Annotated in this window: 46 protein-coding genes (1 of these 46 only partly in view); 21 read left to right on the top strand and 25 right to left on the bottom strand. The window is 43.1% G+C overall.

Annotated features, from left to right (window positions below):
• From ABID99_RS04960 to ABID99_RS04940, 5 genes are all read left to right on the top strand, one after another.
• Positions 1–1,904, top strand: the 3' portion of a protein-coding gene (locus ABID99_RS04960; RefSeq protein WP_373613057.1) for a SusC/RagA family TonB-linked outer membrane protein. Its footprint begins 1,258 nt before the window's first position; 1,904 of the gene's 3,162 nt are visible here — the last part of the coding sequence; the start codon falls outside the window, past its left edge; it ends in the stop codon at positions 1,902–1,904.
• An 11-nt stretch (positions 1,905–1,915) separates the two neighbouring features.
• Positions 1,916–3,532, top strand: a complete 1,617-nt coding sequence (locus ABID99_RS04955) for a RagB/SusD family nutrient uptake outer membrane protein (RefSeq protein ID WP_373613056.1) — start codon at positions 1,916–1,918, stop codon at positions 3,530–3,532.
• Between the two features lie 35 nt (positions 3,533–3,567).
• Entirely contained in the window at positions 3,568–4,242 is a 675-nt protein-coding gene (locus tag ABID99_RS04950) for a hypothetical protein (RefSeq protein ID WP_373613055.1), read from the top strand.
• Entirely contained in the window at positions 4,235–4,783 is a 549-nt protein-coding gene (locus ABID99_RS04945) for a glycan-binding surface protein (RefSeq protein WP_373613054.1), read from the top strand. Before ABID99_RS04950 ends, ABID99_RS04945 begins: the two co-directional genes overlap by 8 nt.
• Before the next feature lie 377 nt (positions 4,784–5,160).
• A complete protein-coding gene (locus ABID99_RS04940) occupies positions 5,161–6,627 on the top strand; it encodes a cellulase family glycosylhydrolase (RefSeq protein WP_373613053.1) in 1,467 nt (488 codons plus the stop codon).
• An 89-nt stretch (positions 6,628–6,716) separates the two neighbouring features.
• Here the strand turns inward: ABID99_RS04940 and ABID99_RS04935 are convergent, their stop codons facing one another.
• The 9 genes from ABID99_RS04935 to ABID99_RS04895 form a co-directional block, all read right to left on the bottom strand.
• The gene (locus tag ABID99_RS04935) at positions 6,717–7,106 is read right to left on the bottom strand and encodes a nuclear transport factor 2 family protein (RefSeq protein WP_373613051.1); all 390 of its coding nucleotides are present in this window, start codon (positions 7,104–7,106) and stop codon (positions 6,717–6,719) included.
• 12 nt (positions 7,107–7,118) lie between these two features.
• Positions 7,119–7,958 (bottom strand): MBL fold metallo-hydrolase, encoded by an 840-nt coding sequence (locus tag ABID99_RS04930; protein WP_373613050.1) that lies wholly within the window; start codon positions 7,956–7,958, stop codon positions 7,119–7,121.
• Between the two features lie 104 nt (positions 7,959–8,062).
• Positions 8,063–8,644 (bottom strand): Crp/Fnr family transcriptional regulator, encoded by a 582-nt coding sequence (locus ABID99_RS04925; protein ID WP_373613049.1) that lies wholly within the window; start codon positions 8,642–8,644, stop codon positions 8,063–8,065.
• Between the two features lie 334 nt (positions 8,645–8,978).
• The gene (locus ABID99_RS04920; protein ID WP_373613048.1) at positions 8,979–10,490 is read right to left on the bottom strand and encodes an alpha-L-fucosidase; all 1,512 of its coding nucleotides are present in this window, start codon (positions 10,488–10,490) and stop codon (positions 8,979–8,981) included.
• A gap of 161 nt (positions 10,491–10,651) precedes the next feature.
• On the bottom strand, positions 10,652–13,060 hold the full coding sequence (locus ABID99_RS04915; RefSeq protein ID WP_373613046.1) for a glycoside hydrolase family 2 TIM barrel-domain containing protein: 2,409 nt from the start codon (positions 13,058–13,060) through the stop codon (positions 10,652–10,654).
• Between the two features lie 22 nt (positions 13,061–13,082).
• Positions 13,083–15,239: a glycoside hydrolase family 3 C-terminal domain-containing protein gene (locus ABID99_RS04910; protein ID WP_373613045.1), complete on the bottom strand. Its 2,157-nt coding sequence runs from the start codon at positions 15,237–15,239 to the stop codon at positions 13,083–13,085.
• Between the two features lie 32 nt (positions 15,240–15,271).
• Positions 15,272–18,139, bottom strand: coding sequence for a beta-galactosidase GalA (galA, locus tag ABID99_RS04905; protein ID WP_373613044.1), 2,868 nt, complete (start codon positions 18,137–18,139; stop codon positions 15,272–15,274).
• A 70-nt stretch (positions 18,140–18,209) separates the two neighbouring features.
• Positions 18,210–19,415 (bottom strand): glycoside hydrolase family 5 protein, encoded by a 1,206-nt coding sequence (locus ABID99_RS04900; protein WP_373613043.1) that lies wholly within the window; start codon positions 19,413–19,415, stop codon positions 18,210–18,212.
• A 427-nt stretch (positions 19,416–19,842) separates the two neighbouring features.
• A complete protein-coding gene (locus ABID99_RS04895; protein WP_373613042.1) occupies positions 19,843–23,997 on the bottom strand; it encodes a two-component regulator propeller domain-containing protein in 4,155 nt (1,384 codons plus the stop codon).
• 270 nt (positions 23,998–24,267) lie between these two features.
• Here ABID99_RS04895 and ABID99_RS04890 point away from each other — a divergent pair, with 270 nt between their 5' ends.
• The 6 genes from ABID99_RS04890 (at position 24,268) to ABID99_RS04865 (ending at position 31,954) form a co-directional block, all read left to right on the top strand.
• The gene (locus ABID99_RS04890) at positions 24,268–25,155 is read left to right on the top strand and encodes an AraC family transcriptional regulator (RefSeq protein ID WP_090533203.1); all 888 of its coding nucleotides are present in this window, start codon (positions 24,268–24,270) and stop codon (positions 25,153–25,155) included.
• A 489-nt stretch (positions 25,156–25,644) separates the two neighbouring features.
• On the top strand, positions 25,645–27,291 hold the full coding sequence (locus ABID99_RS04885) for an alpha-L-fucosidase (protein ID WP_373613041.1): 1,647 nt from the start codon (positions 25,645–25,647) through the stop codon (positions 27,289–27,291).
• A gap of 5 nt (positions 27,292–27,296) precedes the next feature.
• A complete protein-coding gene (locus ABID99_RS04880; RefSeq protein WP_373613040.1) occupies positions 27,297–29,234 on the top strand; it encodes a glycoside hydrolase family 97 protein in 1,938 nt (645 codons plus the stop codon).
• A gap of 69 nt (positions 29,235–29,303) precedes the next feature.
• On the top strand, positions 29,304–30,569 hold the full coding sequence (fucP, locus tag ABID99_RS04875; RefSeq protein ID WP_373613039.1) for an L-fucose:H+ symporter permease: 1,266 nt from the start codon (positions 29,304–29,306) through the stop codon (positions 30,567–30,569).
• A gap of 17 nt (positions 30,570–30,586) precedes the next feature.
• Positions 30,587–31,603 carry an aldo/keto reductase gene (locus ABID99_RS04870; RefSeq protein ID WP_373613038.1) on the top strand — a complete coding sequence of 339 codons (1,017 nt, stop codon included), beginning with the start codon at positions 30,587–30,589 and terminating at the stop codon, positions 31,601–31,603.
• A 15-nt stretch (positions 31,604–31,618) separates the two neighbouring features.
• Complete coding sequence (locus ABID99_RS04865) at positions 31,619–31,954, top strand: L-rhamnose mutarotase (protein WP_090533212.1); 336 nt, start codon at positions 31,619–31,621, stop codon at positions 31,952–31,954.
• A 238-nt stretch (positions 31,955–32,192) separates the two neighbouring features.
• On the opposite strand, the gene ABID99_RS04860 is transcribed toward ABID99_RS04865, so the two are convergent.
• Positions 32,193–33,170: a glycoside hydrolase family 43 protein gene (locus ABID99_RS04860; RefSeq protein ID WP_373613037.1), complete on the bottom strand. Its 978-nt coding sequence runs from the start codon at positions 33,168–33,170 to the stop codon at positions 32,193–32,195.
• 194 nt (positions 33,171–33,364) lie between these two features.
• On the opposite strand from ABID99_RS04860, the gene ABID99_RS04855 reads away from it, so the two are divergent.
• From ABID99_RS04855 to hemN, 4 genes are all read left to right on the top strand, one after another.
• On the top strand, positions 33,365–34,552 hold the full coding sequence (locus ABID99_RS04855) for a PAS domain-containing sensor histidine kinase (RefSeq protein WP_090533214.1): 1,188 nt from the start codon (positions 33,365–33,367) through the stop codon (positions 34,550–34,552).
• The gene (locus ABID99_RS04850) at positions 34,549–35,601 is read left to right on the top strand and encodes a response regulator (RefSeq protein WP_373613035.1); all 1,053 of its coding nucleotides are present in this window, start codon (positions 34,549–34,551) and stop codon (positions 35,599–35,601) included. Before ABID99_RS04855 ends, ABID99_RS04850 begins: the two co-directional genes overlap by 4 nt.
• 82 nt (positions 35,602–35,683) lie before the next feature.
• A complete protein-coding gene (locus tag ABID99_RS04845) occupies positions 35,684–36,721 on the top strand; it encodes a 2-hydroxyacid dehydrogenase (RefSeq protein WP_373613034.1) in 1,038 nt (345 codons plus the stop codon).
• Between the two features lie 5 nt (positions 36,722–36,726).
• Positions 36,727–38,094 (top strand): oxygen-independent coproporphyrinogen III oxidase, encoded by a 1,368-nt coding sequence (gene hemN, locus ABID99_RS04840; RefSeq protein ID WP_373613033.1) that lies wholly within the window; start codon positions 36,727–36,729, stop codon positions 38,092–38,094.
• Positions 38,095–38,158: 64 nt separating this feature from the next.
• Here hemN and ABID99_RS04835 read toward each other — a convergent pair whose 3' ends face one another.
• From ABID99_RS04835 to ABID99_RS04785, 11 genes are all read right to left on the bottom strand, one after another.
• On the bottom strand, positions 38,159–39,934 hold the full coding sequence (locus ABID99_RS04835) for a hypothetical protein (RefSeq protein WP_090533222.1): 1,776 nt from the start codon (positions 39,932–39,934) through the stop codon (positions 38,159–38,161).
• A 61-nt stretch (positions 39,935–39,995) separates the two neighbouring features.
• Positions 39,996–40,682 (bottom strand): sulfite exporter TauE/SafE family protein, encoded by a 687-nt coding sequence (locus tag ABID99_RS04830; RefSeq protein WP_090533224.1) that lies wholly within the window; start codon positions 40,680–40,682, stop codon positions 39,996–39,998.
• Positions 40,679–41,098: a FixH family protein gene (locus ABID99_RS04825; protein ID WP_175490087.1), complete on the bottom strand. Its 420-nt coding sequence runs from the start codon at positions 41,096–41,098 to the stop codon at positions 40,679–40,681. The genes ABID99_RS04830 and ABID99_RS04825 overlap by 4 nt, the downstream gene beginning before the upstream one ends.
• Positions 41,099–41,102: 4 nt before the next feature.
• Positions 41,103–42,476 carry a cytochrome c oxidase accessory protein CcoG gene (ccoG, locus tag ABID99_RS04820; protein WP_373613032.1) on the bottom strand — a complete coding sequence of 458 codons (1,374 nt, stop codon included), beginning with the start codon at positions 42,474–42,476 and terminating at the stop codon, positions 41,103–41,105.
• A 5-nt stretch (positions 42,477–42,481) separates the two neighbouring features.
• Complete coding sequence (locus ABID99_RS04815) at positions 42,482–43,354, bottom strand: cbb3-type cytochrome c oxidase N-terminal domain-containing protein (protein ID WP_373613031.1); 873 nt, start codon at positions 43,352–43,354, stop codon at positions 42,482–42,484.
• 32 nt (positions 43,355–43,386) lie between these two features.
• On the bottom strand, positions 43,387–43,578 hold the full coding sequence (locus ABID99_RS04810) for a hypothetical protein (RefSeq protein ID WP_091170095.1): 192 nt from the start codon (positions 43,576–43,578) through the stop codon (positions 43,387–43,389).
• Positions 43,579–43,586: 8 nt separating this feature from the next.
• Positions 43,587–45,713, bottom strand: a complete 2,127-nt coding sequence (ccoN, locus tag ABID99_RS04805) for a cytochrome-c oxidase, cbb3-type subunit I (protein WP_090533233.1) — start codon at positions 45,711–45,713, stop codon at positions 43,587–43,589.
• A gap of 86 nt (positions 45,714–45,799) precedes the next feature.
• Positions 45,800–45,961 (bottom strand): cbb3-type cytochrome oxidase assembly protein CcoS, encoded by a 162-nt coding sequence (ccoS, locus tag ABID99_RS04800; protein ID WP_090533235.1) that lies wholly within the window; start codon positions 45,959–45,961, stop codon positions 45,800–45,802.
• Entirely contained in the window at positions 45,958–48,342 is a 2,385-nt protein-coding gene (locus ABID99_RS04795) for a heavy metal translocating P-type ATPase (RefSeq protein WP_373613030.1), read from the bottom strand. Before ABID99_RS04795 ends, ccoS begins: the two co-directional genes overlap by 4 nt.
• Before the next feature lie 158 nt (positions 48,343–48,500).
• Positions 48,501–49,379, bottom strand: a complete 879-nt coding sequence (locus ABID99_RS04790) for a universal stress protein (RefSeq protein WP_176628634.1) — start codon at positions 49,377–49,379, stop codon at positions 48,501–48,503.
• A gap of 15 nt (positions 49,380–49,394) precedes the next feature.
• Positions 49,395–49,649: a hypothetical protein gene (locus tag ABID99_RS04785; protein ID WP_354486373.1), complete on the bottom strand. Its 255-nt coding sequence runs from the start codon at positions 49,647–49,649 to the stop codon at positions 49,395–49,397.
• Between the two features lie 283 nt (positions 49,650–49,932).
• Here ABID99_RS04785 and queD point away from each other — a divergent pair, with 283 nt between their 5' ends.
• The 3 genes from queD to ABID99_RS04770 all read left to right on the top strand — a co-directional run bounded on the left by queD (position 49,933) and on the right by ABID99_RS04770 (position 52,455).
• Positions 49,933–50,289 (top strand): 6-carboxytetrahydropterin synthase QueD, encoded by a 357-nt coding sequence (queD, locus tag ABID99_RS04780; RefSeq protein WP_090533243.1) that lies wholly within the window; start codon positions 49,933–49,935, stop codon positions 50,287–50,289.
• 156 nt (positions 50,290–50,445) lie between these two features.
• The gene (gene adhP, locus ABID99_RS04775) at positions 50,446–51,480 is read left to right on the top strand and encodes an alcohol dehydrogenase AdhP (protein ID WP_090533245.1); all 1,035 of its coding nucleotides are present in this window, start codon (positions 50,446–50,448) and stop codon (positions 51,478–51,480) included.
• 285 nt (positions 51,481–51,765) lie between these two features.
• The gene (locus ABID99_RS04770) at positions 51,766–52,455 is read left to right on the top strand and encodes an OmpW family protein (RefSeq protein WP_090533247.1); all 690 of its coding nucleotides are present in this window, start codon (positions 51,766–51,768) and stop codon (positions 52,453–52,455) included.
• 108 nt (positions 52,456–52,563) lie between these two features.
• On the opposite strand, the gene ABID99_RS04765 is transcribed toward ABID99_RS04770, so the two are convergent.
• Genes ABID99_RS04765 through ABID99_RS04755 form a run of 3 tightly spaced genes read right to left on the bottom strand, consistent with a single transcriptional unit; the run spans position 52,564 to position 53,560 of the window.
• Complete coding sequence (locus ABID99_RS04765) at positions 52,564–52,767, bottom strand: hypothetical protein (protein ID WP_139160044.1); 204 nt, start codon at positions 52,765–52,767, stop codon at positions 52,564–52,566.
• Positions 52,745–53,059 carry a hypothetical protein gene (locus tag ABID99_RS04760; protein WP_090533251.1) on the bottom strand — a complete coding sequence of 105 codons (315 nt, stop codon included), beginning with the start codon at positions 53,057–53,059 and terminating at the stop codon, positions 52,745–52,747. Before ABID99_RS04760 ends, ABID99_RS04765 begins: the two co-directional genes overlap by 23 nt.
• A 57-nt stretch (positions 53,060–53,116) precedes the next feature.
• Complete coding sequence (locus ABID99_RS04755; RefSeq protein ID WP_090533253.1) at positions 53,117–53,560, bottom strand: Hsp20/alpha crystallin family protein; 444 nt, start codon at positions 53,558–53,560, stop codon at positions 53,117–53,119.
• 369 nt (positions 53,561–53,929) lie between these two features.
• On the opposite strand from ABID99_RS04755, the gene ABID99_RS04750 reads away from it, so the two are divergent.
• Positions 53,930–54,415 carry a hypothetical protein gene (locus tag ABID99_RS04750; protein WP_139160045.1) on the top strand — a complete coding sequence of 162 codons (486 nt, stop codon included), beginning with the start codon at positions 53,930–53,932 and terminating at the stop codon, positions 54,413–54,415.
• A gap of 36 nt (positions 54,416–54,451) precedes the next feature.
• On the opposite strand, the gene ABID99_RS04745 is transcribed toward ABID99_RS04750, so the two are convergent.
• Positions 54,452–55,606, bottom strand: a complete 1,155-nt coding sequence (locus ABID99_RS04745; RefSeq protein ID WP_090533257.1) for an ankyrin repeat domain-containing protein — start codon at positions 55,604–55,606, stop codon at positions 54,452–54,454.
• A 281-nt stretch (positions 55,607–55,887) separates the two neighbouring features.
• On the opposite strand from ABID99_RS04745, the gene ABID99_RS04740 reads away from it, so the two are divergent.
• Together ABID99_RS04740 and ABID99_RS04735 are read left to right on the top strand one after the other, a co-directional pair.
• The gene (locus ABID99_RS04740; protein WP_373613028.1) at positions 55,888–57,186 is read left to right on the top strand and encodes an epoxide hydrolase family protein; all 1,299 of its coding nucleotides are present in this window, start codon (positions 55,888–55,890) and stop codon (positions 57,184–57,186) included.
• Positions 57,187–57,260: 74 nt separating this feature from the next.
• On the top strand, positions 57,261–57,671 hold the full coding sequence (locus ABID99_RS04735) for a cupin domain-containing protein (protein WP_373613027.1): 411 nt from the start codon (positions 57,261–57,263) through the stop codon (positions 57,669–57,671).

The following is a 57,671-nucleotide window of genomic DNA, read 5'->3' as shown; positions in this document are numbered from 1 at the left end:
ATGGTGCGGTGGGCACTAACCCATTTGCAATAGCAACTATTGTGAAAGATTTTAAAAGCCGCTACCAGCTATTCAGTAATGCTTATGCAGAAATCCAATTCACCAGGGATTTAACCTTGCGTAATGAGGTAGCAGGAAATTTCGACTTTGCAACGGAGGATTACTTTAATCCAAGTTATGTTATGGGTGCGTACACCAAAAGTAATAACAACGGTACTGCTTCAAGCGCGCAAAATTTCTATAACTCAATTTCGAATTATTTAACCTACCAGCACACATTTGCAAAAAAATACTGGGTAAACGTAGTGGCTGGCCATGAAGCCCAGTTGCTTAAAAATAGCGGCATATCGGCTACCCGAACCAATTTTGCAAGTAATAACGTACAAACAATCAGCAGCGGCGACGCCACAACTGCAACCAATACTGGTGTTAAGGGCCAGGGATCTTTGGAAGCCTACTTTGGCAGGGCTAACTTTACCTACGACGACCGTTATTTGTTAACCGCAACCGTCCGTCATGATGGTTCATCGAAATTTGCCGAAGCTAACCGGTGGAACACCACATATTCCGGTGCCCTTGCATGGAAAATTAACCACGAAAATTTTCTTAAAAGTGTAAAAGCGATCAATGATCTTAAGCTCAGGCTCGGCTACGGATTGGTAAACAATCAAAATATTGCTGAATATGCTTATGGTTCAACTTTAAGTACGATATCTACAGGCTTGTCAGGTAACTCGCAAATAGCTACAACAACCGGAAACCCAAACATCAAATGGGAAACTACAAAATCATATAACATTGGCCTGGATGCAAGCGTGTTAAATGGAAGAATCAGTTTATCCGGTGACGTTTATTACCGCAAAACCAATAACCTGTTGCTTAGCCTTACCCTGCCGTACTACTCGGGAACATTTGCCGCCGGCGGATATTCACCGGGTGCAGTGCAGGCTCCATATGTAAACGTTGGCGCGGTGAGCAATAAGGGGTTTGAGTTTTCACTTTCTACGCAAAACATCCGGTCAAAAGATTTTAACTGGACCACAAATATTAACTTTTCCCGAAATATCAACAAAGTGCTTGCTTTGGTTGACGGCACCCCTGCCATTTACGGTTCTGTTTCCAAAACTGTTGTTGGCCGTTCAATCGGCGAATTTTACGGGTATCAGGTACTGGGCATTTATAAAAATGCCGCAGATTTTGCAAAATACCCCGCTTTGCCCCAAAATGGCAGCGGCCCCATACCTATAACGCCCGGCTCTGGCGGTGTTTGGGTAGGTGACGTCATTTTTAAAGACATTAACGGCGATGGTAAAATTGACGCCAACGATCAAACCTTTTTGGGCTCTCCTATGCCTAAATTTCAATTTGGCATCAATAACAGTTTCAACTATAAAAATTTCGACCTGAATATTTTTATGGCCGGCAATTATGGCAATAAAGTTTATAACCAGTTAAAGGTAAACGGCGATAACCCTAATCAAAACTTTGGTTATTTCCCGTCTGTGTTCAACTATGCAAAAATCGGGTTGATTAATCCAACCGGTTCCAACTCGGATATCAACAATGTATTCATTACAAACCCTTCAACCAATATTGTCAGGATTAGCCAAAGCAGCGGTAATGATAACCAGCGTTTTTCCGACAAATACGTCGAAAACGGTTCGTTCTTAAAGTGCAAAAGCATCGCTTTAGGATATAGCTTTTCAAATAACCTTTTAAACAAAATCAAATTACGGTCACTAAGGGTATATGTCAACGTAACCAATGTGTTCACCATTACTAAATATACCGGCTACGATCCTGAGATTGGCTCATGGAACCCATTAGCAGCCGGTATTGATAATGGATATTACGCCCAGCCGCGTGTTTACACATTTGGCCTTAATCTATCCTTAAACAATTAAAATCAAGATTCATGAAACGCATCAAAATAAATATAATCTTGCTGGTTATCGGCATAATTATCATAAGCAGCTGCAAAAAAGATTACCTCAACCGGCCCCCTTTAACCGGTATCACCACTGATAATTTTTATAAAAGCGGTTCGGATTTAAGATTAGCTACAGCTACTCTGTATGCACAGCCCTGGGCTACCTGGAATAACTTTCCATTGCTTGGTATGGGCGACATCATGAGCGGTAATATGTTGCAGCCTTATAACGCCGATCTTGTTCAGCTTACTACCTTTTCCATCACGCCGCAAAACGGAACGCTAACATCGGCATGGCAAAGCTTTTTTAACGTTATAGCGCATTGCAATATCAATCTTAAAGCCATTAATACCAAAATGCCAGATAGTGTAGCCGTAAAAAGTAAAACAGGCGCGCTTGGTGAAATAAGGTTTATTCGTGCTACTTCCTATTTTTATCTTGCCCAGTTATGGGGCCCCGTACCTATTGTAGAAGATAACGATAAGTTGATAACTAACCCGCTGGTACCTCGCCATAAGCTTGAGGATGTATACAAGTTTATTATCAATGATTTAAGATACGCCGTTGCTAATTTACCCCGAACTGATCAGCCTGGCCGTGTTACTACATGGTCGGCACAGGGTATGCTGGCAAAAGTTTATTTAACCCGGGCCGGTTTAAATCAAAAAGGCTCACGCAACCAGTCTGATCTGGACAGCGCCGCGTACTATGCCGGTAATGTTTGCAAAACCAGCGGTTTATCTCTTTTACCAAGCTACTACAATCTTTTCAGGACCCAGTATAATGACAATTCTGAATCCTTATTTGCCTATCAATGGGCGCCCGGCGTACCATACGGGCAAGGTAATTCAATACAAGCCCAATTTGCACCAAGCGGCAGCCTGGTTACCGGCGGCGGCGGCTGGGGGGGAGCAATTGGCCCAACGATAGATCTTGCAAACCAGTATACTGCCCAGGACTCGGTACGCCGCAAAGCTACATTCATGCTTACCGGTGATAAATACCCTGAGCTTAACGCGGCAGGCGGAGGCTACACAGCAACTGGTGTAAATGTTAAAAAACACATAGTTGGTACCGCAGCCGATAATAATTCGCCTACTATGGACCTTTGGTCATCTATCGAGCATAATACAGTATTACGCCTTGCTGATGTATACTTAATTTATGCCGAAGCTTTATTAGGCAATAACGCATCAACTACTAACGCGGATGCATTGCTTTATTTCAACCACGTACGCAGCAGGGCCGGTGTTGATGTTGTTACCCAACTCACTCCTGAGATCATCATGAAGGAAAGGCGGATTGAACTGGCTTTTGAAGGCCAATACTGGTTTGACCTTGTGCGCCTTTCTTATTACGACCCTAATAAGGCAATCTCGATAATTAGTAAGCAAATAACCCTTACAAATGACCCTGATCCTAATAACAGGTATATACCGCGTTCGCAATTTAGCTATGATCCGGCCACTGGAGTAAAAAAAGCATCTAATAATAGCCTGATCATAACGCCGCCGACCATTAACACATTTATGCTGCCTATACCGGCAAATGAGCAAACGGCAGACCCTAAGTTGTTAGAGGCTCCTGTACCCTATTATTAATTGCATTCAGAATCATTTAGATAATTCTTAAAATCATGAAAAAATTAAATCATATTAAAAGCTGTTTGCTACTTGTCTGGCTTGCCGCAGCCGCATTCATGCAACCGGGCTGTAAAAAGGATGCAACATCATCATCAAAAGGGACCCCTGTGATTACCTCTATCCGTAATTATGTGGCCCATCCCGGGGATTCGCTACTGAGCAGTGTGGGTACCGGTCAATGGGTAGTTATTTCGGGTAAAAATTTAAAAGGTGCACTTGCTATCAATTTTGATGGCGTAAAAGGCTCTTTTAATGACGCCTGGTTTTCAGATACCAGCGCTATCGCCCTGATTCCGGCTGTTATCGCGTTCCCGACGGTACCTTCGGATAAGCTGAATACCATACAATACATCACCAATCATGGTCAAACTACGTTTTCGTTCCCTATTGTAGCGCCCGCCCCTACTATTACAGGCGTTTCTAACGAAGACGCTAACCCGGGCGATTCGGTTAAAATAAACGGGCTTAGCTTTTTCTTTGTTAAGAGCGTCATTTACGGCGGAATTAATATTACCAGTTTTAAATCGTCGAATGATGGTACAAGCATCAGCCTTGCAGTGCCTGCAGGCATTACGCAAACAGGTGGTATTGTTAGCGTTGAAACAAAATCAGGTAAAGCTGCTACTGTTTATTCGATACACAATTTAGTAAACGGGGTAATTGAATAATTACGATAACATTAATAATTTCTCGTGGGGTTCGGGCACTTCCAACAGCTCAGCAACTTACCCTGGCAACACCGGTTATTATGGGATCATGAAAGCATCAAATGTTCCTGCCGGCGATGGATCCTGGTGGAATGACGGCAGGTCAATCAATACAAACTCGGCGCAGTGGATACCCCAGGCCAACATGAAAGATACCTTAAGCCATTATGTTTTAAAATTCGAGATATCGGTTACCAAGCCGTGGACAAACGGCTCTATCCAGATAGTAAAAGATTACTCATGGACTTATTCAGCTCTTTACCATCCATGGAAAACCTCTACAGGAGCAACAGTTCCGTTTACTACCAAGGGCTGGCAAACAGTTACTATTCCATTATCAAATTTTGTTGACAGTAAAGGCTTTCCGGCACCAACGCTTTCAGATCTGCTCGGTTCAGCAGGAGCCGGGGCCATCAACGTTACATTTACTAATGATGGTTCAAGTACTGTTCAAAATTTCGAGGCAGCTATTGATAATATCAGAGTAGTAAGAGTTAAATAAGCGAGAGAGTTAGTTGATTATAAATGAATGCGCGGGGTCTTAACAGGCCCCGGCATTTTTTTAGCTGACGCCTGGATATTAAAACTCTGAAAGCTGAGATACGGAGAAAACTCCGGTAAAGAATTTAATATAACTGTTCATAACCTGACAGCAGTTTAAATTAAAAAGTAAAAGTTAGTTGAATAAGTGAATGCCTGGGGTTGTAGCAGGGCCCCGGCATTTTTAACGATATAAGCTAACAATGTTATGTGCGGCATGAAATTTTAAAAACTGTACCGCATACATCAAATGACCATATTATAATTGTTCCAATACTTACCTAACCCAATAATCGCATGCAAAAACAAACAAAGAATTTATTACCAACCAGTTAAAAAATGAAAAAAACATTTTTCTTAAAACCAGTATTTTTAATGGCAATCGTATTGATTTCGTTTTTTTCGTGCAAAAAAACGAATAATGCACCGCCGGAACTTACCGTAAACCAAACAGCAATAACTTTTACACCTCAGGGCGGTACGCAGGATTTTTCTATTTCGTGTAATGCAACATGGAATATCGTTAATCCAGGCTCTACCTGGCTGCAGTTAAGCACCACCTCGGGCAATAGCGGCAGTATCGTTATTCATATCAAAACGTTATCAGAAAACGGTACAGGATCAACACGTTCCAGTACTTTAACCATAAACTCCTCAAACGGACAGGCACGAACCTTAAAAGTATCTCAAACATCTAACCTTTTTCCTAACTACAATACATCGCCAATAGCTCCTGATGCAACCGGGATGAGCAGTAACGCTGTTCAGCTTGCCGCGAAAATAAAATTGGGTTGGAATATCGGCAATACACTGGAAGCTTCCGGCGGCGAAACAGGCTGGGGTAATCCGCTAATCACTGAAGATTATGTAAAATTTGTAAAACAGCAAGGCTTTAATGCTATACGCCTTCCCTGCGCCTGGAACATGGGCCATTTAAGTAACCCGGCAACTGCGCAAATAGATCCAAACTGGGTAAAAAGGGTTAGAGAAGTAGTAGGGTATTGCGTAAACAATGACATGTACGTTTTGCTTAACATCCATTGGGATGGTGGTTGGCTTGAAAACAATATTACCCAGGCAAAACAAGATTCAGTTAATGCTAAACAAAAGGCATTATGGGAACAAATTGCAACGGCCATGCGCGATTTTGACGAACACCTGATGTTTGCCAGTGCCAATGAGCCGGCAGCAGATGATGCCGCAGCAACAGCAATACTTTCTACCTATCATCAAACCTTTATTAACGCGGTTAGATCAACCGGTGGTAAAAACGCCTATCGTGTACTGGTGCTTCAGGGCCCTTCTACTAATATGGAGAAAACAAGTGCTTTTATGACCAATCTCCCGCAAGATCAGGTGACAAACAAGCTGATGGTAGAGGTACATTACTACTCTCCATTTCAGTTCTGCTGCCTGTTGGACAATGATGCAAGCTGGGGTAAAATGTTTTATTATTGGGGCACTGGGCATCACTCGGCTATTGAACCTGAACGAAATGCCACCTGGGGCGAAGAAAGTGATGTCGATGCCTCATTCAACCTAATGAAGACAAACTTCGTTGATAAAGGGATTCCTGTTCTTTTAGGCGAATATGGTGCCTACAGGCGTGACAATACTGCGCATGTCCCTTTAGATTTACCGACACACGAGGATGCGGTAGACTATTGGAATTTTTATGTTACAAAACAAGCGAAAACACGTGGCATGCTGCCATTTTACTGGGATACAGGCGGTGCCCTGGATAGAAGAAATTATACCGTAAAAGATCAGCGGACGATAACCGCTATTAAGCAAGGCGCAAATTAAAAAAAACGCCCGGGGCTTCCACTGACCCCGGGTATTTTTTTGTCGCCATCTAATCAATAATGAACTCAACTGAGCTCATTATTGATTATTCATTTTGTTGCGTCATTAACCGTTTTACTATCTACAAATTGTTCAAAAGATATTATGCTGTCGTTTTCCAATTGCCATAGATGCGCCACGCGCGCTTTAAAAAATTTGTTTGTTTCTTTATATGTGCCGCTATAGGTACCAAAGGCAACTACTTTATCGCCGTCAGCAACATAATCCTCCGGCGTAAACTTATAATCGATCCACTCGGTAGCCAGCCGATAAAACACATTTTGCTTAATCTCGTCAAAACCCACGTAAGTGCCGGCGAGTGGAAAACCCGCCGCCTCTGTCCAAACGGCTGCCGGTGCAAGAAATTTCTGAAGGTTTTTACCGTTCTCTTCCGAAGATTTCCCTTCGTAAGTACTCTTTACAATTTCAAGGTTTGTCATTGCTGTTACTATTTACCATTTCATTTCGCCCGTATTTACCTTTGCTCCAATTTGAAGCGCTACATCAAAACGAAGATCTGGATAATGGCTCTTTACAGCATCAACCAACTCCCCTGATGTTTTATTTGCTTTCAGGGCTTCTTCGTAAAATAAAAGGTAGTTTTTAGTGTGGGACACTGACGCAGTATCGAAAGCGGAGTACTGATCAGTATGGGCAGGAATTACAATAGATGGTGCCAGAGCAGTAATCTTATCCAGGATAGCGATCCATTTATCGCGGGCATCGGGCGTTTGTGCGTCGGCTGTCCACAGGTTGAAATTGCTGCCAAAAATATTAATGCCCCCTATTACAGCTTTTACGGAAGGGATCCATACAAAAGATTTCGAAGGGAACTCTTCAAGTCCGTATATTTCAATTTTTTCGTCCTCCAATTCAAATGAACCATCCTTTAGCAATTGCGGCAATACCACATTTTTGGTAAGGGCATTGCCAAGGCGGCCTCCCCAAACGTCAAGTTTTTTTTGCGAGGTTGCTTTAATATGTTCAATGGTTGTATCATTTGCGTAAACTGTAACCTCAGGAAAGTAGCGTTTGAAGATCTCCAATCCGAAATAGAAGTCGGGATCGGCATAACTGATATAAATTAACGATAATTTCTTACCCGAGTTTTTGATATGCTCCGCAACAACTTCCGCCTCGGCCAGGGTAAACTGGGCATCGACGAGTATTGCTTCCGTCTTCCCCGAAATAATTGTTGATGTTACGCCAAAACTGGTTTCCGCTGCTATAAATACATCAAGTGTAAGATTGCCTGATTGAAATTGTTTAAATTGCTGTGCCTGCGCTTCCATAGTTAAAAACCTTTTGTTAAACCTTGTTGATTAATAGATTAAACAAAGGTACCCATGGCTCAAACGAAAAACATTGAACAAGTTCAACAAACGCAAAAAGATAGTTACTTCTCCTTTGCCAGTTTATTACGGATTTTGCTCAAAAACTCATGACTAATCCCCAGGTATGCCGCTATTTGCCTGTTGGATAACCGGTTGTATAAATCCGGATACTTTGCTAAAAAATCCTGGTATCGTTTATCGGCCGTTTTACTCAAATTATCGATCATCCTGCGCTGCAAGGCTACATGCGTTTTCTGCGTCATGATACGGAACAGCTTTTCAATGGCCGGGAAATGCTCATAAGCGAGGTCCTTGTTTTTCCGGGAAATGACCAGGACTTCACTATCTTCCAAAGCTTCAATAAATAAATTTGACGGTTTTTGGTTAGAAAAACTGTCTATATCAGCAATCCACCAATCTTCGGGCGCAAAATAAAGAACTTGCTCAACACCGTTTGCGTCCACATGGTAAACACGGAAAAGTCCTTTCAGCACAAAACCTTCATGGGCACAAATTTGTCCTTCTGATAGAAAATGGCTTTTTTTCTTAAACAACCGGGGTTCAAAAAGATCATGAAACTGTTGCAGTTGATCTTCGCTGAGCGAAACGTGCCTGGCGATGTTATTACGCAGTAGTTGGTTCATAGAATATAATTAATAACACAGCACAGGAGAAAGCTAAGTCAAGCATATCATATGACAACCTTTATACACCTGATATTTACTTTTCCATCTTCAAATACGTTTCTTAAATTAACAAATTTTCTATTAATTTACAGATGATCCGGTTTGATTTTTATAAAAATAAATATCGTAAAGAGCTGCTTATCGACTGCTTTAATGTAGCGAAAATAGCAGACCAAAGTTTATCATTGCAGGAGTTGCACGCAGCTTCCTTGTAGTCTTCAGAAAAAAGACAGGCCCTCCTGTTGAAGCGGAAGGGCCTGTCTTTTAATTTATTATCTTAAGCCGATTTCCCTTAATCAGCAAGCTCAATCCTAAAACCTGATACCTTCCAGTCGGGCAGGTTCACAGGCTTTTTGATAACAAGTGCATCCGCTTCCTGCTGCCATTGTATTTTTTCTTTACTGCCCAAAAGTTTCACGGAGCGTATTTTTTTGATGTTTATTGCCGACGATTTACCCAGCGATTTGATTCGAATATCTGAAGTGGGCGTATCAAGTAAAAAAGCATATAACTTGTTGCCATTGCAGGTGAAACGGATATCTTCTGCCGTGTATTTCATCCGGTCTTCATTAAAGTTGTCGGTTTTAACTTTTACTGCGTTTCCCGGGCGTTCTCCAAATATTTTCCACGGTCGTGATCCGTAGATCCCTTCACCGTTGGCGGCAGTCCACTTACCTATCTCATCAAGTGTATTCAACATATCGGGCTCTAAATCTCCCTCCGGTGTTTGCACAATATTTATCAGCAGGTTCCCATTTTTACTTACTATGTCTACCAGCATCCGTATAATATCGGTACCGCTTTTGTAGGTTTGGCCGGTACGATAGAACCAATCGCCTATAGAAGTATCCGTTTGCCATGGATACGGGCTGATGGAATCCTGAACGCCCCGCTCAAGGTCCTGCACCCACATACCCTGCGAAGGCTGTTTGCAGTTATACACGGCAGTAAGTTGGCCATTGTTGTAGGCCATATTTCCGTTGTAAAAATTAGCTAACATGTTCCTGCCAATATCCCCAAACGGAAATCCGCTATCTGAGTAAAGCAGATCAGGATGATAAGTGTCCACCAGTTCCTTGACGGACTTATACCACGTGCGTTGCCATTCCGCGTCCTTAGTTAACCAGCCGCGGTCATCTGCTTTCGCTTTCGGATGATATAAATCGGCATAAGCTGGATCATTCGCATCATATGGAACACCCTTATAAGCGCCTGAGGTGTCGGCACTATGTGCGGGTTGGTACCAGGTATAGCTTGCTCCCAAATGCTCCGAAACACCAAATTTAAGGCCATTCTTTTTGGCCTCCGTTTGCCAAATACCCACTACATCTTTATGAGGTCCCATTTGTACAGCATTCCACCGGTGCAGTGAAGAATTCCATAAAAAGAAATTATCATGATGAGTCCCCATGCTTACAAAGTATTTTGCCCCGGCTTTTTTATATAGCGCCATCAATTTCGCCGGATCCCATTTTTCAGCCTTCCATAATGGTATGATGTCTTTATAACCAAACTTTGACGGGTGCCCGTAATGCGCAACGTGATATTTATTTTGTTCGCTGCCCTGAATATACATGTTACGGGCATACCAATCACCCTGCCGAGGCACGGCTTGCGGCCCCCAATGCGCCCAGATACCAAACTTGGCATCTCTGAACCACGCAGGATACTGGTATTGTTTAAAAGAAGTATCCGAAGGCTTGAACGGGCCATTGTTAACGGACAGCTCTTGTCCGCGCAGCATCAACGACATCCCGGACAGGACGAAGCTAAGCGCGAAAATCTTTTTAAGGTTAGTTATCATTTTTTCAGGTATTTATAGATAGTTGGAAAAATCTATCGCAGTTGATTTTAATGCAACTTGTTTTTTCATGTCATAAATTGGAATGCAGGCCGCACATTGCGATACTTTCCTGCAAGTAATCTCGATTTATCGGTATCCAGTGTCATCTATTTTAAATTACTTTAGTGCCCGACCGTTTTTATGATGATAGACGTGTAGGAGAATCTCTCGGAACTAACGGTAAGCTTAATATCGCCGGCATTATGAGTGCTCCTGATTACCACCATGGCCCGGCCATGCCAGGCTTTGCGCGAATTGCCTATATATGGGTCGGTGTCCTTGACATTCGCATTATCCACTCCGGCTATTACACCAGACCCTTCAATTTTAAATTGAAGCCGATCTGATGCGTTTGGTTGTAGTACGCCATCCTTATCAGTGATTTCAATTGAAACATAGGATAGGTCCTGCCCATTCGGCAATAGCTGCTTACGGTCGGCAATGAGCCTGACCTTAGCAGCGGAGCCTGAAGTTTGCAGCGTAGTTGATTCAATTTCTTTATCATTTTCAACGCCCACTGCTTTGAGGGTCCCTGGCGTATAGGGTACTGAGAAAGTAGCTTTAAATTCCTGATTTACTGTTGTAGGCTTCTCCTCAAGAAGTTTGTCATTGAAGTAAAGCCTTACTTTGGGATATTTTGAATATATGTCTACGTCTAATTTTCTGCCCTCAAAGCCTGGCCATGTCCAGCTTTCCCAGGTAGGCCATACAGACCACCAGGTTTCTTTGATTTCCAGCGGTTCGGGCTTTGGCTCGCGGACAGCCATGTACAGCTTTTCCTTATCGTTGTACAACATGCTGCGGTAGTGCGAAATCGGTTTTCTCCATCCGGTTAAATCTATATCTCCGCAATACGCACCATGCCACGGAAAAAAATCATTTTCCCAATGTTCTCCTGGCACATCGCCCGAATAATACCATCGGCCAATTCCCGATTCGCCTAAATAATCTATCGCTGTCCATACAAAATCACCAATAATATAATTGTTGTTTTGTACCAGCTTCCAATTGGCAAAAGCATCTCGCGGATATGATTCAGTCTGAAAAATAACACGGGAGGGCACCCTTTTATGATCTGCGGGAGCACCTTGAAGTTGGTAATTATAGCCGCAAACATCATGAGCTGCCATAAGCGGATCTAAAGATTCCCAGTCATTGCCCCACTTTACAATTGCCGATGTTACCGGTCGTGTGCTATCTATACCTTTAACAATACCTGCAAGCATTTTAGCGATCACAACAGCCTCTGGCTTGTTTCTCTCAACCACTTCATTACCTATACTCCACATAAAAATTGAAGGATGGTTCCTATCGCGCAGCACCATTGTTTCCAGGTCGCGTTTCGACCATTTATCAAAATATACAGAATAGTCGTGTTTGTTTTTACCAACTCTCCAGCCATCGAAAGCCTCATCAATAACTAATAAACCTAACCTGTCGCAAGCTTCTAAAAAAGCTTCGGACGGTGGATTATGAGATGTACGCACAGCGTTGAAACCGGCAGCTTTCATTAACTCAACTTTACGTTCCTCGGCCCGGTCAAAAGCAGCGGCACCAAGGCACCCGTTGTCATGATGGACACATCCGCCGCTAATCTTCACAGTTTTACCATTAAGCTGGAAACCTTTGTCCGGCGTGAATTTTATTGAGCGGATGCCAAGAGCGGTCTTTGTCTCATCAATTTTTTCCTTGGCTTTTAATACCTGAATTTGAGCATGGTATAAATATGGAGTTTCTGGTGTCCATAATAATGGCTTCGATACTTTTATAATTTGAGTAATTTCTTTTTCGCTGTGTGCCGGTAACTCTACCTTTGTTGTATTATTTCCCACATCTTTAAAGCTTGCGGATAGCAGCCGGGTGTTAACAGCGATGCGCTGCGGAAAGCTGGTTTCGTTTTTTATCGTAGCCTTAACCTGTACCGAAGCCTGCTTTGAAGAGACTTCGGGTGTTGTAATGGCTACTCCCCAATCGGCTAAGTGTAAGGGATTGGTAACGTCAAGCCACACATGGCGGTAGATTCCTGAACCACTATACCATCTGCTGTTTACTTGCTGTGAATTATCCACACGTACGGCTATCACATTCTCTTTGTTAAAATCCAGGTAAGGCGAAAGATCATACCTAAATGACGAAAAACCATAAGGCCGGATACCAAGGGATTTACCATTGATAAACACCTCCGAATTCATGTAAACGCCCTCAAAATAAACGAAAATGCTTTTTCCTTTCCATTCAGGAGCTACCTTGAACGTTTTTCTGTACCAGCCAATGCCCGTCGGGAAATAACCGCCCGCACCTCCCGTAGGATTTTTGGGGCTTATGCTCCCTTCAATGCTCCAATCATGCGGCAAGTCAAGGTTACGCCAGGCATTATCATTAAAATCCCGTAACCGTGCCAATGAATCGTCACCCAGGTTAAATTTCCAATTGTAATCAAACAATTGTTTTCGCCCGGAGCCAACCGAAGATTGGGCAAAACTTAGAACACTATAAGCCAAAAGCAAGGTGGCTATTGTTATTCTTTTCATAAAAGTGGTATGCTTAACACAGCTATTTAACTGCAATTTTTGTTTTAAGAATGATATTACGGGATGAATTACCTAACTCAAGAACGTATTCGCCGGCTTCTGTGTTCCAGCCTTTTTTTGCTTCATCATAAAATGCCAGATCTGCAGCTTTCACCTGCATTTCTATCGTCTTTGTTTCGCCGGTCTTTAAAAATATCTTCTTAAAAGCTTTAAGCTCTTTTTCGGGGCGTTTTACAGAACAAACCGGATCGTTTACATACAGCTGCACAACTTCGGCACCATTTCTTCCTCCTGTATTTTTGATCGTAAACTTCGCATGGATCGTTTCGTCTTTTTTATAAATTGATTTATCTGTGGAAAGTTTGCTGACAGAAAAATCGGTATAAGAAAGGCCATAACCAAATGGGAACAGCGGCACTATATTTTTTGTATCATACCAGCGATAGCCAACCAATATTCCCTCCTTATATTCGGCTGTGAGATTATTGCCCGGATAGGTATTTAAATTAAACGCCGGCGAATCATTTAACGAAGCCGGGAAGGTAAATGGAAGCTTACCCGATGGGTTTATAGTCCCTTTTAACACATCGGCGAGCGCATTGCCGGCTTCTGAGCCGTTAAACCATGACCAAACAATAGTGTGATTTGATTTTTTGATTTCGTTCAGGTCAAATGGCGCACCAGCCATTACGACAATAACGGTATTTGGATTAACGGCACTTACGGCGTTAACCAAAGCCTGCTCGCCAAAAGGCAGTTCCAGGCTTTTGCGATCATGGGCTTCACTTTCGTATTCACGGTTTGAACCAATACACAAAATGACAACATCACTGCTTTTAGCAAGTGCTATGGCTTCATTAATCAGGTCCTGATCGGGTTTATTATAGTCGCCATTTTGCTCAGCAGTTTTACTCGCCTGGTACTTTGCCCTGTAACCCTGTGCAAACCTGATATCGACGGTTTTACCGAACCTTGACTTTATCCCTTCTAATGCGGTAATCTCATATTTAGCCTTTACACCCGCGCCATATCCTCCTAAGGCGAAAGTACGTACGGCATTATCTCCTATAACTGCTATGCGTTTAATCCCATTTGTCTTTAATGGCAATAATCGTTTATCGTTTTTCAACAGAACTATGGATTCTGAGGCGATATCATATGCGGCTTTAGTGTGCTCCGGTGTTGCGATAGCCCCTTTTGGATGGTTGGCACTCATGGATGTATGGTACACGAGCCATAAAATCCTGCCCACTTTATCGTCAATAGTTTTTACTGAAACCTGCCCGGCTTTAACAGCGGCAAGCAATGGTTTAGCCAGATACCATTGATCATAAGGTCCGCTCGAACCCATTTCAATATCAAGGCCATTGTTTGCTGCCGCCACAGTATGATGCGTGCCGGCCCAATCAGACATAACCACGCCTTTAAAGCCCCAGTCTCCTTTTAAAACTTTGTTTAATAAATACCCATTTTCAGAACACCAATAACCATTTAACTTATTATAAGCCGACATAACGGTATAAGCATTGCCCTGCTGAACGGCAGCTTTAAAAGCAGGGAAATAGATTTCCTGCAAGGCCCTTTCATCAACTATTGTATTTACACTATCGCGGTTAAGCTCCTGATTATTGGCGGCAAAATGTTTAATACAGGCCGCCACATGCTGACTTTGAATCCCTTTTACCGATTGAATGGCCAATTGGCTATTTAAATAGGGGTCTTCTGAGTAATATTCATAAGTACGGCCGCAAAGGGGCATCCTGCAGATGTTGAACGCAGGCGCAAGCATCACATTTTTTTTACGGGCATTCGCTTCCTCTCCTATCACCACACCGTATTTATTGGCCATTATGGGGTTCCAGGTCGCAGCTATTGCCGATCCGTTGGGTAAAAACGTAGCAGAATCGGTTGTCCAATTGGCCGAAGCCCAGTCAAAGCGTTTTATTTCCTCGCGCACACCTAATGGCCCGTCGTCACAGGTCAATTCAGGGATACCTAAACGCGGCACACCTGCCGAAGAAAATAAAGCGTTGCCGTGCAACATTTCTATTTTCTCTTCAAGTGTCATCTTTTTGATGATACTATTGATCTTTAATTTAAGGGCTGCATCGTTTTTGTTTTGTGCAGATACACTACCAAACAAAAAAAGCGCGATAATACAGGTAATTATATATTTCATAAGCATTATTTCTTTAAATTCTTTGTTTAACATCATTTATCAGCAGCTGTAATTTCAATAGCCGACTGCTTTAACCCCGGCGAGATTGCCTTTAAAACTATAGTGCCCGGCAGCCCGGTTGACTGGACAACAACCTGGGCGTAGCCGCTAAAGAGCTTTCGCTTATATTGCGCCGCTGGATAAACCAATTGGATCAGGCCGGGATCGGTATTAACGCTCGCCCAAATATTGGCTTTAAGCAAGGGGGTAGCTACAATAGCGACAGTATTGTTACCGGGGTGCAGTAATGAAGCATCCAGTTTAAATTCGGTGTTCCCATCGCCTGCTTTGATTTCGTGCCCTATTTCCTTACCATTGATGTAGATGTTTTGAACTTTGCCGATATTTTTACTAAATAAGGTAGCGGTAGCGGTTGCCGCATCAGCAGGCATGGTAAAACCAGCCCGGTAAACTATGGCTTTCACTCTTCGGCCAAATTCATCGTCCCGGGTATCTTTAAAAGCATTTTGCCAGCTGCTATCGTTATAATCCGCTGCAACCTCGGCCTTCGCGTTTAAATCGTCGACAAATTTCTCTTTGAAAGCGCCTATATTAATAAGGTCTATCCGTTCTAAATATTGATCCGCCTCCAGCGATGTTGGATCGCCGTTGCCCACCCCTATGATTTTGCCGGGGCCTGTAATTGAAAAGCTCAGCTCATTTTGGGCGGTTGGCACCCGCAGGGCGTTTTTGTCATCGGCCTGCACTGTAATTATGGCAATATCTTTTTTATCGGCCTTAATCGCTTTGCGGTCCACTGTTAACTTAACCTGATTTGGCGTAAGCGTAGTTTTAACAATATCATTACCGGCTTTAATGCCTTTTTTGTACCCTACAGCTTCCAGCGTCCCGGGCTCATATTTTACCTGCCATTCGAGGTGTCCGTTCGGCTCCATAGTTTTTTTGCCGAGACTTTTTCTGTTTAGGAATAGCTCCACCTCGTCGCAATTGCTATATGCGCATACTCTTATTTCCTGGCCTTCTTTGCCATGCCAGTTCCAGTGCGGCAACAGGTGCACCACTGTCTCGTTCGTCCACCATGATTTTAAATAATAGTAATCGTCCTTTGGAAAACCACAGGCATCAACCATCCCAAAATATGACCCCACTGAGGGCCATCCAAACGGCGTTGGTTCTCCCCGGTAATCAAAACCGGTCCAGATGAACATGCCGGCCAGGTACGGACGCGAGGCATAATGTTTCCAGCCTTGTTCCAGGCTATAAAAAAAGTCGTTTTGTTTTCTGTCATATGCCACAAGCTGGTGCTTGTCCATATCATCCTCGTAAATCCCCCTCGAGGCAACTGTCGAGCCCTCTTCGGTACCCCAGCTAAATTGATTCGGATACTTTTTATGCTGCTCATCGGTATTTTTGGTGGCAACGTAGTTATAGCCAAGCACATCTATCACTGTTGATATCCCCGAGCCGATACCGCCGCTTATGGCCGCCGTAATATAACGCGTTGAATCAACCGATTTGGCGAAGGCCTGCATGGTGGCTGCTATCCGCGCGCCGGTAATATTGCCTTCAATAGCCCACTCCTCGTTCCCTATCGACCAACTAATGATGCTGGGATGGTTACGGTCACGCAGGATCATCCTTTTCAGATCATTTAACTGGGTCGGGGTAATCCCCATCGAGCGGTTTTCGTCAATGACCAGCATCCCTAACCTGTCGCAGGCGTTGAGCAATTCGGGTGTTGGCGGGTTATGCGAACAACGATAGGCATTACAGCCCATGCCTTTTAAAGTCCTGATCCTGAATTCCTGTAAAGCATCGGGTATAGCAGCCCCTACCCCGGCGTGGTCCTGGTGATTATTCGTGCCCTGTATTTTTACGTGTTTGCCGTTTAGAAAAAAGCCTTCGTTAGCGTCGAACCTGATGGTGCGGATCCCGAAAGTTGTTACATAACTGTCAATAACAGTTCCATTCTCTTCAACCGTGGTAATCAGCTTATGTAAATTGGGCGTTTCTAATGACCAGAGTTTTGGATTGCTAACCGTCAAAATATTTTTAATATCCTGCGATGCGAAAGGCTTCAACGTAAGCCCGGTAGTCGTTTTCGTCGCAAGGGCTTTGCCACTATCATCAATAATAGTTTGAGTTATATTAAAGCTTCTTGTTTTTTTGTCATCATTGTTGATGGTGGCCGTTGCAGTAACATCGGCCACATTACTTTTTACCGCCGTGGTAACGAACGTTCCATCGGGCACGATGTGAACCTGGTTTGTTTTGTTAAGCCACACATGGCGATAAATGCCCGCGCCTTCATAAAACCAACCTTCTTCCATAGTCACATCCGCACGTACGGCTATAACGTTGTTGCCGCCATAATTTAAATATTCTGAAATATTGTATTCAAAGCTATTATAGCCGCTGGGTTCGGTGCCTAAGTAATGTCCGTTTACCCAAACTATGCTATTTCGGAAAACGCCATCAAATGCGATGGATATGTGTTTACCGAGATCAGAAGCCGGCACAACGAAACTTTTGCGGTACCAGCCAACGCTTGCTTCGGGGAAGTTACGGCCAATAGCTTTCGATCCGTGACTGAAACTGCCTTTCGGGCTAAATGGCTGTTCAACTGCCCAATCATGCGGAAGGTCGATCTTACGCCAGCCCCTGTCGTCAAATTCTGCCGATGCGGCGCCATCGCCATAACCAGTTTTGGCCAAATAGGAGAACCCGCCGGTCCCGTTATAAAAATCTTTAGAAACATCGGATGCATGACCCAAAGCAAAGCGCCAGTCATTATCAACAGATAAATGTTCGCGTTTTGAAGCTATTTCGGGGGATTGGGCTATAGTGTTCCCTGTAGCGAACACTAAAATCAAAAAATACAAAAAGTAGGTTGGTTTCATTTTTTTAAACAAGGTTTGGTATAAGACGCTTGCATGGCAATCAGCGGATTTATTATCATTGCAAAAATTGTTACTTGGCCCCTGCTATAAGGGCATTAATTGTGCGTTGATCAAGTACTTTATTATTTCGTCTGTCCAGGGCAATACCTATATCCCAAAAAAATGGCTTAAGGCCGTTGGCTATAGCTTGTTGTGTTGTAAACTTTATCCAATAATCTACAGCATCATTGTGTACCGCCAAATCTTTAGGGGCAGTTCGTCTGTAAGCGCCATATTCTCCCATCACAACAGGGATTCCTTTATCAACGAATTTTGTTTTCATGAGTTGGAATGTGCTCTTAACCTCAGCCTCTTCTCCATAAGTTGGGTTTCTCGCAGAATCCGATAATGAGTGGTGCCCGTTCCCCCAATAATAAAACATGCGGCCCCATGGTTCATCTTTTTCCATAAGGCAAAAATTAACGGGAGAATAATAATGTACCTCAACCATTAGCCGGCCTGCCACCTGATCGGTTGGCAGGGATGTCATAAAATGACTTGTTTTTTCCATGTTAGTAGATGGGCCCTGCAGTACCAATACACGGTAGGCGTTTTTACCACCGGTTGACCTAACCGCGTTAATAAAAGTTTGATGATAGGTAGCAAGTATTGCTGTTGCCGCGGCATCATCTGCAGCCGGCTCATTAGCGCTGGCAAACATCACATGTTCGTCAAAATCGCGCATTGCTGTTGCAATTTGTTCCCAAAACGCTTTTTGTTTAGCGTTAACAGAATCCTGTTTTGCCGGAGTAATATTATTTTCAAGCCAACCGCCATCCCAGTGAATATTGAGCAACACATACATATCGTTTTTCACACAATATTGTACTACCTGTTTTACGCGGTTTAACCAGGCATCCTGTATTTTGGCAGTTTTTTTATCTGAATATTGATCCCAGGCACAAGGGATACGAATAGCATTAAACCCGCTCCGCTTAACCAGTTTGATATAATCTTCTGTAATTAAAGGATTGCCCCAGCCGGTTTCGGCGCCGGGCGCTTCCATTGTGTTACCGATGTTCCAGCCTAATTTGATGTTTGCTGCCTGTTGCACAGCAGTGTTATCCATTCCCGTTTTATCAGGAGCCTTGGGCGAAATATTGTATGAGGGATAAATTGTTCTGACAACGGCTGTATCCTTCATTGCCATTTGAGGACTATTGCGATAAGCGGCCTTGAGCGGAGAAGCCATCGAAAAAATAGCAGCAGTACACCAAAGTATACGTTTTAACATCATAGTAAATTAAGCAGGTTTGAAAATTGGCTTAAGCAATGCCCAACTTTAATTGCGTTTTACAATAAAGAAACATTGAATTACGCTGCTAATCTAAATGCCGGGGTGCAATCGATTGTTCACAAATGGGGACACAAATGTTAAAACCACATACTTCGCTTATTTACAGCACATTAAAGTAGATTCGCACCCAATAATCGGTCATAACTGAAACAGATGTTGTACTAAATTTAACAAAAAGACCCAAAAAGCATCAAGTTAAACCAATAGCAAAATCAGGTAAATCGTTTTAAAAAATAATAAATGCGATTTCGCACACAACTAAAGCTAAACCAGCCCTCTTCTTTGGAAAGGGTTTAGGTGAGGCCATAAGCGGCAAATTTTAAAAGCGATTTCCTTACGGTAAAACCGGCTGAAGGCTTATAAAACGCTATTTGTTCTTGTTGCTGACATACGCAGATGGAAGGCAATTAAATTCGGCCTTAAAGCATCGTACGAAGTACTTTTGGCTTTTAAAGCCTACTTTGTAAGAGATCTGTGATATAGTTAATTGTGAATTCTCAAGCAACTGTGCGGCACGTTTGAGGCGGATGGTACGGATCAGATCTACGGGAGATTTTCCTGTTAAAGCCAACGCTCTTTTGTACAGGGTTACGCGGCTCACAAATAATTCGCTGCTCAATTCCTCTACCGAGAATTCGGCATTGTCAATGTTTTTTTCGATTATTTGTACCGCTTTTTTTATAAACGCTTCATCAAGTGATTCGGTTTCTACTTCAGTTGGGGTAACGTCAAGCTGCTTTTGATAAGTTTTACGCATATCTTGCTGCATGGCCAATATGTTCTTTAATTTAGAAGTCAGAATCTCGAAATTAAAAGGCTTGGTCAGGTAATCATTGGCGCCGGTTTCAAGCCCTTCCAATTGCTGTTCTTCATCTGTAACAGCCGTAAGCAACACAACCGGTATATGTGATGTACGTTTATCGTTTCGTATTTTCCGACATAAATCAATGCCATTCATTTCCGGCATGCTGATATCGCTGACTACCAGGTTAGGGTGAAGGGCCAGGGTTTTTTGCCATCCTTCCTTTCCATTGGCAGCCTCGATAATGTTGAAAGTATCATTTAAATTGTCTTTCAAATAAAAACGGAAATCCTCATTATCTTCAACCAGTAAAACAGAAAGCTTCTTAATTGAATTGCTGCCTCCCGCCTGCACCCAATCGGGGTTTTCGGATACTGCTGTCCGGGGGAAATCAGGTTCATTTATCGATACTTCTTCCTCTGTCACTAAATCAACAGGTAAAAGTATAGTAAAATAACTGCCCTGGCCGGGTTCACTTTGCACTGATATTTCACCGTTGTGCAGCTTTACAAATTCTTTGGTTATTGACAGCCCTATACCACTACCCTGGTTAACCATAGAGCCCGGCACCTCGTTTTGAAAAAAGCGCTCAAAAATTCTGTCCTGCTTATCTAACGGAATTCCAATACCCGTATCAATAACCTTTATCTCAAGCTGTTGCTTTCCGGAGTCCTTTTCGAGTATCGCCAATAAAACGCTTATATGCCCGCCATCAGGTGTAAACTTAAAAGCATTAGAAAGCAGGTTGAAGATGATGCGTTCGATTTTATCGTGGTCAAAGTTGACAATCAGGTTTTGAATTTCCGAATCGAATACCAGCCTGATATGTTTTTTTTCAGCAACATCCGAGAACGAGTAAACCATTTCCTTAATAAAATTGATAATATCTCCGCTCCGTGCATGCAGCCTAAGTTCCTGCACCTCCATTTTCCTGAAATCAAGCAACTGATTTACCATATTTAGTAACCGTTTGGCATTGCGGTTAATTAATTGCAACTGATTTCTCTGCTCTTCGGCCTCGGTTTGCTTTAAAATCTTATCAACAGGCGCCATTATCAATGATAAAGGGGTCCGGAATTCATGGCTTACATTGGTGAAGAACTTAATTTTCATCATATCAAGTTCATGCATACGCCTGGCCTCCTGCCGCTCATTTTCAATTAACAATTTAGCCTCGCGTTTCTCCTTTTCGATTTCAAACTGCCTTCTTATTTTTTGAATTCCGCGCCGGCGCATAAAAAATAGGATCCCAAATAAAAGTAATATATAAATAAAATAAGCTATTGTCGATTTCCAGAACGGGGGCAATACCTTAATTTTTAATGTGATATAATCAGGGTCCCACCGCCCTTCCTGGCTAATCGCCCTTACTTTAAAAGTATAATCGCCCCCATCAAGGTTGGTGTAGGTGGCTTTTCTCGTAGCATTATCGGCATCAATCCAATCCTTATCAAAGCCTTCCAACATATACTGATGTTTTACTTTGTTGGGATTAAAGAAATTAAGTGCGGCAAACTCAATGGTAAACACATTTTCATTGTGTGTCAGCGTCAGCTCGCGGGTAGCCGAAATAGCTTTTGACAATACCACATGTCCGTTAACTTCTTCATTAGCCTTGATACTTTTATTATAGAGCAAGAAATCAGTAAAAGTTAGTTTAGGTTTATTGATATTGGCATGTATAGCTATGGGGTCGAAAATATTGAAACCATGCCCGCCGCCAAATATGAGTTCGCCCTTGCGGGTTTTGAGCCCTGCCTGATCATTAAATTCCCGGCCTTGCAAACCATCCGTTTCATCAAAATTCTCAAACCTGAAAGCGTAAGGAGCCTTTTGCGCAATAAGCGTTACCCTGCTTAAACCATTAGCAGTACTCAACCACATTCTTCCTTTGCTATCTTCCAGTATTTGCAATATGGCATTATCTGGTAACCCGTTTCGCTTGGTTAACGATGTGAACTTGTTGGTTTCGGGATTAAGAATGCTTAACCCGTAGCGTGTAGCTATCCAGATCAAGCCGCGCCCGTCCTGGTTAATGCAGTTAATAGTATTACTAATCAAACTATTTGCATCATCTTTATTTATGCTGTAATGGATAAACCTGCCTGTATTTTTTAAAATCACATCGATACCAAAGTATCCTCCAACCCAAATATTGCCTTTGCGGTCTTCAAACAGAGCAGAAACGTAAAGGCACCTGATATCTGTTTGTTTAAAGGGACGGGAAAATTTCTTTTTTTCTCTGTCAAATATCTGGAGCCCGGCTGCAAATGTCCCTATCCATAACGTATGTGATGAATCTTCGAAAATACTCATCACCCGGTTATCGGCAAGGCTCCCGGCTATCTTATCGTCATGTTTATAGTGGGTAAACGTTTGTCCGTCAAAGCAATCCAGGCCGCCAAAATATGTCCCTATCCACAATTTTTGATCATGGTCGACACATAAACTGACAATAATATCATTGCTGAGACTGTTTGCATTTCCTGGTTCGTACTTATATTGTTTAAAGCTGCCGGTTTCACGGTTAAAATAAATCAATCCTCCTCCATTTGTACCAATCCAAATGTTCCCATTTTTATCTTCAACAAACTTGTTAGCATCTTCGAAACCCAAACTTTTAGGGTCTGAGGCGAAGTGCCTGTACAATGGGAACCGGATAATATTTTTGTGATAATAACTTACTCCTTCTTTAAAGGTGCCTGCCCACATAATACCCGAATCGTCCTTATAAAGGTTGATAACGCTGTTTTGACTTAATGATTTGGCATCATCTTCCCTGTTCAATAAATAGGTAAATGTGAAAGTTTTTTTATCTAACAAATTTATACCGCCGTGGTCGGTCGCTATCCATATTAACCCGTCATCAGCCTGGATAATGTTGCTGATGATATAAGATTTTAATTTGAGCCCCGAAGGTTCGTTAGCGATAGGCCTGAACGCCCTGCTTGAGGGACTGTAATAATACGCGTTGGCGTAAAAACCAGGTGTGTAAAACCATAAATCGTTATCCTTATCAACAGTAATGGCGTAATATGCATCTTTACTATTAACAGCTTTATTAAAAATATCTGTGCGGTAGGAAATTTTATTTTGACTGATATCAAACTTTTCAACCATTCCGTTACGGTATACCAACCAAAGGTTGCCGGCAGCATCCTGAGTTATGTCTGAAATGAGATTTGAATATAATGATACGCTTGAACGGTCGTGATAATACCGACGGGTTGTTTTGTTGACTCCATTATACCTGTAAAGACCGGAATCCGGGCACAAAAGCCAAAACTCGCCCTTACCACCGTGAATTATTTTAGATACGTTAGGATATCCAGGAACCTTTAACGAGCTCGTCATTACCGACATATCACTGTCAAACTGCTCCGTTTCCGGATTATAAAAACAATATCCTCCGCGGGTTGACACCCATAATTTTTTGCCGGGTCCTTCAAAAATACTGCTTACAAAATCATCGTTAAGTGACTTTTTATTATTAGCGTCGTGCTTGAATATTTTAAAACTATAGCCGTCATAACGGTTAAGGCCTGACGCGGTCCCAAACCACATAAAACCTTCAGAATCTTTAAAAATGCAGTTAACCTGGTTGTGAGACAAGCCATTGCTTCTGTTGAGCTGCGAAAACTGGTATTTGCCATTTTGCGCAAAAGCAACACGAAACGTCAACAACAATATAAGCACGCTTAGTGATAATTTATATCTCATAGCTTAGGAGTATTCATAAAAATAATCAATAAAAGACAGTGTTTGGTAAATATCGAATTTTAATATGCAAAGCAAGCCTGTTAATGCCTGGTATTAATGCAAAGTTTTGAGATATTCCTTCTTTATATTGGTTGATTCAAACCTACAGTAAGCCGCCATCTAAAAACTTAATTAAAATGGACTTTTTGTTGTAAAAATCCGACTTTACTATATTTGAGATATTCATATGCATTTAGGGATATCAATGCAATTTGCATATTTGTGATTCAGATGATCAAAAGAAATTTAAAACATACTTTCTCGCTCCTCAACGTTGACTATGTGAAGCTCAACTCCAAATGGAATTACAGGAATGTGATCAGTCCTTACTACCGTATTTATTATATAGATGATGGAGAAGGTGAAGTATCAGATGCCGCCAGTTCGTTAAAGCTTGAACCAGGCTATCTATACATCATTCCAAGTTTCACGCTATGTAACTTAGGGTGCAGTGATTATCTGGGCCAGTATTTTGTTCAGTTTTTTGAGGATTCGATAGATGGAAGTTCGCTTTTCGCTAACCACAGGGTTATATTGAGAACAAGGGCCACCGAAATGGATATCAACCTTTTTAACAGACTGCTTGAAATCAACCCGGGTAGAGGAATTAACCGGTCAGACAATCCCAAGGTATATGAAAAAGATATCTACTATAAGGAATATCAGGAACTTAATAATCAACAAAACACTTCCGTGTACCTGGAAACCCAAGGTATCCTGATGATGTTAACCGCAAAATTCCTTAACCCACAATTATTTAAGCATCCAGAACATAAATCTATACCCGTTAAAATTGCAGAAACCTTAAATTATATCCTTGTTAATTTACACATGGATCTAACTGTGAACCTGCTGGCTTCCCGGGCAAATCAAAATGTCGATTATTTTTCAAGGCAGTTTAAGCAGCACACAGGAACCAGGCCGTTGAATTATATAAATGAAAAACGAATTGAACGTGCACAATATTTGATGGCAACAAGCAGAATGGCTTACTCAGAGATTTGCACACAAACCGGGTTTGATAACCTTTCTTATTTTTCCAAAACTTTCAAAAAGCTAACCGGTATGTCGCCCAGCGAATATAAAAAACAGATGTACCAGGTTGGCTTCAATCATTAGTATCCTTATGCTTATCATTGTCGCTTTTTTCACCAATAATGCTGCAAATTGAGAATAGCATGGTCTGAAACAGCCAATGCTTCCATTTTTACAATCCTGTTCCCAAGCTTTCTTTCACTACGCATCCTGACATGGCGTAAACAAACGCTTAATTTCCATTATTTGATAATCCTCAATAAATAAGCTATTTATAGTCAAACCTGAAAGATAATTTGATTTAAGTAGCATCCGATCCTTTTATCAATCTTAACTTCAATAGTAATATTAACCGCTCAAAAGTCGGTTTTGTATAAAAAAAAGTCCCATTAGGTCAACTATTTAAATATTATTTCAAAGAAATTTGATTGATGATCAATTACTGACCGACGTAAACTGAATTGCTCATCAACCAATTATAAATAACGATATATAGAAATTTACTTAAAGGCCTGGCTACTCGTTGCACAGCTGATCCAGACAGGTACTTTTTCAAAACTTCCAAACTCAATTATGAAAAGAAGAACATTAATAAAAGGCATGGCCACGGGGCTCTCGTCTTTGTATTTGTCAAAGGCTTTTGGCAGCAGTTTGCTGCAAACTAATTCAAACGCCGCAATTGCTTCGGGGCCTTTTAAACCCAGTTGGGATTCATTGACTCAGTACCAGGTGCCGGACTGGTTTCGCGATGCCAAGTTCGGGATGTGGGCGCATTGGGGCCCGCAGTGCCAGCCGGAACGTGGCGACTGGTATGCACGCGGCATGTACCAGGAAGGCAGCGACCAGTATAAATATCATGTTCAAAAATATGGGCATCCTTCCAAATTTGGTTTTAAAGACGTTATTAACGAATGGAAAGCCGAAAACTGGAACCCAGATGAATTGGTTGGCCTATATAAAAAAGCCGGCGCCAAATATTTTATGGCACTGGCCAATCACCATGATAATTTTGACCTTTATGACAGCAAATACCAAAGCTGGAACTCTACTAAACTTGGCCCTAAAAAAGACCTGATAGGCGGCTGGGCCAAAGCAGCTAAAGAGCATGGTTTGCCTTTTGGCGTAACCGTACACGCTTCCCACCCCTGGACCTGGTATGAGGTTGCCCAACGTGCGGATAAAACCGGCCCGTTGGCAGGCGTACCTTATGACGGCAAGCTTACCAAAGCTGATGGCGCAGGTAAATTGTGGAGTGGCTACGACCCACAGGAATTATATGCACAAAACCATCCTTTAAGTAAGGATAGCCTTGATGACAACAGTATGGGCAGTCACTGGGACTGGGGCAACGGAGCAAGCGTGCCCAGCAAAGCTTATTGTGATAAGTTTTTGAACCGCACCATTGAACTGATAGATAAATACGGCCCAGAACTAATTTATTTTGATGATACAGCCCTGCCACTATGGCCGGTAAGCGACGCCGGTTTAAAAATAGCTGCCCATATGTACAATACCAGCATTAAAAAGCATGGAAAACTACAGGCCGCGCTGTTTGCTAAAGTATTGAATGAGCAGCAGCGTAAATGCATGATATGGGATATAGAACGTGGCCAAAGTAACCAGATAGAACCTTTACCATGGCAAACCGATACCTGTATTGGCGGTTGGCATTATGATCGGCGCATATTTGATAATAAAGGCTACAAAAGTGCCAAAACAGTGGTACATACCCTGGTTGATATTGTAAGTAAAAACGGTAACCTGCTTTTAAATGTCCCGTTACGGGGAGACGGAAGTATCGACAGCGAAGAACGAACTGTTGTTGAGGGCATAGGAGCCTGGATGCAGGTTAACAGCGAAGCAATTTATGGCACCCGCCCGTGGAAAGTGTTTGGAGAGGGACCCGCAACAGATTCAGCGGCCCCAATTAGCGCGCAGGGCTTTAATGAAGGTAAAGGCAAACCATTCGGAGCCGAAGATATCCGTTTTACCGTAAAAGGCAAAACCCTTTACGCCATTATGCTGGGTTGGCCAACCGGGAATGAAGCCGTTGTTAAAAAGTTAGCAAAAAATAATGAAACAGGCAATGTAAGCAGTGTAAGCTTGCTCGGAAACGGCAAGTTGAGTTTTGAGCAGACTGAGGCCGGTCTTAAAGTAAAATTGCCTGAGCAGGCACCCGGTAAAGATGCGTTTGTTTTAAAAATAGAAGGAGCTGTTTAATTTATATGATGAACCTGAAAACTTGTTACACCCTGATCACTGCCGTTTCACTGGCAGGTCCTTCTTTGGCGCAAACTTTTAAGCTGGTATCGCCGGATAAAAAAAACATTGTGGAAATAAACAATACCAGCAACCTGCAATATACCGTTTCCAGCAACGGTTTAACAATCGTCCATTCTTCATCACTCGGTTTCGAGTTTAAAGATGAACCGGCTATCGGAACCGGCATGGCCGTAACCAGCCATGTGGAGCATGCTGTTAATCAAACCTGGGCGCCAATAGTAAAAGCTAAACACAGCATTGTAACCGACCATTACAATGAACTGGAATTATCACTGGTAGAAAAATCGGCACCAATGCGCCGCATGAACATATGGTTCAGGGCTTATAACGATGGCGTTGCATTTCGCTATCAGTTGTTCGGAGCTGATAAAATTGGCGACCGACAAATAGTAAAGGAACTCACCACCTTTAACTTACCGGCAAAAGCAAAAACCTGGGTTGCAGACTATGGCAGTTATACATCTTCCCAGGAAACCGAATTTCAACCGAAAAACCTAAACCATATCACAGAAAAAACAATTGCAGGCTTACCCCTGCTTGTTGAATTAGATGAGCATCATTATGCGGCTTTTACTGAAGCCAATATTGATAACTATCCGGGATTTTATATAGGATCCTCAAAAACTGACACTGGTGCTACCGACAAAATTAGCCTGATCACCAAGCTATCGCCCCTGCCCGGTGAAAATGAAAAAGGTGTTAAAGCACGCTTCACTAATAACCTGCTTACGCCCTGGCGTGTAGTGATGCTGGCAGGTTCGCCTAGTAAACTGATTGAATCGGAACTGATACAAAACCTGAACCCGCCTAACGTATTGAAAGATCCCAGCTGGATCAAACCAGGCATGAGCGCCTGGGATAACTGGTGGAGCGGAGACGTAAAAGTAGATATGCCGACCATCAAAAAGTATATAGACCTGGCATCGAAAGAGCGTTGGCCCTACATGCTTATTGACTGGCAATGGTATGGGCCATTTAACAAGCCTGAAGCAGATATTACAAAAGTGGCCCCGCAATTAAATATGGCCGAGATTTTAGCCTATGCTAAAGCCAAAAAGGTTAAATGCTGGCTTTGGTTATATAGCTCGGATGTTAACCGGAATGACAATTTTGAAAAAGCGTTTCCGATTTACGAAAAATGGGGCATTGCAGGCATAAAAATTGACTTCATGGACCGCGATGATCAGCAAATGGTGAACTGGTACCGTCGTATCATCCAAACGGCTGCAAAATATCATTTGATGGTTGATTTTCATGGTGCATTTAAACCCGACGGCATCGAGCGGACCTATCCCAACATGGTAACCCGCGAAGGAGTTTTAGGTGAAGAATATTCCAAATTTTCGACCAGGATAACAGCCGGGCATAATACCACATTGCCATTCACCCGTATGTTGGCCGGGCCAATGGATTATACTCCCGGCGGATTCCTGAATGTAAAGAAAAGCGATTTCAGAAAGGGAAGCCCTACCCAGGTAATGAACAGCCGTTGCGCCGAGCTGGCAAAGTTCGTGATCTACGAAAGTCCGTTTATGGTTTATTGCGATGCGCCTGAAAACATTTTGGGCAAGCCCGGAGCCGATTTTTTTAACAATATGCCAACCGTTTGGGATGATACAAAGGTGCTTGGCGGTTACCCGGGCCAATATGTCATTATTGCCAAAAGAAGCGGGAAAGACTGGTATATCGGCGCGATGACAAACGATTTTGAAAGAACTGTACAATTGAAAATGGATTTTTTACCGGCGGGTAACTACACGTTATCATCATGGGGCGACGTGTTATCATCTCCTCAAGACCTAACCCGGTCTGAAAAAAAGATATCGGCTAATTCGGTGATCAGCGTCCATATGGATACAGCAGGCGGATGGGCAGCGTAAAATAACTGCCCAGTAATTAATTGAGAACCTTTAATCCGGCATACAAAAGTTTAATACAATGATCAGATCATGACAAAGAATAAAACTCTTTTTCCATTTATATTAATAACCAGCCTATTCTTTCTGTGGGGGTTTGCACATAACCTCGACCCGATATTGATACCTCACTTAAAGAAGTCGTTTACGCTTACCACAGTGCAGGCAACTCTGGTGGATTCCGCGGTATTTATTGCCTATTTTTTGATGGCTTTACCGGCAGGTTTCATCATGAAAAAATACGGTTACAAAACAGGTATTATCACAGGGCTGCTAATTTTCGCGTTTGGTTCCTATTTATTTATACCGGCAGCTAATACACAGCAGTACACATTTTTCCTTGTAGCTTTGTTTATCATTGCCTGCGGGTTAACCATCTTAGAAACTGCTGCCAATCCATATGCTTCTTCATTAGGAGATCCCGCAACTTCTACACAAAGGCTTAACTTTGCGCAATCATTTAACGGGCTGGCTGCCACCCTCGCGCCTATAATTGGCGGGCGTATTATACTGACAAAAGGTTATACCCAGGCACAATTAAGCGCAATGACAGAACAGGGCCGTAAACTGGCGCTGGCCGCCGAAGCTTCATCAGTAAAAACACCCTATTTTATATTAGGCAGTGTGCTGGTGTTTATTGCAATACTTTTTGCGTTTACACGGCTGCCAAGAATCCAGCAGCATGAAGGACATACAGCCAGCAAAAACATTTTCCATGCCTTGAAGCACCGTCATTTGGCCTGGGGTGTGGCTGCCCAGTTCTTCTATGTTGGCGCGCAAGTTTGTGTATTTAGTTTGTTTATTCTTTATGCCACGAAATCTGCCGGACTTACGGAGGTGCAAACGACCTACTATCTTGGTTTGTGCGGCGCTGCATTCCTGATAGGCAGGTTTATTGGTACTTTCCTGATGAGGTATTACAGCTCGGCTGTTTTACTTGCAGTTTATGCGGGTATCAATATTTTGCTATCCGCAATCGCCATTTTTGGTCACGGCATGATCACGGTTTACACCGTAATTGGGATCTGTTTCTTCATGTCAATCATGTTTCCAACCATTTTTGCCCTGGGCATAAAAGATTTAAAAGCTGATACAGAATTTGGCAGCAGCCTGATCATTATGTCTATTGTCGATGGTGCTGTTTTACCAAGGATATTCGGTTATATCAGCGATGTAACTGGCAATATTCAAAATGGTTATGTGGTACCGTTGGTATGCTTTGCGGTAGTGGCCCTTTTCGGATTGAAAGGCCATCGTGTAAAAGTACCTGAAAGTGTACCGGTTTCAGCCATCCTTTAAAATAATCCATTTTCAATATGCAAGAAATCAATCTGCCAAAAATAATTTTTGGAACCAGTGGATTAGGAAATTTATATGTGGCACTTCCGGACGATGTTAAATATGCTATTGTTGCCGAAAGTATCAGGCATTCTCCTAAACCGGCTGTATTTGACTCAGCAGGGAAATACGGCGCGGGGCTCGCGCTCGAATCATTGGGAAAGGCTTTGGCAATACTAAATGTCTCCCCATCGGAGGTACTGATCAGTAATAAATTGGGCTGGCTGCGTACGGCATTAAAAAGCCCCGAACCTACTTTTGAACCGGGTGTTTGGCGCGACCTGAAATATGACGCAGTTCAGCGAATAAGTTATGAAGGCATCCTGGAATGTTATGAACAGGGAAATGAGTTGCTGGGCAATTATCGTGCAGAACTGGTTTCTGTACATGACCCCGATGAATACCTTAATGCAGCAAAAGATAAACAGGAACAAGCACAACGTTACCGGGACATATTGGAAGCCTACCGTGCGCTGAATGAATTGAAACTGAATGGCAAAGTAAAAGGTATTGGTGTAGGTTCGAAAGACTGGCGGATCATCAAAAAGATAACGCAAGATGTAAAATTGGATTGGGTAATGATCGCCAATAGCATGACAATTCATAGCCATCCGCCAGAATTAATTGAATTTATGCAGGAGCTTGAAAAGCAAGGAACTTTGATTATTAATTCCGCCGTTTTTAACGGCGGCTTTTTAACCGGGTCTGATTATTATAACTATCGGTTAACTGATCCGGTAAAAGACAAACATTTACATCGTTGGCGAGAGTTGTTTTATGGCTTATGTGCAGATTATAAAATAAAACCGGCGGATGCCTGCGTGGCTTTTGGGTTAAATGCTCCAGGCGTTAAAAGTATCGCCCTGAATACCACAAATCCCGACAGGGTTTTACAAAATGTTTCGCTGGCTTCATTAAAGATCCCAACACAATTTTGGAAAGAAATGAAAGAATATGGCTTAGTTGACGAATCATACGCTTCCGCTTATCTGTAAAAATTAAATATCACTATGAAAAGATACTGTTTGGCCCTCGATTTAAAGGATGATCCGCAATTGATAGCGGAATATGAACATTGGCATAAGGCTGAAAATAGTTGGCCGGAAATACGCAAAAGCATACTGGACGCGGAAATTCTTGATATGCAGATCTATCGCACGGGAAACCGGTTGTTTATGATCATGGAAACGAGCGACCATTTTGAGTCGAAAAAAAAAGAAGAAATGGACGCGCTAAATCCTAAAGTACAGGAATGGGAGCAACTCATGTGGCTATTTCAACAACCCCTCCCCTGGGCAAAAGAAGGAGAAAAATGGGTGATCATGAAACAGATTTTTAAACTTTAAGAACGGGTGATATACAGATAATATTGCGAAGAAACAGGGCTGAACGATCCATTGCGTAACGCTCAATAGGCAACATAAGATACTGATTTTTAATAAATTAAAAACACGACTCCCGATTCCGGGCATACAACGGGAAAGACACAAATCATAGCGGTCTTTCCCGTTTTCAGCTATTGGGTTATTTAGTGTTTATGACTTTCGGCTAAGGGCTAAACACCAATTTATCGTCAGCACTACATCAGTTAATTATTTTCACTTCGCCGTTGATTACCTCGAATGGTATCCACAAATAACCGGATTTCTCCAGGTCAAGTTTGTTCCACAAATCTCCCATGAAGATAAAATTTGAAGGTTTTCCGTTTATCGGCAAAACATAATTTCCCTGTGCAAAAAATGTTTGTTCTGCATTAGCACCGCTGCAGGGGTTGCCTATCTCAGTCCACGGCCCCATGATACTATCAGCAGTTGCGTAAGATGCCGCATTGGGGCTCCAACCTGAGCATCCCGAAGTAATCAGGAAATATTTGCCGTTTTTTTTGAAAAGTGCCGGGCTTTCGCGGTTTCTGTCGATCAGAATCCGGGTGTAATGTTCCGTTGGCTTCAAATAATCATCTTTCAGCTGGCAAACATGCATAGTGTTGTTACCTTCGGACGAATAAACAACGTAGGCTTTCCCATCGGTATCCTTAAAAAGTGTCATGTCACGCAGCATTTGGTTGTTTGGTTTGATACTGCCCAGGTATGTGTATGGCCCCCCGGGCGAATCGCTTATGGCAATACCGGCCTTTGAATCCTGGTAATCATTTCTGTCATTATGGAACCACATCACAAATTTTTTGGTTTTCTCATTGTAAAGCACCTTGGGCCGTTCAATTACCCTGCCAGTATCCAGATCATTTGACGGGTCACCTGTCACAGATCTTAATGCAGTTCCCAGATTTTTCCAATGTTTCAGATCCGTCGACGAATAACATGACACCCCGCCTGCAGGAACCCGGTAATCTTCCCAGCTTTGTCCGGGGACCAGCCAGGTTTTGCCTTTTTTAATTTCGCCAAACAGGTAATATACCTCATTATAATAAAGTACCCCTGCCCCATGAGCATTAATCTGATTTCCATCAGTGTCCTTAAAGTCTCCGCCCGAAATCATGTTTTGCGATCGTGCCTCGTTATTGAAAAACATGGATAAGATCAGGATCAGTACCGTATACTTCATATATTTTGTTTTCTATTTAACATATCGAATAGCGTTTAAAAATAGGTAAAAAAAGGATGGTTGCTCTACACTCAACCATCCTTTTACTTTGTGCCTCACCATAAAAAGTGATTGTGATCACTTTTTATGGTGAGGCACATCATATTGAAGACTAAATCCATTCGTGATCTTTGTCATTAAACAAGGAAACGCTGATGGAGAATGCCGCGCTGCTAAAAGCAATTATTGAAAATGCCATAGACGGCATTATTACCATAAACAGCCACGGAATTATCGAATCTATCAATCCGGCAGCATGTAATCTGTTTCAATACAGCCCCGGCGAAGTAATTGGTAAAAATGTATCTGTTTTAATGCCGCTGCCCGATAAGGAGCTGCACGATGGTTATATAAACCGTTATCAAAACACAGGCAAGGCGCACATTATAGGTTTTGGCCGCGAAGTTAAAGGTTTAAAAAAAGATGGCTCGGTATTCCCTTTCCGCCTGGGGGTAAGTGAAGTACAGTTTTCAGGCCGAAAAATCTATACCGGTTTTATCCATGACCTAACACGCGAAAAGGAGGCAGAGGAAAGATTAAAGGAGTACGCCGTCCATTTAGAAGAGCTGGTGGAGGAGCGTACAATTTCTTTAAAGCATTCGGTAAGCGAATTGCTGCAGGCTAAAGAAGAAGTTAGCCTGTCATTAGAGAAAGAAAAAGAACTTGGCCAGATGAAAAGCCGTTTTGTATCAATGGCCTCGCACGAGTTCAGGACCCCGCTGAGCAGTATCCAATTGTCGGCCATCCTTGTTGAAAAATATGCGCAGGAGTTTAGCAATCCTAACATCAGCAAACACATCGCCAAAATAAAAACGTCGGTAGGTAACCTTACGGGTATCCTGAATGATTTTCTGTCGCTCGAAAAACTCGAAGCCGGCAAGGTCGAGCCCGTATTTACCGAATTTAACCTGGTAAAATTTGGCGAGGAAATAACAGAAGAAATGCAACTGGTAGCCAAACAAAACCAAAATATCATTTATCAGCATACCGGTACTACCAGTGTTTTTAAATTGGATCCCGCACTGTTAAAAAACTGCATCATTAACCTGATCAGCAACGCCATCAAATACTCGGGCGAAAATACCTTTATTGAATTTAACACGGAGGTAGCCAGCGATCAGTTGGTTGTTGTGGTTAAGGATAATGGTATAGGCATCCCTGAAAGTGACCAGAAGCACTTGTTTGAAGCGTTTTTCAGGGCACACAATACCGGCAATATATCAGGTACTGGTCTCGGCCTTAATATAGTGGCGCGCTACGTTGGCCTGATCAACGGCACGGTGCAATTTGAAAGCAAAGTTAATTACGGAACATCATTCACGCTCACATTTTCGCAATCATGAAAAAAAGTATCCTCATTATTGAAGACAATACCGATATAAGAGAAAGCACCGCCGAAATACTGGAGCTTTCCGGCTACCTGGTATTACAGGCCGGTAACGGCAAAATTGGTGTGGACTTAGCTATAAAGCATAAACCCGACCTTATTTTGTGCGATATCATGATGCCCGAGCTTGACGGGTATGGCGTGTTATTCATGCTCAGCAAATCGCCCGAAACGGATAATATACCCTTTATATTTTTAACCGCAAAAGCCGAACGGGTAGACTTTAGAAGAGGCATGGAAATGGGTGCCGATGATTATCTTACCAAACCTTTTGACGACATAGAATTGCTTAATGCCATTGATAGCAGGTTGAGCAAAAAAGAAAAACAACAGGCATTTTTTAGCAGGTCGCTGCAAAAAATAGAGCACCTGGCCATCAATTCGCGCAACGGCGCTGCCGAGTTAAACGCACTGATAGCCAGTCGAAAAATAAGGCAGATAAGAAAAAAACAAGTATTGTTTTATGACGGGGATAGCCCGCAGGGAATTTACCTGGTAATGGAGGGCAGCATAAAAACATTTAAACTGGCCGAAGACGGCAGGGAACTGATGACCGGCTTATACAAAGCCGACGACTACCTTGGCGTACATGCCCTGCTGCTTGACGATGCTTACGGCGAAACTGCCGAAGCAACCGAAGACGCTGCCATATGCCTGCTGCCGAAAGATACCGTTTTAACTATGCTTGACCGATATCCCGACGTTGGCCGGCAATTTTTGAAAATACTGTCAAACAATATCAAAGAAAAGGAAGAACAGCTAATCGAGCTGGCCTACCATTCGGTAAGGAAACGGCTGGCGCAGGTATTGGTAAGACTGAACAAACAAAACGGGGAAAAACAGGAATTTAAAATATCAAGGGAAGAAATGGCTTCAATGGCCGGTATGGCTACCGAAACGGTAAGCCGTACGCTTTCTGATTTTAAAGAGGAAGGCCTAATAGAAAAAAAAGGTGCAACTATCAATATAACAGACCTTAACAAGCTGGTAAAAATGAGAAACTGACAAAGGTCATTTTTTTCACTGACCGCACTCATGGTTTTGCCGGTGCCATCCGGGTAGTTTTGTTTAATATAAATGTGCACAGATGAAAGTTGTAGCTTACAGTATCAAGGCGTTCGAAAAGGAATTTTTGGCCAGAGCGAACCAAAAAAAACATGATATTACCCTTATCTCTAACCCATTAAATTCTGAAACCGCGGTTTATGCCGAGGGTAAGGAAGCGGTGGTTGTTTTTACCAATGACGATGTATCTGCCTATGTTATCAACCAACTGGCCGATCTTGGCGTTAAATATATTGCTACCCGGTCGGTTGGTACAGATCATATCGATAAGGAAGCAGCAGCTTTGCGCAACATAAAACTGGCCAACGTACCTGAATACTCGCCGCAGGCTATTGCCGAACATACCGTTGCCATGGCACTTGCCCTAAACAGGCATTTAACCGAATCAAACGCCCATAGCCACCTGTTTGATTTCAGGCTGAATGGCCTCATGGGGTTTAATTTATCAGGCAAAACAGTTGGCATTATTGGCCTGGGACATACCGGGCAGGCGGTTGCTGCTATCTTTAATGGCTTTGGCTGTCGTGTTATTGGCTATGATCCGATTGTCAAATCAAACTTGCCAGGAGTTGAACAAGTGCCTATGAATGATCTGCTTACTACCGCCGATATCATTTCATTACATGCCCCCCTCAGCCCCGAAAACTATCATATGATCAATAATGACACCCTTACTTTGATGAAAGATGGAGTCATGCTCCTGAATACTTCTCGAGGAGGATTAATTGATACTGAAGCGGCATTACAAGCCCTTGAAGCCGGTAAAATAGGTTATTTAGGACTGGACGTTTATGAAAAAGAAAAGGGTCTGTTTTTTGAGCAGCATCAACATGATACCGATAAGGACCCTTTGCTGGAAAAACTGATGACCTTTAAAAATGTACTCATCACCCCCCATCAGGCTTTTTTAACCAGTGAGGCATTACAGCAGATAGCTAATCAAACCATAAAAAACCTTGATCAATGGCAGGCTAAAAAGTGCGTTGGAAATGCGTGTGTGTGTTCAAAAAACTGCAAAGCGACCGGTGAGCTATCAACGGTTAATACTACCAAAGCTTAATATTTATGAAAATCCCTCAGCACCTTATTGATAAATACAACGTTGCTGCTCCCCGCTATACCAGTTACCCTACCGTACCGTATTGGAACACTGATAACTTCGACAAAGAGGAATGGCGAAAATCAGTATCGCTTTCTTTTAAGGAAAGTAACGATCGTGACGGGATCAGCCTGTATATTCACCTGCCATTTTGCGAAAGTCTGTGTACCTATTGCGGTTGTAACACCCGCATCACCAAAAACCACCGGGTAGAAGAGCCATACATTAAAGCTGTTTTGATGGAATGGGCCATGTACCTCAATACCTTTGAAAGCAAACCCGTTATCAGGGAAATACACCTCGGCGGCGGCACACCTACATTTTTTAAACCAGAACACCTGGCCATACTGATCAATGGTATATTAAATTCATCAACTATCCATCCCCGGGCCGAGTTTAGCTTTGAGGCGCACCCCGCTAACACAACTGTTGATCATTTACAGGTTTTATACAATCTTGGTTTCAGGAGGATAAGCCTCGGCATTCAGGATTTTGATCCCAGGGTTCAGTTTATCATTAACCGGATCCAGAGTTTTGAACTGGTAAAACTGGTTACCCAGCAGGCACGACGGATCGGGTACACATCCGTTAACTTCGATCTGATATATGGCCTCCCGCTTCAAACCATCAACGGGCTAAAGGATACCATTGCCCAGGTGGCGAAATTAATGCCCGATAGGATCGCTTTTTACAGTTATGCCCATGTACCGTGGATAAAACCCGGTCAGCGCCGTTTTACCGAAAACGACCTGCCAGATGCTAATGATAAAAGAGCTTTGTATGAATGCGGACGCGAATTATTTACAGCGTTGGGCTATCATGAAATTGGTATGGACCATTTCGCCTTGCCCACGGATAGTCTTTACTTAGCCGAACAAAATGGTACGCTGCACCGTAATTTCATGGGTTACACCCATCAATATACCCAATTAATGATTGGTTTGGGCGTATCCTCCATAAGCGATAGCTGGTATGCCTTTGCCCAAAATGTAAAAAAAGTAGAGGAATACTTGCAATTAGTAAATGCCGGCCAGCTACCGGTATTTAAAGGACATATGCTTACGGCCGATGATCTGAGCATCCGCAGGCATATTTTGAATATCATGTGTAACGGCAAAACCTGCTGGAACCTGCACACTGAAGCAAGTGAAGCTTTTTTAGAAGGACTGGACCGCATGCGCCAATTTGAACGGGACGGACTGGTTGAGCTAAATTCATGGTGCATTACTGTTACCCCCATGGGTAAACGCTTTTTACGCAATATATGTATGGCGCTTGATGCCCGCCTATGGGCCGACAAGCCAACTACGCAATTATTCAGCATGACTGGATAAGGCTTTGACAAAACCAACTATCAGTTAAACAAAGAAACCGGGATTGATTCCCGGTTTCTTTGTTTTAGATATTTAGCAATTGCAGTTTCTCTTCTGATGAGAGCAGATCCTTTAACATCCGCTCCAGGTAATCCTGGGTTTGGTTGCTTATTTGTGGGATCAATTCTTTATAGTATGTGATACCCTGCTGTAATTGGTCTTTAAATTTGATCAGGTATTTTCCTTTCTTTTCGTTGAGGTTTGCTACATAGCCCGAAATGTCCTTTTTCAGGTAATCGATATAAAGGTTTAACTCATTGATAAACATGTTAGGGCGGGTTGCTGCCTCAAGCAGGTTGATGCGCCCATAAATGTGGCCAACCATATCATCAAGCGTATACACTCCCGAAAAGAAGGCGATATTCGGTCCAGGACAAATGGTTACCGCCTTGTTTTCCCGGGCTTTCAGGATATCGTTTTTGATATAAGCGGATGCACAGAGCCCTTCGCATAAGCAAACCTTTTCGGTAACAGCATCTATTTGCTTTTGAATTTCAGCTGCCGGAAGCTCACTGTGTTTTAGCTGCTTTATTTTCAAATGCTGGTACTCACGTGATGCTGTGCAAATGGGATGTTCGGTAAACTCGGTATTTGATACTAAATATTTTTTATTGCAGGGACTGCCCGGCCTGCCATTTGCTATCCTGCTAAGTCTTTGCTCTTCGCCCGAGCTTTTGCTGAAGTTATTGAACAGGATACCCAGCGGCGATGACGAGCTTACATAAAAATCATCATGGCCGGCGCCTGCCAATTGTTGTAGCGTATGTTCATCAACGTTGGTGGCTTCGGGTACCAGCAGGAACGGACTGCCCCAACCGGTAGCATCCATCTGATAATGCTCCCGCAAAAAAACATCTTCCTGCATAGTGCCTATCCCACCTTGTACGCTGATCTTTTGCGCCGGGTTGGTCTCTGTAAAACCCCTTTCGGCAAGTGCCGGTTGATAAAGGGCAAGCAGTTCGTGCATCATGTGTTCCCGTTTCAGTTTAAACTCTTCCAGGATCGGCCCGAGCAGCAGGCCATCAGTAGCAAAAGCATGCCCGCCGCAATTCAGGCCCGATTCAATTCTGAATTCTGATACCCACAGCCCCTTCTTTGCTAAAAACTTTGCCTGGATCAGCGCCGAACGAAAATCGCTCACCTTTAAAACGATCCGTTTACGGAGCTCGTTATTGCCGTCAGGATAAAAACACTTAAAAGTTTCCAGGTAACTGTACAGCCTCGGGTTCATTCCCGCCGAAAGTACTACTGATGAATTCAGCTCGCTCTCAGCAAAGCCTTTTAAAGCAGCAAGGGCGTCGGTATGGGTATCGCCGGTATAATTGCCGTCCGCATCAAAGTTCATTTTATCAACTTTGGCCATGATATTTACATCAATAGCGCCTTTGTTCATTCTGGCGCGCAAAAGATCTTGAAAGATCTGTTTACGTTCCCCCTCAGGATACTCGTTCATCAGTTCGTAACCCTGCTTTAAAGGCGAAGCCTCCGGTAGCAGGTTAAAGTAACGGTCGATGTCCATTCCCTGGTTAAATGGCATTTGTTTAAGTTCTTCAAACTGCTTATTTACCAGCTCGTTTAATAAATTAAGATAGGCCATAATCCGTTTTGAACGGCTGTCGGGCCCATTTTTTAAAATAGGCGTAAATGGCAAACCATTTTGAGTTGAGTGATACTGCCGCATACGCTCAACGAGTTCATCATCAACAATTGAAACAACGGACGAGATACCGTACCGGGCCACTTTTAGCGGTGTATCAACAGAGTATCCCAAACCTAAAACAGGTATATGAAAGCTGTGCATATAATTAATTTAATATTATGTATTTAGAATAAACATGAGGCTCATCAATGTACCTATGGTGTTACTTACAAATAACGGTTCCGCTGGCCGATGGCGGACTCAGATAAGGAATGTCAAGCGCGAGCCCGCGCAGTAAAAACCAGACGCCAAGGCATAGCATAAAATAGGGAACCATCCTGTTCATTTTTCTTCGGATGCCCTGGTTAACAAATCCACTGCCAACAGTGACTGCCAGCATTAAAGGCAGGGTACCCAAACCAAACCAAATCATGTATTGCACGGAAGCACCCACTGACGAAGTGTTTACCGCACCGATGAGCGCCAGGTAAACAAAACCGCAGGGTAAAAAACCGTTTAACAAGCCTATGGCCAAATGGCCGGCCCGATGCTGTAACGCATAAGTAAGCAACGCATTAAAAGGCTTCAGCAGCCAGTTGCTACTGCTGTTGTTACGAATTTTCACCTTCCACAATCTTGAACCGGCCGCCAGCAGGATCAGTATTCCGCTAATGATGCTTACCCCCTGCTGCAAACCAGAAAGCCATAATTGCTTACCGATGAGCCCGGTTATTAAGCCGAGGGTTGCGTAACTTATAGTACGCCCAAGGTTATATACCAACTTATCCCACAACAGCAGCCAAAAGCTACTGTGGTTAACCGGGATAGCGAAGGCGAGCGGGCCGCACATTCCTATACAGTGAACACTGCCAAACAAGCCTATAAAAAAAGCGATTTGACTGGTGCTCATGGTATAAATATTTCTTTGGTGTACAGGTATTTTTTGCCATTGTTTTCCCAATTAAAAACAAGCTGCCACCTACCTGACTTTACATCAGTTAGGGGAATATTAACATTACCCGTCAGGCTGCTCTCCAGATTAACATGCCTGTCCATTTTGCCGTTGTCCGGGCGCTTCAAATCTGCTGTTCCCTTTACAGGACCCGCAAACTTTACTAAAAGGATATTGTTGCTGATGCTGATTGATGGCTGTGCTTTATCGTTAAGTACTTGCTTCTCTTTATCATAATCGGCATTAAAGGCAAGCCCTTTTTCGTAATAATGCGGATCGACATCGTCGGGCTGCCTGAACATGGCAACGCCCATGGCTACAATGTAACTCATAAAAGCCAGCATGCCTATTACTATCCCTTTCCCCCAGTTCATATGTTTAATCATTTGTTGGTGCTATAAAATTGGTTTTGACAGATTGAACCACCTTACCGCCAAGCAACAGGTTCAGTTTAATGGTAGTTTTGGCGGTATGTACCTTTGATGCAGGCAACATGACAAAAAACACCGTTTTAGCCGATCCTCCCTTTGCAACCGGTCCGGGCGCCTGGATATAACTGATCTTAACAGCCGGATCATCTGCCCCTATCCTGATCACTTTATCCTGATTGGTTTTATTAATGATTTCGGCATTATAAATATTACTGATGTAGCCGCCCGGCTGTTGCTGATAAAGCATTCCCGCACTGCGCATAACGGTGATATCCATATCGCTCCGGCTGAAAATAAAATAACCAAGTACAGCTACCAGCACGGTTATTACCGCGGTATATCCCATCATGCGCCCGGTAAACGAGGGCTTTTCTTTCAGCCTGATCATATTTTCGGAGAAGTAGCCAATCAGGTTACGGGGTTTTCCTATCTTGTCCATTACCTGGTCGCAGGCGTCTATGCAGGCGGTACAGTTGATACATTCAATCTGAGTTCCTTTACGAATATCAATACCTGTAGGACAAACAGCAACGCACAGGCTGCAATCAACACAATCGCCTTTCAGGTTAAAGGGGTCCGCGTTACGGCTTAACTTGCCCCGTGGTTCGCCACGCACATCGTCATAAGCTACTACTAAAGTGTGCTCATCAATCAATACACTTTGTAAACGCCCGTAAGGACATATCAATGTGCAAACCAGCTCACGTACCTGGCTGTAAATCAAATAAAATACAATGGTGAATACCCATATACTGATAAAACCGATCCAGTGGGCTGTAACAGGTTCAACAATAATTTTAACAAGGCTTTCGCTGCCGATGATATAAGCAAGGAAAGTGTTGGCGATCAGAAAGGAGACCAATACAAACAAAGCATGTTTGGCTGTTTTTTTGATGATTTTTTCCCGTGTCCAGGCACCAGCGTCAAGCTTTTTACGCTTATTGGCATCCCCTTCTATCCAAATCTCTATCTTTCTGAAAACCATTTCCATAAATATGGTTTGCGGGCAGATCCAACCGCAGAAAATACGGCCGAAAGCAATAGTAAATATTACCACGCAAACCAAAAAAACAAGCGAAGCCAGCATGAACAGAAAAATATCCTGCGGCCAAAACACCTGCCCCAGCAGTACAAATTGCCGGTCTATCACATTGAGCAGCAACAACGGCTGGCCATTGATTCGTAAAAACGGCCCGGCAAAAAAGAAAATGAGATAAAAATAGCTTAACCAGCTTCTCCATTTATAAAACCTGCCTTTACGTACCAGCGGATACATCCACTGCCTTTTCCCGTTTTCTTTTGCCGCCAGTAAACCGTCCATAATCGTTATAATTTTGCTATCGTTTTGCCTTTTGCCGCAACGTCATCTGCATCTTTTTCGCCCTGCGGTTCTTTAGGATTAGCCGGATTGCTGCCATGCAATGATTTTATATAGTTTGCCACATCCGAGATTTGCTTGGGCGATAACTGTTTCTCCCAATTGGGCATCCCTTTGGCCTGTACGCCGTATTTTATGGTTTTAAATACATCATTGATCTTACCGCCGTGCAGCCAGTAATCATCGGTAAGGTTGGGGCCAACTACCCCTTGCGCGTGATCGCCATGACAAGGAACGCAGCTTTGTTTAAAAACCGCCTGCCCTGAAGCCAGTACAGCCTGATCGGTAACGAGTTTAACTGTGGTTTCGTCAACCCGGTTAGCGGCCTTGCTCAGGTATTCTTTTTTGGCAATGTCTGCCTGGGCCATCTCCGTTTTATATTCATCATATTGCAACTGCCCAACACCAAATACATGATAAATGAGTATGTAACCAATTGCAAAAATAATGGTGATATAAAACAGGTAGCTGAACCAGCCAGGAATAGGATTATTAAGCTCCTGGATACCGTCATAATCATGTGCTATGATCAGCTCCTTTTCTTCAGACATCGGTCTTAGCGACAGTAATTTGTTCCAAACCTCCGTTTTAGGCTTTTTAACTTTTTTGGCGGGTTTCATCTCCGCTATGATCTGCTCTTCTGTATACCCCTGCGCCCGGAGCGTTATTTTTGTCAATACCCTAAGCGCCCTGAGCAACACCAGCATGGCTACAATAAACAATGCCAGCATGGCTATAATTGCTCCATACCCTATCTCGTTCATCAAATCGCCTGGTATCAGGCTGTCATCGGCGGCCATTGCCGGATGTAACGGTATCATCAATACTAGTAAAATTAACAGGCGGCGGTATTTCATAAGTTGTAAGAATTAAGGGATTCACCATGACTATCCTTCAAAGGCAGATTACGCATATGATCTACATGCTGTTTCCTGAGCCTGAAAAGCAGGATAGCTACTACAATAAAAAATACGAGGAAGATCCCCAGAGAAAATAACAGGTAACCCTGGGCACCCGAAATGTGTTCTGTAAATTGCTTAAACATTGCTTTTGTTATTTAGCGGCGGTTTTGCTTGCTTTGATATCGGTACCCAAACGTTGCAGGTAAGCTATCAAGGCTACTATTTCTTTATTGTTTTTAACCTTTATATGATCGTTATACAGGTTATCGGCAATTTCTTTTTCCTGTTTACTAAGATCGTTGTTGGCTATTTTTTCATATCCTTCGGGATATGGGACGCCCAGTGTGCGCATGGCCTTTATTTTGGCGGCTGTGGTAGCCGTATCAAGATTTTGGGTTAACAGCCAATCATAATTTGGCATAATACTCCCCGGCGACATGAGGCGCGGGTCCATCAGGTGGTTATAGTGCCAGGCATTACCATATTTGCCGCCCTCGCGTGCCAGGTCGGGCCCGGTACGTTTTGATCCCCATAAAAACGGGTGATCATAAACAAATTCACCAGCCTTGCTGTATTCGCCATAGCGCTCGGTTTCTGAGCGGAAAGGCCTTACCGTTTGTGAGTGGCAGTTTGAGCAGCCCTCTCTGATATAAAGGTCACGTCCCTGCAACTCAAGTGGAGTATAAGGTTTTACCGCTGCTATAGTTGGGATATTTGATGATATAGTTAGCGTTGGCATCAACTCAATAAAAGTACCTACCAGTATAACCAGCAATGCGGCTATCATCATTTGTATTGGGCGGCGTTCCAATACCCGGTGCCATGTTTCTTCATGCCCGGTTTTGCTTAAAGTCGGCAGCGGCATAGCCTGGGCAGGCTCATTTGCAACGAGTTTGCCCTGCAGCGCGGTGCGGCAAAGGTTATAAGCCATTACAATAACACCCAGCAGGTATAATCCACCGCCTACAGAACGCATAACGTGCATAGGCAATATGCGCATGGTGGTTTCCAAAAATGCCGGATATTTCAGAATTCCTTCGGGTGTAAACTCTTTAAGCATTAAACCCTGGGTAAAACCGGCCCAATACATTGGCACGGCGTAAAACAGGATCCCGAGCGTGCCTATCCAAAAATGGAACGAGGCCATCTTCTTTGAATATAACTGCGTTTTATAAATACGCGGAATAAGCCAGTAAAGGATGGCAAAGGTTAAAAAGCCGTTCCAGCCCAAAGCGCCAACGTGTACGTGAGCAATTATCCAATCGGTAAAGTGGCCTATGGCGTTCACCTGTTTCAATGAAAGCATAGGGCCTTCAAAAGTGGCCATACCATAAGCAGTTAAGCCAACTACCATAAACTTCAGGATCACATCATCGCGAACTTTATCCCAGGCCCCTCGCAAGGTGAGCAAACCATTGATCATACCGCCCCAGCTTGGTGCTAACAGCATGATAGAAAAGGCCACACCTAATGACTGCGCCCAACCGGGAAGCGTGGTGTACAGTAAATGGTGCGGGCCGGCCCAGATATAGATAAAAATGAGAGCCCAAAAGTGCAGAATACTTAACTTATAGGAATAGATAGGCCTGTTGGCCATTTTGGGCAAAAAGTAATACATCATGCCCAGGTATGGGGTGGTCAGGAAAAATGCCACCGCATTGTGGCCATACCACCATTGTACCAGTGCATCCTGCACGCCGGCATATACCATGTAACTTTTAAAGGCTGATACCGGCAGTTCAAATGAATTTACAATATGCAATACGGCAATGGTGACAAACGTGGCTATGTAAAACCATATGGCAACATATAAATGCCGTTCGCGGCGTTTAAATATGGTTCCAAACATATTAATGCCAAACACAACCCAGATAAGGGTAATGGCAATATCTATTGGCCATTCAAGTTCGGCATATTCATGCGAGGTGGTTAAACCTAAGGGCAACGTAATAACAGCCGAAACAATGATGAGCTGCCAGCCCCAAAAATGAATTTGACTAAGAGCATCGCTAAACATCCGCGCTTTTAACAGCCGCTGTAATGAATAGTAAACACCCATAAAAATAGCGTTACCCACAAAAGCGAAGATCACCGCATTGGTGTGTAAGGGCCTGATGCGGCCAAATGTAGTGTATTGGTTGCCCATGTTCATCCCCGGGCTATACAATTGTATGGCTACGATGAGGCCTACGGTCATCCCAATTATACCCCAGATCACCGTGGCGATACCAAAATTCCGGACGATCTTGTTGTCATAGTAAAAATTTTCGGGCTGCATATGATATTAAATAATTTGATGGTGTAAAAGTATTGAGGGGCTGCCGCCGACAGAATGATGACGGTTTGCCCGAATAATGACATTGGTCATTTTTTATCTTTATCATTTGGTTCATCATCCAGCAGGATCCTTACCGATGGGGTATACAGATCATCATGCTGGCCGTTACGCTGCGCCCAAAAAAAAGCGCCTAAAAACACGAGTGCAAGCAGCACGCTGCACCCGATCAGGAAATAAATAATGTTCATGATAATTTTCTTTTTTTAGCGGCGAGGTGTGTTGCTATGCTTGTGAACGAAATGATAGTTGCAGTACTTAAAGGCATCAATATGGCCGCTATGAGCGGTGAAAGCCTGCCGCTTACTGCATAGCTTAATCCTAATAGGTTATAGCAAAGCGATATAAAAAACGAGATGTGGATAATGGTGATACTATCCTTTGATAAATTAAGAAATGCGGGCAGCAACCTGAGCGAACGCCCATCTAAAATAGCATCGCTGCCGGGCGAAAAATTGTTAACGTTATCCGTAATAGCTATCCCCAAATCACTTTGTTTTAAAGCACCCGAATCATTCAAGCCATCACCTATCATCATTACCTTTTTACCGGCCAGCTGTAAAGCCTTTATAAAATCAAGCTTTTGCTGCGGCGATTGGTTAAACAGCATATATCCCTCCCCCTTAAAATAAGGCAGTAAATTTTTCCGCTCCCGGTCCTGGTCGCCTGATAACAGGTAAATTTTATAATCTGCTGCCAGCCGCGCAATATCTTCAAGCCCTTCGCGATACTTGTTAACAAAGCTGAAATAACCGGCGTATCGCCCGTTAATCATCAGGTGTACTTCGGTTGATTTTGCGATGTCTACTCCTCCTGTTAAAAACGACTGGCTGCCCACTTGAACATTATGCCCATCAACCCAGGCAGTGATACCTTTTCCGGCTATTTCCCGGTAATTACTTACCCGAAGTTTTTCTGCGCCCTTGAGGTAATCGCAAATCTGAACGCTTAAGGGATGCGCCGAATTACTGCAAATGCTGTATATGAGTTGTTCATCGTAACTGCTTAGCTGCGCATTGTTGCTTACACCGTTTTCGCCGCCAATAGTAATGGTGCCGGTTTTATCTAAAACGATGGTATTGATACGGGCCAGCTGTTCAACAACGGCGGTGTTTTTGAGGTAGAAAAAATTACGATCAAAAACGCTGAGCGCCGCCGACATAGTGAACGGAGTACTTAAGGCCAGTGCACAGGGGCAGGCAACAATCAACACAGCTGTAAATGCCGAAAAAGCACGGTAAACATCGACCGGCAGCCAAAAAACTAATGAACCCAATGCAATCACCAGTAAAACAATGCTGAAATACTTACTTACCTTTTGGTTAAAGGTTTGCATCCGGTTGTCCTGGCTACGGCTAAAAGCTTCATTGTTCCACAATTGGGTAAGGTAGCTTTGTGATACTGGTTTAATTACCTCCAATTCAATAGCTTCGCCCATTTGCCGGCCACCGGCATAAACCACTTCACCCCAAACCTTTGTCACGGGAGCTGACTCGCCGGTAACAAAGCTAAAATCAATCCGCGCTTCGCCATTTAGTAATATCGCATCGGCCGGAATAATCTCATTACTACGAATGCGGATCCGCTGACCTACTTTCAGGGCTGATAAGGGCAGCGGCTTTTCGATACCGTTCTCAACAATCTGTACGGCAACAGGGAAAAACGAACGGTAGTCACGCTCAAAAGAGATATGGTAATAGGTTTTTCGCTGAACAAATTTACCTACCAGTAAAAAAAACACCAGCCCACAAAGCGTATCGGCAAACCCAGCCCCCGCATGGGTTAGTACCTCAATCAGCGTACGCAAAAAAAGCACGGCTATGCCCAGCGCCAGCGGAAAATCGATATTCAATATCTTATTACGCAGATTTGTGTAGGCCGATTGGAAATATTCCCTACCGCAGTAAAAAACAACCGGCAACGAAAACAGCACGTTCAACCAGCCAAAAAAATGCCTGAAAGTTTGCTCATATTCCGACAATCCCAAATACTCGGGAAAACTAAGCAGCATCACATTTCCAAAACAAAACCCAGCTACTGCTATCTTTTTTACAAGATTATCGCCAGCACCGGTTTGTTGTTTTTTAATAACATCCTGGAGGTTAATAAGTGGCTCATAGCCGATATCAACCAATAGCTCCACAACCTGCCTTAAACTTATCTCCCTGTTATTAAAGCGCAGACTTACCTGTTTCTTCAAAAAATCAATCCGGCTGTAATAAATGGCAGGGTTAAACCTATTCAACTGCTCAAGCAGCCAAATACAGGAGCTGCAATGGATGTAAGGAATATAAAGCGTTAATATTGTAATATTTTCGTCTGTAAAATCAACCAGGTCGGCAATGATCGAAGGATCATCAAGGTATTCAAATCGCTTTTCCACAAGGGTGCGGGTTGCGCCGGGGTGTTCATTATAACTGTAGTAGTTACATAACCCACTATTGGATAGCACTTTATAAACACCTTTACAGCCAGCACAACAAAAATCTTTGCCATCTAATACATAATGATCTTTATCACAATCATTACCACAGTGGTAACAGGTAGTTTGGGTAAGTATATTTACAGCCATTGATGATCTATTTATAAGATCAAAAATGGCTGTAATCCGGCACCTGAAAAATGATGGCTGTTGGATGGAAAAGTGATGAGTATCATTTTTCACAACTAAAAAACAAAGAGTAACACGCGTTACTATGTGATCTTATACGCTCCCTCCCATCTCCTGTTTTAGAAATGCAACGGCGGAAGCCCTTCAGGCAACACCAGCAGAGGTATTTCAATATGATGCGAAAGTTTTTTAGTATAACTGATACCAAACAAACGCTCAAGGGGATTAACTTTACGGTGTACCATCACCAGCATATCGATCACTCCGTGTTCGCTGAGCCAATCGAGCCCGCGCATTATACCCGTACCTTTAATGTGCCTGTAATAAATTTTAGGATAGTTGGCTTTACAGGTAACTTCATTTAAAAAAGCTTCTACCTCCTTTTTTTCATCACCTGTTTCATATTTCTCGTCGGTTACGTGGGCTATCAATAGCTCTGCATTAAAATAACGTGCCAGGCTTGCCACCGAATGGATCATTTCTATATCGCTGTTGTTCAAATCGGTAGCGAAAGCTATTTTGGTTACAGGGTGATATTTTGCTTGCGATGGGATGAGTAAAACCGGAAAGGCGGCATCGCTGATCATATCCTGCGTGTTGCTGCCTAAAAAAAATCTGCTCATAGCCCCCGCTCCCGACATGCCCATAACAACCATTACGCTCTTTTCTTCATCTATTTTGCCTGTTACTACATCAATTACCTCGCCTACGTCACAACAGGTATTAATAACACTATGGCCCGCACCCGCTTTGGCGTAAGGAGTTTCCTGTTGTAAGGTTACAGAAAGTTGTTCCAATTCCTTATCTGCATCTGCTTTGAGCGATGTATAATCCTCTAAAGGCCAGGCTACCTGCGCTGCCATGGGCGTTTCTGAAGGTATTTTAATGGCATGACATAATATCAAGCCCGCTTTTATATTTTGCGCAAGGTTTATAGCATAGCTCGCGGCGTTTTTTGCAGGTTCCGAAAAATCGGTGGGTACTAAAATAGTTTTCATGGCTTAAAGGATTGATTAATGGATATGATTAATGTTTTCTATGATTCGTTCGATATTGTATAGCTGGCTCTCAACTTGGTTATCAAGGTTATATATGCCGTAATATTTAACCGGCTGCCCGTCAATAATAACCGCTGTATAACTATCATTTTTTTGCAGGTGTATTCTAAAAACAACAGGTATTTTATCGCTTTCAAGTGTTTTCATAACATCGTTCCTGACGATGTAAAGTTGCAGCGCAGCGGGTGTTAAAATAGTGACGATTGTCATTTATCAACCTGATTGTAAACATCTATAAAACAACATCTAACCCCAAAAACCAATAATAAAAAACTATTTGCCGCGTAAAAAAACTTATACCGCATTGTGAACTTGAGGATACGGGTAAGTACTTCTAAAATCATTGCTGCCGGTATCGTAAATATAACCCGGAGATATTTTAACCAATGCGCGAGTGATTTCAATCAACGAATAAAGAAATACAGATCATTTTATCAGAGTACTTTTCGCGCTTCTTTTGCCCGCAAACTAAAAGCTGCAAAAAGCGTATTATATGATCATTTACAAAAGCTTCACTTTCGATTCTGCACATTTTTTACCCAACGTTCCGCCGCACCACAAATGCAGGAACATACATGGTCATACCTACCATTTAACAGTTTATTTTGAAGGCGAGGTAACAACACCCGAAGGATGGGTGCTTGACTTCGCCCTGATCAAAAACGCGGTTAAACCAATAGTTGATCAATTGGACCATACCATTCTGAACGAGGTCCCTGGTTTGGAAAACCCCACGGCCGAAAACCTGGCCGTATGGATTTGGAACAGCGTAACAGGAAAATTGGATGGGCTTACTAAAATTGAATTGAAAGAAACGCCGACATCGGGAGTTATTTACGAGGGAAAATAGCGCGGCTATCTTTCCCATCTTGTATTTTCATGCAGTCTCCCCCCAGATTGAATGTGCCATATCATAACAGGAGGTGATTTTGATCACTATTTAAGCCGCTAAATTCCGCAAGCTTTGTATCAATAAAAAAATCATTAGTCATAAGCCATTGAAAATATGATACCTAAAAAAATGAAAGCCGCCGTAGTGCACGAGTTTGGCCAGCCTTTGCAAATAGAAGAAATGCCGGTTCGCGAGCCGGGCCAACATGAAATACTGGTTAAAGTAATAGCCAGTGGTGTTTGCCATACCGACTTGCACGCGGCAGACGGCGACTGGCCGGTTAAACCCAAAATGCCACTGATTCCCGGCCACGAGGCCATTGGTTATGTAGTAGCGCTTGGCCCTGATGTTAAAGGCCTGAAGGAAGGTGATATTGTGGGTGTACCCTGGCTGTACAGCGCCTGTGGATGCTGCGAATTTTGTATTACGGGTTGGGAAACCTTATGTAACGACCAGCGAAATGGCGGCTATAGCGTTGACGGCGGTTATGCAGAATATGTGGTGGCCGATTCCCGTTATGTTGGGCATTTCCCGGCAGGCTCGGATTGTACCGCGATGGCACCGATCATTTGCGCAGGTGTTACCGTTTACAAAGGCCTTAAAGAAACGGAAACCAAACCCGGCGAATGGGTAGCTATTTCCGGCATAGGTGGCCTTGGGCACTTAGCTGTACAATATGCCAAAGCCATGGGCATGCATGTTGCGGCTATTGATGTAGACGATACAAAACTGGAATTAGCTAAAAACCTTGGCGCCGAGTTAACAGTTAATGCCAGAACTACCGACCCTGGCGCGTTTTTACAAAAAGAAACAGGGGGGATGCATGGCGTGTTGGTTACCGCTGTATCACCCATCGCGTTTAAACAAGGCATATCCGCGTTAAGAAGAAAAGGGACTATCGCGCTGAATGGATTACCGCCCGGTAGTTTCGACCTCCCCATATTTGAAACCGTGTTGAACCGCTATACCATCAGGGGATCAATTGTAGGCACTCGTAAAGATCTGCAGGAAGCTATCGAGTTCGCCGTGGAAGGAAAAGTTAAAGCCACCATACATACCGCGAAGTTAGAAGACATCAATACAGTTTTGGCCGACCTGAAAAATGGTAAGGTAGACGGCCGGGTTGTACTTGAAATAGCTAAACCCTAATCTGCAAATAACAAAAACTTTTACCGCAGGCCGGATCAAACTGCTCATTGACGCAATATACCGTACCTAAGCGCCTCCTCAAACTAAGTTACAATAAAAAGATCCGCTCCCTGGGCGGATCTTTTTATTGCGGGCAACGTCAGCATTATACTCGTTTCCGGGTTGCTATCCGGTAATAAACCGGGTAAACGTGAAATGATAAGTATCATGAGAACAACTGTTTCCTGTCAGGCAAAATTTATCACCTGCGGGATACATTTGACCCATAATTTAATACAAATCATTATGAAAAAGATTTTCTTTACTACCGTAATCTTATTTTTATTAAACGGGATAACCGCTTTCGCTCAGCAAAAAAATGAATGGGACATCCGCATCAGGGCAATTGGGGTTATCCCCCAGGAAAGCGCGGCGATAGGCGTCATCGGCGGAGATATAAACATTTCCAATACTGTTGTTCCCGAGCTCGATTTCACCTACTTTTTTGCCAAAAATTTTTCTGCAGAATTAATCCTGGCGACAACAAAACACCAGGTAAAAACAAAAGGCTCCAACCTGAGTGCTATTGGTGCCGGCTCTTCGGCCGATGTTGATCTCGGTAAAGTATGGTTGCTTCCGCCTACGCTTACTTTGCAATATCATTTGCCCACAGGTACCCTTTTTAAACCCTATATCGGCGCGGGGCTTAACTACACTATTTTTTACAATGCCGATAAAGGTCCAACCGTAGGCGGCATTGATTACAACAACAGTTTTGCTTTTGCAACTCAGTTGGGTGCTGATTTCGATATCAGTAAAAAAGTATTCTTGAATATTGATCTGAAGAAAATATTTCTCTCTACCGATGTAAAGGTTGATGCATCCAATTTAACGCCTGCGGGCAAACCCGAACTTGCGCCGGTTTTGAAAAACATACCGGCTGATGTAAAAATCAGGCCATGGATCATCGGCGTAGGTATGGGTTACCGTTTTTAATCCCTTATAGCAAGGGATACCCTGCGAAAGCCTGGTGTATGAAGACCACACCCAATCAAGAAAGAAATACGATTTCACGAAGCTAAGGGCAGAACAACTGTCTTATTATTATATCGCCCAGTCATCGCTGTCTGTTTTGTTTATACGAAAAAGAATGCCCGATATCCAAAGCAAGGCGCCGGTGAGCAATAATTTCTGATTCATTTCGGGCAAGCGGTGACCTGGGCTGGTTAACCATAAAAACAATTCTGTCAATAACACCAGTATCGTGAGCATACCGATGAGCATTTCACTCCATTGTTGCCTGTCCATATCCGTTAAATTCTGTGAGGTTTTTCTGCCGGAAGATACCCCGGACAATCAATTTGATATTGCAGGTTAGCTCCTCAAGAGTACAGGATATCGACTTAATTTTTACCGGGATTTCACCCGTCGTTTCCATCAGGTCGATATGAAGTAAATCGGAGCCCGAATGTTCTCTGCCCTTAAAGCTGTCAAAAAGCAGGTCGGCGAAATTTCGGTCATTACCTAAAAAATACTGTCCATAACTATCAAATCCTGCCGGTGTTCTAACGCTCAGCAAAATATAAAACCCGAGTTCCATAGCTATAAATTAAAGGCTCCTGCTTTAACAGGAGCCTCATTTAAAAAACTAATCCACTTATTTAATTTCAATTTGCCTGCGTATAGCCTTAGCTTCTTCGCGTTTAGCAATATCGATCTTCAGGACGCCGTCTGTATAAGACGCCTCAATATTTTCGGCATTGGCGCTGTCGGGCAACGTAAACGAACGTACAAATGAACTGTAACTATACTCACGTTTACTGTAATTTTTTTGAACGTCGCTGCTTTCGTTTTGTCGTTCTACCGAAATGTGCAGCACATTGCGGTCAAGGTTAATTTTGAAATCTTCTTTTTTCAGGCCGGGCGCAGCCAGTTCAACATGATAATGATCCTCGGTTTCGCTGATGTTAGCTGCTGGAACGCGCGCTACCAGGCGGTCATTGAAAAAAGAATCGTTTAAGATTGATTCAAAAACATCATTAAATGACGGTAATAACGAACTGTTATTCTTTTTGTCGGCATTAAATTTAACCAATGTCATAGGTCTTCCTCCTTAAATAAATTAATGATTAAAACTTATATTAATTAAACCGGTTCATTCAATTCAAAGCTAATGCCAGTGTAATAAATACTTGAGATCACTGAAAAAATTTCACAAAAAATGCTTTTTTTTCAGTTCGACCTGACAAATATTCAATATGCCATTGCTTTTTAACATTCGTATTAAAGCAAAGCAATAATGGTTGATATTTTTACGACGTGTGCCGCTTTGTTCAAGCTAAAAAAGCATTGGTAGAATCGCGGCCAATTACCCCCCTCCGTTCTTTGGGGCCTAAAACAATAACTATTTTATTTTGGTTTAAATCATAAAGTACAAATCATGGTGCCTATCAGGTTAATAACAGATGATGTGAGCAGAAGAATCACTTATTTTTATTCCAAACCCTTTTATACCAGTTTTGGATTGATGTTTAATCTTTGCTTTGGAGCACCCTTAATAGTCTTTTTTGGCAGCATGGGCGGCTGGATAATATTTGTACCATTGTTGCTGGCCTGGGCTGGCATTTTTTACCTGATCCTTTCCGTTAAATCAAAAAAGATCAAAAAGGCCAAAGAGGTTTATGAATTCGGTTATGAAACAACTATCTATTTTCAGGGGATAGATTATAATTACAGCGTACAGGTAAACGGAGCGCCGCAACCGGTGATCCTCCTCCGCATAAACAGCGAAACTATCAGGGTTAAAACATTTAACCAGCGCGTGATCAGGGCATTTGACGTTCCCGTTCAAAAGGCTTATATGATGGATAAATACCCGGATATCATACTGCCTGAAAATCTTTTTTCGATGAATATGGCTAACCCATCGACTAAATTAAGATCGATTGACAGGTAGGAAAATTGCCATGCAAGCTCCTTTCATAGGGTCAGGCTATGTTTCAGCTCTTTTTTCATCGATATAAATTTGCCAGTCATCCTTAATAACTGCACCCGAGGCTATCAGTATTTCCATGATTTCCAGGTGGCCCGGCCTCCGGCTGTTGTACAGCGCCCAAAGCGTGGAGCCCAATACAGTGCCCCCGTATCCATTCAATGCTTCCATGTCTGCGCCTTCGTTCAGCAGCATCTTTACCAATTCTACCTGCCCCCCGTAGGCCGCCGAATGGAGTGGCGTGGTATTGTCCCAAACGGTGCGCACGCCGCAGCCGTGGTTCAGTAAAAATTCAACTACCGGGCGATGACCGCAAACACAAGCCCAGATCAGGCAGCCATCGCGCTTCGCAGCCATGCTTTTATTAATAAGTTCTCCCTGTTCATTAAAATAAGATTTAACCTTTTCCAGGTCGCCAATACCACCGGCACCTTCCAATTCAACTTCCGCGCCTTTGGAAGCAAGATAACGGACAGGTTCATAACGGCCATTATGCAGACAGGCCAGGATCAGGTTGCCATCGGTATAATCCGCAGCTACCGCATGATTGGGGTCGGCACCATGCCTGATCAGGATATCCATCAGCTCTTCCTGTATTCCTTTGATAACCGGGTGCACACTGGTGGCAACAAGTCCGAGTGTAGATGTTCCCCGGTACATATCGCCCCAGGCATCAACTTCTGCGCCTGCGTCTAAAATTATAGCCGCAATTTCCACGGCATTTTGTGGTGTTTTCTGGCGCCATGCTTCAAAGCCATTTGCACCAACATAATTTAACAATGTGCTGTGATGATTGCGCCGCGAACGCTCATTTATCAGGCCTGGCCTTTGTGCCAGCAGCTTTTTGAGCGTATCCGCATCTCCGGCAGCTATAGCATCTGCCGCTTGCTCAAATTGCTGCAAGGACGGATTTGCTGATAACCCGGTTTTAAATTTTTCATAATGTGCCCAGCTATCAAAATAGTTTGCATGAGATATAATTAACCGGGCATTCTCCTCGGGGCTATTTTCCGGTTGATAACCCGTATCCCCAAACCACTGCGACAACTGTGACCTATCGCCATAATTCAGTATAAAATCGGCCAGGGTAGTAACATTGCCATCGCGGGCTGCCTGGTCTGCTATACTCTTTTGGGTTATAGATATGTCAGTCATGATTTTATTCGTTAAAACTTCATTTTTTTAGAAGTATAAACTGGCAATCTTAAAGCCTGATTTAAGTGATTTATACATTGGCAATTGTTTATCAAATATACATTAGTCAAATCTTGTTAGCTATTCTTTTTCGGCCGGTAAGCGGTCATTTTCTCCTCCTTAACCTGACTTTTGCATCCGTTAATGTCTGTCTGAAGGATTAGTTAGTCCGCTTCACCATAAAGGAGCTTCATAACGGATAGCTACTGCTGTAGTTTTACCAAAAATTAGATACTCAAACAATGAAAACTGTAAAAAACCTTCTTGTAAGTACCATTATTGCAGGAACCTTTCTGGTGCAGGGCACAACCGGCTATGCGCAAACGGGAACTCCTGCCGAAGTACAATCCAATGAAGTCATTCGCCCTTTCAAGGTTTATATTCCTCAAAAAGAAATCACTGATCTTAAACGCCGCATAGCAGCAACGCGCTGGCCAGATCATGAAACCGTTGCCGACCGTTCACAAGGTGCTCAGCTTGAAAAGCTACAGGAACTTGTTAATTATTGGGGCAAGGGCTACGATTGGCGCAAAGCTGAAGAAAAACTAAATGCTTTGCCACAATTTACAACTACAATTGATGGCGTTAACATCCACTTTATTCATGTACGCTCACCATACAAAAATGCATTGCCGCTCATTATTTCACATGGCTGGCCTGGTTCTGTGTTTGAATTACTTAAGATCATTGGCCCGCTTACTAATCCGACCGCATTTGGGGGCCGGGCAGAAGATGCTTTTGATGTAGTGATTCCATCCCTACCGGGTTATGGCTTCTCTGGCAAACCAACCGAAGCTGGCTGGGGCCCAGAGCGCATTGCCCGCGCATGGGATGTGCTTATGAAACGACTTGGATACACCCATTACGCGGCACAAGGCGGCGATTGGGGCGCAGTTATCACCGAAGCAATGGGCAGGCAGGCGCCGGCAGGTTTGGCAGGCATTCACCTCAATTTACCGGCCACAATACCTGTTGAAGTAGATGCGGCGCTTACCACCGGCAGCCCCGCTCCTGCCGGACTTTCAGGTAAAGAACTTGATGTATTTAATGCCTTAAGCAAATACAGAAAAACAGGCGCCGCTGCATACAACGTAATAATGACTGCCAGGCCACAGGCCATTGGCTATGGCTTAACAGATTCACCTGCCGGCCTTGCAGCCTGGTTACTAATTCATCCCGGTTTTTCACAATGGACTTATGATGATGACCCAGACAAATACCCAACAAAAGATGAAGTACTCGACGACTTTACTTTGTACTGGCTTACAAACAGCAGTACTTCTGCAGCGCGCCTTTATTGGGAAAATGCCGGACGCGGACCCATAAGCGCCACTGCGCAAAAAACCACCGAGATCAAATTGCCGGTAGCTATTACCGTGTTTCCGGAAGATGTTTATCGCGCTCCCGAAACCTGGGCCCGGCGTGCATACCCTAACCTTACTTATTTTCATGAGGTTGACAAGGGTGGTCACTTCGCAGCGTGGGAACAACCACAATTATTTACTGAAGAGTTGCGTGCAGCATTCAAACAACTGCGTTAATTTACTTTAGGGTAATGGAGTAATCACATTGCCTGCTTTTAAATAAATTACAAACAACTAAAATCAAAAAAAACATGAAAACTAATAAAAACAAATTGGCTACTGCCATTATTATCACAGCTCTTGCAGTACTTACACTTCCATCATCTGTCCTGGCTCAGCAAACGGTAACTGGCCGCACGGAGTTACAGCGACATGGCCTTAGTGTTCCTGGCCGCGAAATGGTGCAGATCCGTGTAGATATTGAAAAAGGGAAGGCTTATCCTGAGCATAAACACCCCGGCGAAGAAATTATTTATGTACTTGAAGGGTTACTGGAATACCAGGTAGCAGGCCAACAACCGGTAACACTTAAAGCAGGCGATGTTTTGTTCATTCCTTACGGAACCGTGCATTCGGTAAAAAATGTGGGTACTACTAAGGCGAGTGAGCTTGCCACCTATATTGTTGAAAAAGATAAACCACTTGTTACATTGATCAAGTAA

It is taken from the genome of Mucilaginibacter sp. OAE612 (genome assembly GCF_041806395.1).
Lineage (GTDB): Bacteria > Bacteroidota > Bacteroidia > Sphingobacteriales > Sphingobacteriaceae > Mucilaginibacter > Mucilaginibacter rubeus.
The sequence above is the reverse complement of the archived record's forward strand: the minus strand, read 5'-3'. Positions and strand labels throughout refer to the sequence as shown.

Bases quoted from the DNA above. Each gene is read 5' to 3' on its own strand.
- ABID99_RS04955 (WP_373613056.1), top strand. From the start codon at position 1,916: ATGAAACGCATCAAAATAAATATAATCTTGCTGGTTATCGGCATAATT.
- ABID99_RS04950 (WP_373613055.1), top strand. From the start codon at position 3,568: ATGAAAAAATTAAATCATATTAAAAGCTGTTTGCTACTTGTCTGGCTT.
- ABID99_RS04940 (WP_373613053.1), top strand. From the start codon at position 5,161: ATGAAAAAAACATTTTTCTTAAAACCAGTATTTTTAATGGCAATCGTA.
- ABID99_RS04935 (WP_373613051.1), bottom strand. From the start codon at position 7,106: ATGACAAACCTTGAAATTGTAAAGAGTACTTACGAAGGGAAATCTTCG.
- ABID99_RS04930 (WP_373613050.1), bottom strand. From the start codon at position 7,958: ATGGAAGCGCAGGCACAGCAATTTAAACAATTTCAATCAGGCAATCTT.
- ABID99_RS04925 (WP_373613049.1), bottom strand. From the start codon at position 8,644: ATGAACCAACTACTGCGTAATAACATCGCCAGGCACGTTTCGCTCAGC.
- ABID99_RS04920 (WP_373613048.1), bottom strand. From the start codon at position 10,490: ATGATAACTAACCTTAAAAAGATTTTCGCGCTTAGCTTCGTCCTGTCC.
- ABID99_RS04915 (WP_373613046.1), bottom strand. From the start codon at position 13,060: ATGAAAAGAATAACAATAGCCACCTTGCTTTTGGCTTATAGTGTTCTA.
- ABID99_RS04910 (WP_373613045.1), bottom strand. From the start codon at position 15,239: ATGAAATATATAATTACCTGTATTATCGCGCTTTTTTTGTTTGGTAGT.
- galA (WP_373613044.1), bottom strand. From the start codon at position 18,139: ATGAAACCAACCTACTTTTTGTATTTTTTGATTTTAGTGTTCGCTACA.
- ABID99_RS04900 (WP_373613043.1), bottom strand. From the start codon at position 19,415: ATGATGTTAAAACGTATACTTTGGTGTACTGCTGCTATTTTTTCGATG.
- ABID99_RS04895 (WP_373613042.1), bottom strand. From the start codon at position 23,997: ATGAGATATAAATTATCACTAAGCGTGCTTATATTGTTGTTGACGTTT.
- ABID99_RS04890 (WP_090533203.1), top strand. From the start codon at position 24,268: ATGATCAAAAGAAATTTAAAACATACTTTCTCGCTCCTCAACGTTGAC.
- ABID99_RS04885 (WP_373613041.1), top strand. From the start codon at position 25,645: ATGAAAAGAAGAACATTAATAAAAGGCATGGCCACGGGGCTCTCGTCT.
- ABID99_RS04880 (WP_373613040.1), top strand. From the start codon at position 27,297: ATGATGAACCTGAAAACTTGTTACACCCTGATCACTGCCGTTTCACTG.
- fucP (WP_373613039.1), top strand. From the start codon at position 29,304: ATGACAAAGAATAAAACTCTTTTTCCATTTATATTAATAACCAGCCTA.
- ABID99_RS04870 (WP_373613038.1), top strand. From the start codon at position 30,587: ATGCAAGAAATCAATCTGCCAAAAATAATTTTTGGAACCAGTGGATTA.
- ABID99_RS04865 (WP_090533212.1), top strand. From the start codon at position 31,619: ATGAAAAGATACTGTTTGGCCCTCGATTTAAAGGATGATCCGCAATTG.
- ABID99_RS04860 (WP_373613037.1), bottom strand. From the start codon at position 33,170: ATGAAGTATACGGTACTGATCCTGATCTTATCCATGTTTTTCAATAAC.
- ABID99_RS04855 (WP_090533214.1), top strand. From the start codon at position 33,365: ATGGAGAATGCCGCGCTGCTAAAAGCAATTATTGAAAATGCCATAGAC.
- ABID99_RS04850 (WP_373613035.1), top strand. From the start codon at position 34,549: ATGAAAAAAAGTATCCTCATTATTGAAGACAATACCGATATAAGAGAA.
- ABID99_RS04845 (WP_373613034.1), top strand. From the start codon at position 35,684: ATGAAAGTTGTAGCTTACAGTATCAAGGCGTTCGAAAAGGAATTTTTG.
- hemN (WP_373613033.1), top strand. From the start codon at position 36,727: ATGAAAATCCCTCAGCACCTTATTGATAAATACAACGTTGCTGCTCCC.
- ABID99_RS04835 (WP_090533222.1), bottom strand. From the start codon at position 39,934: ATGCACAGCTTTCATATACCTGTTTTAGGTTTGGGATACTCTGTTGAT.
- ABID99_RS04830 (WP_090533224.1), bottom strand. From the start codon at position 40,682: ATGAGCACCAGTCAAATCGCTTTTTTTATAGGCTTGTTTGGCAGTGTT.
- ABID99_RS04825 (WP_175490087.1), bottom strand. From the start codon at position 41,098: ATGAACTGGGGGAAAGGGATAGTAATAGGCATGCTGGCTTTTATGAGT.
- ccoG (WP_373613032.1), bottom strand. From the start codon at position 42,476: ATGGACGGTTTACTGGCGGCAAAAGAAAACGGGAAAAGGCAGTGGATG.
- ABID99_RS04815 (WP_373613031.1), bottom strand. From the start codon at position 43,354: ATGATACCGTTACATCCGGCAATGGCCGCCGATGACAGCCTGATACCA.
- ABID99_RS04810 (WP_091170095.1), bottom strand. From the start codon at position 43,578: ATGTTTAAGCAATTTACAGAACACATTTCGGGTGCCCAGGGTTACCTG.
- ccoN (WP_090533233.1), bottom strand. From the start codon at position 45,713: ATGCAGCCCGAAAATTTTTACTATGACAACAAGATCGTCCGGAATTTT.
- ccoS (WP_090533235.1), bottom strand. From the start codon at position 45,961: ATGAACATTATTTATTTCCTGATCGGGTGCAGCGTGCTGCTTGCACTC.
- ABID99_RS04795 (WP_373613030.1), bottom strand. From the start codon at position 48,342: ATGGCTGTAAATATACTTACCCAAACTACCTGTTACCACTGTGGTAAT.
- ABID99_RS04790 (WP_176628634.1), bottom strand. From the start codon at position 49,379: ATGAAAACTATTTTAGTACCCACCGATTTTTCGGAACCTGCAAAAAAC.
- ABID99_RS04785 (WP_354486373.1), bottom strand. From the start codon at position 49,649: ATGACAATCGTCACTATTTTAACACCCGCTGCGCTGCAACTTTACATC.
- queD (WP_090533243.1), top strand. From the start codon at position 49,933: ATGATCATTTACAAAAGCTTCACTTTCGATTCTGCACATTTTTTACCC.
- adhP (WP_090533245.1), top strand. From the start codon at position 50,446: ATGATACCTAAAAAAATGAAAGCCGCCGTAGTGCACGAGTTTGGCCAG.
- ABID99_RS04770 (WP_090533247.1), top strand. From the start codon at position 51,766: ATGAAAAAGATTTTCTTTACTACCGTAATCTTATTTTTATTAAACGGG.
- ABID99_RS04765 (WP_139160044.1), bottom strand. From the start codon at position 52,767: ATGGACAGGCAACAATGGAGTGAAATGCTCATCGGTATGCTCACGATA.
- ABID99_RS04760 (WP_090533251.1), bottom strand. From the start codon at position 53,059: ATGGAACTCGGGTTTTATATTTTGCTGAGCGTTAGAACACCGGCAGGA.
- ABID99_RS04755 (WP_090533253.1), bottom strand. From the start codon at position 53,560: ATGACATTGGTTAAATTTAATGCCGACAAAAAGAATAACAGTTCGTTA.
- ABID99_RS04745 (WP_090533257.1), bottom strand. From the start codon at position 55,606: ATGACTGACATATCTATAACCCAAAAGAGTATAGCAGACCAGGCAGCC.
- ABID99_RS04740 (WP_373613028.1), top strand. From the start codon at position 55,888: ATGAAAACTGTAAAAAACCTTCTTGTAAGTACCATTATTGCAGGAACC.
- ABID99_RS04735 (WP_373613027.1), top strand. From the start codon at position 57,261: ATGAAAACTAATAAAAACAAATTGGCTACTGCCATTATTATCACAGCT.